This window comes from Pantoea sp. GCM10028869 (genome assembly GCF_042666835.1).
Lineage (GTDB): Bacteria > Pseudomonadota > Gammaproteobacteria > Enterobacterales > Enterobacteriaceae > Pantoea > Pantoea leporis.
In genome coordinates, this window is record NZ_JBHTGO010000005.1 from 316,900 (window position 1) to 374,570 (window position 57,671).

The following is a 57,671-nucleotide window of genomic DNA, read 5'->3' on the forward strand; positions in this document are numbered from 1 at the left end:
CATCACAACATCAGAAAGCGCGCTGGTAAGGGATGATGCCCTGACGCAGCATTTCGTTGGTGCCTAAGCCATAGTTAGAACTCAGACCACGCAGCTCAATGTTGAATGAGATTTGGTTGTCATACTTACTGTCGTTGTTTTCCCAACCGTTGATCTTGCGTTCGTAACCCAGACGAATGGCATAGCAGCACGAGCTGTACTGCAGGCCGACCAGCTGTTCAGCCGGACGACTGTTGCGGGTATCGTAGTAATAACCGCCCACCAGTGACCAGGCATCCGCAATCGGCCAGCTGGCAGTGCCGCCCACCTGTGAAATCCCGTTTTTATAGATCGGGTTAGTCACCAGGCTTGAGTTATTCAGCGCCTGCGCCACATATTCCGGGCTGCTGTAGCGATAGCTCAGCTGCACCATACGATCGGCATCCTGACGATACTCAACTACCGCATTGCCCTGCGCGACGTTATCGAGGCGGGTGTCATATTGCAGACCGCCACGCGCCCCCCAGCGATCGCTGATTTTCCAGTACGTGTCGCCGGCCCAAACCAGGCTGCCGGTGTCATCTTCTTTGTTCGTCTGGTTTACGCCGGTACGAGACGGGGTAAACGAGTAGATTTGACCCACAGAAACGTTAAAACGTTCAACCAGATCGTTATCATAAATACGCGTGGTTACGCCGGTCGCCACTTCATTTGCTGAAGCGATGCGATCCAGGCCGCTATAGGTACGATCGCGGAACAGGCCGGTGTAGTCGGTTTGCAGCAACGTCGAGTCGTACGGATAGATATTGCTCTGGTTACGATAGGGGACGTAAAGGTACTGAACACGCGGTTCCAGCGTTTGCGTATAGCCTGGTTCCCAGTCCATATCGCGGTCAAACACCAGGCGGCCATCCACTTTGAACTGGGGCAGCGTGCGGTTGACCGAGTTTTCCAGCTGATTATCACGAGCGGTATTAACCGAGGTGTTGTAATACTCAACGTCATCCTGCTGATAATGGGTTGCCAGGAATTTCGCTTCGGTATCGAGACTCGCCCAGCCGTTAGACAGCGGCAAATTCAACGTTGGCTCAACATGCAGACGCGTGGTTTCAGGCATCTGGCTATTCACGTTGGTAAATTTCACCGCCTGCGCAAAGATTCGACCATCAAACGGCCCCATATCGTTCTGATAGAAGTTCAGATCGAGCTGCGGCATCGCACGATAGACGTTGCTGTTGCTGGTGTTACCAAACACCTGGAAGTCTTTGGTCGACAGCGTCGCGTCCCAATTGGTATCCGCGTAGCCAAGGCTGAATTTCTGCGTGGCGTAACCATCGGTGGAGCTGTAATACTTCGACTCAAGATCGTTGAAGTAATAGGGATCGCTTACTTTGGTGTAGTCAGCGTTGAAGCGCCAGTGCTGGTCGTATACACCCGAATGGCGCCAGTAGAACAGCCAGCGATCGGAACTATCGTCCTGCGCGATACCACGCACTGCTTTGTCATTGTCGTACTGCTTATCTGACTGCAGATAATCCAGCTCCATCAAGCCTGCGCCAAACACCGTCAAATAGCGGAATTCGTTCTGCAGCTGCAGACCGCGTTTTTCCATATAGTGCGGCGTGATGGTGGCATCGGCCTGCGGCGCGATGTTCCAGTAATACGGCAGCATGAATTCGAAGCCGTTATTACTGCCGTATTTCGCATTCGGGATCAGGAAACCGGAGCGGCGGCGATCGCCAATCGGTAGCTGTAAATAAGGGCTGTAAAAGACCGGCACATTGCCGAGCTTAAAGCGGGCGTTCCAGATTTCCGCGACTTCTTCTTCGCGGTCCTGAATCACTTCGGAACCGACCACGCTCCAGCTGTTGGAACCCGGCAAACAAGAGGTAAAGCTGCCGTTTTCCAGAATGGTGTAGCGATTGTTACCGCGCAGTTTCATCTGATCGGCATCGCCGCGGCCCTGACGGCCAACCATCTGATAATCACCGTTCCACACGTTGGTGTCTTTGGTGTTCAGATTTGACCAGGCTTTCGGACCTTTGAGGATGACCTGATTGTCGTCATAGTGCACATTACCCAGCGCATCCACGGTACGAACCGGCGTGGTTTGGCCTTCCTGCTGACGTTGATGCAGCTGTACCTCGTCGGAACGCAGGCGGCTATTGCCTTGCTGCACGTCGACGTTACCGGTGAACACCGCATCATCCGGATAGTTGCCTTTGGCGGAATCAGAATGGATGGTGACCGGCAGCGAGTTGGTGTCGCCATTGACCAGCGGGCGGTTGTAACTCGGCACGCCCAGCATGCACTGCGACATCAGATCGTCGGCGAGTGATGACTGGCTATAAAGCGCTGCACCAATCATGGTAGCCAGCAAGGTAGGTATACGTTTTTTCATACGCGGTTTCGATAATTCCATGAAAACTGGCATCATGCCGACAATCCGGTCAGAGACTAACTTACTGCCCGGCGTTGCGCCAGTGTTAATCCTTGTCTGTCCGCGTTGCCGTTAGGCGCTGAGATAAATGACAGGTATGATAATGCAATTTTCAGCCGCAAGCATGGCGAATTGAGGAGTTTATGCGCTACTGGGGAAAAGTAATTGGTCTGGCGCTCGGGATATTTTCCGGGGCAGGCTTTTGGGGCATTGTACTGGGTCTGATCATTGGTCACATGTTTGACAAAGTGCGCAGCGTAAAAGGACAGGGCTATTTCGCCAATAACCAGGCGCGTCAGACGCTGTTTTTCAGTACCACATTTCAGGTGATGGGCCATTTGACCAAATCAAAAGGGCGCGTCACCGAAGCGGATATCCAGATTGCTTCCTTATTTATGGATCGCATGCAGCTGCATGGCGATGCGCGCACTGCCGCGCAGCGTGCGTTCCGTGAAGGTAAACAGAGCGACTATCCGCTGCGCAGTAAACTGCGCGAGCTGCGCAGCGCCTGCTTTGGCCGGTTTGATCTGATTCGGATGTTTCTGGAAATCCAAATCCAGGCCGCCTTCGCCGATGGTTCACTGCATCCCAACGAACGTCAGGTGCTGTATGTGATTGCCGAAGAGCTGGGTATTTCACGCGCACAGTTCGATCAGTTCCTGCGCATGATGGAAGGCGGTCAGCAGTTTGGTGGCGGCGGTTCTTCCCGCGGCGGCGCCTATCAGCAGGCGCAACGCGGTCCTACGCTGGAAGATGCCTGCAGCGTGCTGGGCGTGAAAAGCAGCGATGATGGCACCACCATCAAGCGCGCGTACCGTAAGCTGATGAGCGAACATCATCCTGACAAGCTGGTGGCGAAAGGTTTACCGCCGGAAATGATGGAGATGGCGAAGCAGAAAGCGCAGGAGATTCAGGCGGCTTACGATCTGATTCGTAAGGAGAAAGGGTTTAAATAATTTTATTGCTGTCCCCCATCCCGGCCTTCCCCCGCAAACGGGGGAAGGAGATACTGCCCCATGCAGCTTCATCACTAACATGTAGCAACATCTTCCTCCCCCATTTATGGGGGAGGACCGAGGTGGGGGGCAGCAAGCACGGAACGAGGAGGGGACTGCAAGCACGGACTGAGGAGGGGCAGCATCTCCAACACTAAAATCCCGCCGGCTGCCTGAACGTCATGCTATTGCCAAACGCCGGATGGGTGATCGTCAGCGACTCCGCATGCAACTGCAAACGCGGCGCCATCGCCAGCGCCTCATCATGTGCATAAAAGCGGTCGCCAAGAATCGGATGCCCCAGCGCCAGCAGATGCACACGCAGCTGGTGTGAGCGTCCGGTAATTGGCTTAAGCTTGACGCGCGCACTGTTCGTGGCTTCATACTCCAGCACCTGATATTCGGTCTGCGCCGCTTTGCCGTTCTCGAAACACACCATTTGCTTCGGCCGATTCGGCCAGTCGCAAATCAGCGGCAGATCGATCAAACCCTCTTCTGCCGCCGGATGGCCCCACACGCGCGCCACATAGTATTTGGAAGGCTCGCGCTCGCGGAACTGTCGCTTGAGCTCACGCTCAGCCGCTTTATTCAGGGCCACGACGATCACGCCGCTGGTAGCCATATCGAGACGGTGCACCGATTCCGCCTGCGGGAAATCACGCTGGATGCGCGTCATCACGCTATCCTTGTGCTCTTCGAGACGGCCCGGCACCGACAGCAACCCGCTCGGTTTATTCACCACCATAATGTGCTCGTCCTGATACAGAATATGCAGCCAGGGTTCGAGCGGCGGGTTGTAAGCTTCCATCAGCATGATGTCGCGGTCCTGAACATTATTGGTGCGTGACCACGATCAGACGCAGCGCATCGAGACGCCAGCCTGCATCGCCCAGGCTTTCCAATACCTGTTCGCGATTGCTTTCCAGCGCTTCAACCTCGTCATCACGGATGTTGGGGTTAACCGCGCGCAGCGCTTCGAGACGTGACAGCTCAGCACCGAGTTTCTCTTCGGCTTCCACTTTCGCTGCCGCGATAATCGCCTGCGCTTCCGGAACGATCGCTTTTTCGGCCTGGGTCAGAATCTCGTGCACGTCTTGCTGCACCGCATTCACCAGCTTGCTGCCGGTATGGCGATTCACCGCATTCAACTGACGGTTAAAGCTTTCGAACTCCACTTTGCCTGCCAGATTGTTCCCGGCACGATCCATCAGCAAACGCACCGGCGTTGGCGGCAGGAAGCGGGTGAGCTGCAGGCTTTTCGGCGCTTGCGCTTCAACCACATAGATCATCTCGACCAGCAGCGTCCCAACCGGCAGCGCCTTGTTCTTCAGCAGTGACAGCGCACAGCTACCGGTATCGCCCGAAAGGATCAGGTCGAGGCCGTTGAGGATCAGCGGATGTTCCCAGGTAATAAACTGGGTATCTTCGCGCGACAGCGCCTGGTTGCGGTTAAAGGTCACGGTGCAACCCTCTTCCGGCAGGCCAGGGAAATCAGGCACCAGCATGTGATCGGATGGCGTCAGCACAATCAGGCTGTCGCTGCGGTCTTCCTGATTGATGCCGACGATATCGAACAGGTTCAGCGCAAAGTTAACCAGATCGGTATCGTTGTCCTGCTCGCCGATGGCATTTGCCAGCTCCTGAGCGGCTTCACCGCCGTTGGAGTTCAGTTCCAGTAAGCGATCGCGTCCCTGTTCCAGCTGTGCTTTCAGCGCATCGTGCTGCTTACGGCTTGCGCTGATGAACTCATCGAGTCCCTGCGGATTTTCCGGCGCGGCAAGATATTCAATCAGCTGATTATACTCGTTGTCATAAATGGCGCGGCCAGTTGGGCAGGTGTGTTCAAACGCATCCAACCCTTCGTGATACCAGCGCAGCAGCACCGCCTGCGCGGTTTTTTCCAGCCACGGCACCAGAATCTGGATGTCATGCATCTGGCCGATACGATCGAGACGACCGATACGCTGCTCCAGCAGATCCGGGTTGAACGGCAAATCGAACATCACCAAACGGCTTGCGAACTGGAAGTTACGGCCTTCAGAACCGATTTCGGAACACAGCAACACCTGCGCGCCATCCTCTTCGGAGGCGAAGAAGGCTGCTGCGCGGTCGCGTTCGATAATCGATAGGCCTTCGTGGAACACGGCGGCACGGATGCCTTCGCGCTCACGCAGCACCTGCTCCAGCTGCAGCGCGGTGGCGGCTTTGGCGCAGATCACCAGCACTTTCTCTTTGCGGTTGCTGGTGAGGTAACCCATCAGCCACTCAACGCGCGGATCGAAGTTCCACCATGTGCCGCTATCGCCTTCAAATTCCTGATAAATCTGCTCGGGATACAGCATGTCACGCGCGCGCTCTTCTGCGCTTTTGCGCGTGCCCATTATGCCGGAGACTTTAATCGCGGTTTGATACTGCGCGGGCAGCGGCAGACGAATCTGGTGCAGCTCGCGTTTCGGGAAGCCCTTCACGCCGTTACGGGTGTTACGGAACAGCACGCGGCTGGTGCCGTGGCGATCCATCAGCATCGAGACCAGCTCTTTACGCGCGTCTTCTTTGCCATCGCGATCGCTGTTCGCCACTTGCAGCAGCGGCTCGATATCCTGTTCACCGATCAGATCGTTAATCAGGTTCATCTCATCTTTGCTGATGGCGTGGTCGGCCAGCAGCGAGCTCACCGCATCGGCCACCGGACGATAATGCTGCTGCTCTTCGACAAACTGGCCGAAATCGTGGAAACGATTTGGGTCGAGCAGACGCAGACGCGCAAAGTGGCTCTCTAAGCCCAGCTGTTCTGGCGTGGCAGTCAGCAACAGTACGCCAGCGGTTTTCTCTGCCAGCTGCTCGATAACCTGATATTCGCGGCTCGGTGCGTCTTCGCTCCATGCCAGATGGTGCGCTTCATCAACCACCAGCAGATCCCACTCGGCATCGGCCAGCAGCTCAAGACGCTGCTTGTTACGGCGTACAAAATCGAGCGAACAGATAATCAGCTGCTCGGTTTCAAAGGCATTGTCGCTGTCGTGCTGCGCTTCGGTGTAGCGATCGTCATCAAACAGCGCAAAGCGCAGGTTAAAGCGACGCAGCATTTCCACCAGCCACTGATGTTGCAGCGTTTCCGGCACCACAATCAGCACGCGCTCGGCACGACCGGCCAGCAGCTGTTGCTGGATGATCATCCCGGCTTCAATGGTTTTACCCAAGCCCACTTCATCTGCCAGCAGCACGCGCGGCGCGTGGCGACGGCCGACATCGTGAGCTATGTGCAGCTGATGCGGAATCAAATTGGTGCGCATCCCGCGCAGGCCGCTGATCGGCAGGCGGTATTGCTCGCTGTGGTATTTGCGTGCGCGGAAACGCAGCGCAAAGCGGTCCATGCGGTCGAGCTGACCGGCGAACAGGCGATCCTGCGGCTTGCTGAACACCAGTTTGCTGTCCAGCATCACTTCGCGCATGACGACGCCCGCTTCTTCGGTGTCGAGACGTGTGCCGATGTAAGTCATTAAATCGTTTTCGTTGCGGACTTCATCGACGGTCATCTGCCAGCCTTCGTGGCTGGTGATGGTGTCACCCGGATTGAAAATCACACGAGTGACCGGAGAATCGTTTCGGGCATACAGGCGGTTTTCGCCGGTTGCCGGAAAAAGCATGGTGATCATGCGCGTATCGAGCGCGACCACCGTGCCCAATCCCAGTTCACTTTCCGTATCACTAATCCAGCGCTGACCCAGTGTAAAAACCATATATTTTTTGCTCGACTCTCTGACATGCCATAAAGAAGTTCACCTGTACTCAGGCAATACCCAACCGCCAAACGGGTGTTTGGTCAGATTGTGAGTGCGGTGAGAATCAGGAAGGGCGCTATGGTACTGGATGGCAAGGCATTCGTCACCTGTCAAAAAAGCCCCAGCTGCCCAGTAATGAGTGTAGCAAAGTCGTCACCGACGAACGGCAAAATGCCGTCAGCCACCGGCTGCAGCTGTTTGGTGACGTAATGATCGTAGTCGAGGGGCGTATTACGCGCCTCGAGCGGTTCCGGTCCGGCCGTGGCCATCACATAGCGGATCGAGCCACCGTTTTGATACTGCAGTGGGCGCTGCAGCTTGCGATTTTGCTCATCGGCGAGACGCGCAGCGCGCACATGAGGCGGCACATTGCGCTCGTAATCTTTCAGCGCGCGCCGCAGGCGTTTTTTATACACCAGTTGATCGTCGAGTTCACCGGCCAGCAGCTGCGCCACCGTTTCGCGAATGTAATCCTGCCACGGCTCGCCACGGAAAATACGGCCATACAGATTTTGCTGGAACTGCTGCGCCAGCGGCGTCCAGTCTGTGCGCACTGATTCGAGGCCTTTAAACACCAGCCGCTCGCCGCCCTCGCTGAGAATCATGCCGGCATAGCGCTTTTTGCTGCCCTGTTCGGCACCGCGAATGGTGGGCATCAGGAAACGGCTGAAGTGCGTTTCATACTCCAGCTCCAGCGCGCTCTCCAGCCCATAAGTCGATTGCAGATGCTGCCGCCACCAGCCGTTCACCTGTTCAGCGAGATGACGACCAATCGCCGTCGCCTCCGCTTCACTGTGCGCGCCTTTCAGCCAGACGAAGGTGGAATCGGTATCGCCGTAAATCACATCAAAGCCTTCCGCTTCAATCAGCTCGCGCGTTTGCTGCATGATGGCGTGGCCGCGCAGGGTGATGGATGACGCGAGGCGCGGATCGAAGAAGCGGCAGGCGCTGGTGCCGAGCACGCCATAAAAAGCATTCATGATGATTTTCAGCGCCTGCGACAGCGGTTTGTTGTTGTCGCGCTTGGCGGCTTCACGCCCTTGCCAAATCTGCTCGACAATCGCCGGTAAACAGTGGGTCTCACGGGAAAAGCGCGCATTGCGGAAGCCGGGCACGGAATCGGCGTCATCCGGGTGCGCCAGGCCTTCCACCAAACCCACCGGATCGATAAGGAAGGTGCGAATAATTGAGGGATAGAGGCTTTTGTAATCCAGCACCAGCACTGAATCGTACAAGCCGGGCCGCGAATCCATCACGTAGCCGCCGGGGCTGGCTTCCGGCGCCACTTCGCCGAGATTCGGCGCCACGAAACCGGCGCGGTGCATGCGCGGGATATAGAGATGACCAAAGGCCGCCACCGAACCGCCGTGACGATCCACCGCTAAACCATTTACCGTGGCGCGTTCCAGCAGGAACGGCATGATGGCGGTATGCTGGAAAATGCGCGTCACCAGCTCGCAATCCTTGAGATTATATTTCGCCAGCGCTGGCTTATCGTTGGCAAAGCGCCAGTTGATCTCTTCCATGCGATCCCACGGATTATTGATGGCCTTGCCTTCACCGAGCAGCTGGCGCGAGACCGCTTCGAGGCTGAATGACGGGAAATCCCAAAACGCGGATTTGAGCGCGTCGATACCATCAATAATTAAGCGGCCCGTTGCCTGCGCGAAGAACACACCAGGTTTGAAGCCGTGCTCGCGCCACTCCAGCGCCTGCTTCTGACGCCCTAAACGCAGCGGAATGCCGTAGCGATCGGCGTGTTTCTGCAGTACGCGCAGATCGAACTGCACTACATTCCAGCCAATAATCACATCCGGTTCATGCCGCTCGAACCATGCGTTGAGCTGCTCAAGCAGCTGCGGGCGGCTATCAACATAGATCAGTTCAAAATCGAGCGTGCTGGCATCGCCGTTGGGCGGACCGAGCATGTAAACCTGGCGCTGACCGCAGCCTTCCAGCCCGATGCAGTAGAGCTCACCGTGCTGCGTGGTTTCGATATCCAGCGATACCCATTTCAGCTGCGGACGGTAATCAGGATGCGGTTTCAGACGCGCGTTGACCACGCTGTCACCGCGTGTTTCACCGCTAAACCACACCGGCGCGGTGATAAAGCGCTCCATCAAATAGCGTTCGGGTGGCCGAATATCCGCTTCATAGACCGGAATGCCGTTTTCACGCAGGCGCTTTTCCAGATTTTGTAGCTGACGATTGCTGCGGCAATAGAGGCCAAACACCGGACGGCGGCGAAAATCCTTCAGCTCCAGCGTTTGCAGGCGCGTATGACGTTCGTCGCGGATCAGCGCTTCGGTTGGCGTGCGAAACTCCTCGGGCACAAACGCCACGGATTCCTGGGCAGGCAGCACCAGCCGCTGCGGGCCGCTGTCGGTGGCCAGCCACAGCACCACTTCGCTGCCGGTCGGCGTATCTCGCCAATGTCGGGTAAGCAGAAAACCTGCGCGCGGATCGGTCACGTGAACTCCAGAGAATGAATTGCATTGAGTATAACATGGATGTTTATACAGTGTCCTGCAGGCGAAATTGTCACCACTTTGTCAACATCGTTCTACAATTCTTGCCTTGACGACCATGTGTATGCTCTGGACAATCCAGCCTCTATATTCCGCAGAGGATATTTATGGAAGCCTGGATTCAACACCTGTTTTCGCAATCGCTGGAGTACGCGCTGATCGCTGTGGCGCTGGTGACCTTCCTTGAGTCGCTGGCCTTCGTGGGATTGCTGTTGCCGGGCACGGTATTAATGGCCAGCCTTGGGGCGCTGGTCGGAAGCGGACAAATTGGTCTTTACCCTGCGTGGGCGGCCGGATTCGTTGGCTGTTTAATCGGCGATTGGGTCTCTTACGGCATCGGCTGGAAGTTTCAGGGGCCGCTGCATCGCTGGAAATATCTGAAAAAGTACAAGGGGTTGCTGGATAAAACCGAGCATGCGCTGCATCAACACAGCATGTTCACCATTCTGGTGGGGCGATTTGTAGGACCGACGCGTCCGCTGATTCCGCTGGCAGCGGGCATGCTGGAGTTGCCGGTGCGCAAATTCCTGCCGCCTAACCTGATTGGCTGCATCCTCTGGCCGCCCGCGTATTTGATGCCGGGCATTCTGGCGGGCGTGGCGATTGATGTACCGCAGGCCGCGCAGGGCGGCAGCTTTAAATGGCTGCTGTTGCTGGTGGCGCTGCTGCTGTGGGTCGGTGGCTGGTTGCTGTGGCGCTGGTCGCGCAGCGGTAAACCGATGGATTGGGCGACAAAGTATCTGCCTGCATCGCGTCTGCGCTGGCTGGCACCGTTGATGGCGGCGATTGGCCTGGGCGCGTTTATCGCAATCCAGTTCCATCCGATGATGCCAATCTTCCGCCACCTGCTGTGGAAAGTTTTCTTCGCTTAACGCGCTGTCACGCCAAGGATGGCGGCCGCGGCACTTTCACCGCGCACCAAACTCTCTGTACTGCCATCCCAATAGATGCGCCCGTCGACGATCACCAAACTGCGCGGCGCAATCTGCTGAGCATCTTCCAGGCTGTGCGACACCATCAACAAGGTGATGTTGCGGTTTTCGCATACCGAACGTACCAGCTGCAGCATCTCGTTGCGCAGCGCCGGATCCAGCGCTGAGAAGGGTTCATCCAGCAGCAAAATCGGTTGATTGCGCAGCAGGCAACGCGCCAATGCCACGCGCTGACGCTGGCCACCGGAAAGCTGACCAGGCAAACGCGTGAGCATCGCCTGCAAGCCGGTTTGCTCAGCGATATCCACCACTTGCTGCTGCTGTTCGCGCGTCAGTTTCAGGCCCGGGTGTAAGCCCAACGCCATGTTTTGCTGCACCGTGAGATGCGGAAACAGATTGTTCTCCTGGAACAGCATGGAAACCGGGCGCGCCGACGGCACGCTGTGGGTATGATCAACGCCGTTCATCACCAGCGCGCCTTGATTGATCGGCAAAAAGCCGCCAATCAGACTCAGCAAGGTACTTTTCCCCGCGCCGCTCGGACCGAGGATCGCCAGACGTTCACCCGCCTGCGCCGCAAAACTGAAGCGCATCGGCAGATGCTGATAAAGGTAAGTAAGGTTATTCAGTGTCAGCATGGCGACCCGGTAATTTTTCCATCAGAGTGAAGAGTAGCAAGCAGAGCAGCAGCAGCAGCAGTGCGGTGACGGCACCGTCCGCACCGCGATAGGCGCCAATCTGTTGGAACAGATAGAAAGGCAGCGTGCGGAAATCGGCGCTGCCAAACAACGCGACCACGCCAAAATCGCCAATCGACAGCACGCAGGCAAACGCCAGCGCCTGAGCAATCGGGCGTTTCAGCGCGCGCAGCTCAATCAGCCGCAAGCGGTTGAAACCGGAGATGCCGAGCGAAGCGCAGAGCTGGCTGTAACGGGCGCTGATATCGCGCATCGGATTCTCCAGCACTTTCATCGCATAAGGAATGGCGATCAGGGCGTTAGTGAAGATCACCAAACCATCGGCGCGCTGCGGTAACCCCACGGTGGCGTTGAACAGCAGAAAGAAACCGCTCGCCAGCACAATGCCCGGCATCGCCAGAATCAGCATGCCGCTCATCTCCATCGCCTGCGCGGCGACTCTGTTCTGGCGCTGCCGCAGTTCGCGGCTGCTCCACAGCAGCATCATGGTCAGCACCACGCAGAGCACGCCGGCGCCCACGGCAATACGCAGCGAGGTAAAGGTGGCTTGCCACAGCGCCGCTTGTTGCAGCGCACCGGCAACGCCGCCGCGCAAACCATCGACGATTACTGCCGCCAGCGGCGGTAACAGCAGCAGCAGCGCCAGGCCAATCAGCACCGTATCGCTGATGCGCGCCTGCCATGAATCCTGCGGATCGCGCCAGCCGCGAATGCTCTGGCTGCCGGTGGGAATGGCTTTGCTAAAGCGCTGGCTCAGCAGCACCAGCAGCAAACAGCAAGCGAGCTGTAACAGCGCCAGCAGCGCCGCGCGGCCCGGATCGTAATCGAAATTTAGCGCCTGATAGATCGCCAGTTCCAGCGTGGTCGCTTGTGGTCCGCCGCCCAGCGCCAGCACCGTGGCGAAGCTGGCGAAACAGAGCATAAAGATCAGTGCCGCCGTCGGCAGAATCTGACGGCGCAGCCACGGCCACTCCAGCAAGCGAAACAGATTCCAGCCGCGCAGGCCAAGCTGGGCGGCGACCTGGCGCTGCTCGCCGGGAATGCTCTCCAGCGCCTGTAACAGCAGGCGCGTCGCCAGCGGCAGGTTAAAGAAGACGTGCGCCAGCAGAATGCCCTGCAGGCCATACGGCGAAAAGTGGTAGTCAAAGCCGATGGTCGCGCACAGTTGTGCCAGCCAGCCGCTGCGACCGTACACGCTGAGCAAGCCAAACACCGCCACCAGCACCGGCAGCACCAGCGTCATGGCGCACAGGCGCAGCAGCAGATTGCGTCCCGGAAAACGGCGGCGATAGAGCGCGCGCGCCAGCAGAATCGCGGGCAGCACCGACAGCAGCGCCGACAGCAGCGCCTGCTCAAAGGAGAACAGCAGCACATGATGCAGATAGCTGTCGTCGAGCAGCGCGCGCCAGTCGGTGGCCGGAGCGACCATCACCAATGCACCAAACGCCAGCAGCGCCACCGCGCACAGCATCAGCGCGATGGCGCTGCCGGGAATCAACCAGCCGGGCATTAACGGCTAACGGCGCTTTGCCATGCGCTGATCCACGCGGCGCGATGGTCGGCGACTTCGGCTGGCGTGAATTGCAACGCCTTCGCGGGCACCTGCAACGTTTGATAACCGGCTGGCAGATCGCTTTTGATCACCGGATACATCCAGTTGCCGGTAGGAATGGTCTGCTGGAAGGCCGGAGAAACCATAAACTGCATGAACTGCTGCGCCAGCTTAGGCTGTTTGCTACTGGCGAGCTGCGCGGCGACTTCCACCTGTAAATAGTGGCCTTCGCTGAATTCGGCCGCGGCGTAGTTCTCTTTCTTCTCTTCGATAATGTGATAAGCCGGAGACGTGGTGTAGCTCAACACCAGATCGCTTTCGCCTTTCAGGAACAGGCCGTAAGCTTCGCTCCAGCCTTTAGTGACGGTAACGGTTTTTTGCGCCAGCTTCTGCCACGCATCAGCTGCGTTATCGCCATACACTTTTTGCATCCACAGCAGCAGGCCAAGACCCGGCGTGCTGGTACGCGGATCTTCATAAATCACGCGCCATTTTTCCGGGCTTTCGACCAGCTCTTTCAGGCTTTTCGGCGGGTTCTTCAGTTTGTTTTTATCGTAGACGAAAGCGAAGTAGCCATAATCGAACGGGATAAAGGTTTGATTGTTCCAGCCATCCGGCAGTTTTAAGCTGCGGGTATCCACGCTGCTTTCGGCAAACAAGCCGGTTTTCTCCGCCGCCTGCACCAGATTGTTATCCAGCCCCAGCACTACATCGGCTTTGCTGTTTTTACCTTCCATGCGCACGCGATTGAGCAGCGATACGCCATCTTCCAGCGCCACATACTTCAATTCGCAGTCGCACTGCGCTTCAAAGGCTTTTTTTACCGCCGGACCGGGGCCCCAATCGGCAGAGAACGAATCGTAGGTGTAAACGGTCAGAACCGGTTTAGCAGCGAAAGCCGGTGCCGTAACCAGCAGCAACACAGGCAGAACTTTGTTTAACACTTTGCGCTCCTTGAGGAGAAGAGATGTTGAGTCGCAAAGGATCTGAGGCGTGAGGCATCTCAAATCCCTACGCCGGTATTAGCCGGATCAGGTTCGACGGGTTTCTCTCAGCCCTGATATCAAGGCACCCCGTTGAGAACGGCTCATTCTAGACATTTATATGACAGCGCGAAAGGATCACAGCTCCGGTGGTGCAAACCAGGCTGATTTGAAGTCAAACCAGCCGAGCGTATTCAGCCGCACGCCGCGCATACTGCGTTGCCCTTCCAGCAGCAGCCAGTGATGGAACAGCGGATGCAGATAGTCGCGGTCGATCAGCTGTTTGCTCCATTCCGCCAGCGGTAACGCTTTCTGCCGCCAGCGCGCGGCATCGGCTTGCCAGTCAATCGGAATGCAGTGATGCATCAACGGCAACTCGAACAGTTGCGCGAACAGCGCGTACTCCAGCGGCAGGGTAAAGTTGACGCTGCCGAGCCAGATATCACTTTCACCTTCGCCCTCGAACCACGCTTCGTAGCTCACGACACGAGTAATTAGCTCAACACCTTGCTGCGCCAGCAGCGGTCGCAGCGCGTTAGCGATACCTTCATGCTCAACGTGATGGCTGTACCAGCTCAGCGTCAGCTGAGTTAAGCCTGCCGGTTTATCGGCGGAGGTGAGATCGCGGCGATGGTGCCAACGCGGCAGCAAGCCATAAGCCGGGAACCAGTAACGCTGATAGCCGACGCCAGCATGATTCAGTAAGGCGATGGGATTAAACAGATAGCTTACCCAGCGGCGGAAATGCGCATCGCGGCCCAACTCGGAGCGCTGATCGTACAGCAGGAAGTAGCAGCCTTCTTCCAGACGACTCTCCTCCGATTTTTCATCGGCGGTTTCGCCTTGCAATTTAACCCCGGCATACACCAGCTCGTCGCTGATCTCCGGCAGCACCCAAATCGACACATCGTCAATCAGCGCGCGATAGCCAAAGTAATCATCAAAGGCGGCGATTTTCAGCTGCGTTTGCTGGTTGCGCACCACGCTGTACGGACCGGTGCCAAGCGGCTGGCGGGCAAACTGGCGTAACGTGGGCCATTCGCGCGGCAGGATCATCGCGCTGACGCTGGCCAGCAGCCACGGCAACCAATCGTCCGGCTGGCTCAGATGGATATCCAGCGTCCAGGGCGCGGGCGAATCCAGTTTACTGATGTGAGAAAACAGCGGCTGGCTGCGCACGCGCTCCAGCGAAGCAATCACATCCGCCATTTCCAGTTCACGGCCATGATGAAAACGAATCGCCGGGCGCAGGAAGAAACGCCACTGCAGCGGCGAGGTTTGCTGCCAGTAATGGGCGATATCGGGTTCGATTTCCCCCTTTTCCTCATTTATGCGCATCAGGCCGTTGAAAATTTGTCGCGCCAGATGGGTTTCCGAGCGGCGCAGCGGCGAACCGGGTAGCAGATTGGGCAGCGGGCGATAATAGAGCACGCGCAGGATGTGTTTACCCTGGCGGAAGCTGCGGCCTAAATGTGCCGCAATCATCTGGCGCACCTGGTTTTTATCGCCCACCAGCTGCACTAACTGTTCGATGCGGTCTTGTTCCAGCAGATCCTCGGCGCGCTGCTGCTGGAGCGCCAGGCCGGTATAGCAGAAACTCAGCATCGAGCGCTTGCCACGTCCCGCTTCTGCCTGCCAAATCAGCCAGCCTTGGCTTTGCATGGCGTTGAGCAGGTTACGCATATGGCGACGCGAGCAGTGCAGCAGATCGGCCAGCTCGCTGAGCGTGGTTTCCTGATCCTGCCCCTGACAGCTTTGCCATAGGCGGATAAATTGCTGCTGCAGACGTGAAGAGGACATAAAAGGGGAACTCCTTGTCAGAATCGCTCAGTTTTTCCTGCCTCATATTAGAGGCATACTGCCCGGCAATGGAAGAGCGGGAGGCATTCAGTAATGAATGGCGCTCTGCCAGCGGTTCCGCCGACGTGGAACCCCTTTCTGAGTAGGGTGCATTTTCACCGCCAGCAGCGCTTTATCTGCTGGCTTTTTTCGTTTTACTGTAGAATCTTCTACCCTCATTTCTCTACCTTTTTTATTCGCAAAGGGATTTCTGCATGAAATCGCTGTTAACGCGTCAACGTCGCATCAATCCGGTCTACCTCTCGTTTATGGCGGTGTCGTTTATGACCGGCGTGGCCGGTGCGCTGCAAGCGCCGACGCTGAGCCTGTTTCTGACGCGCGAAGTACAGGTAAGTCCGTTCTGGGTCGGCTTGTTCTTTACCATCAATGCGATCGCGGGGATTGTGGTCAGCCTGCTGATGGCGAAACGCTCCGATAATCAGGGCGATCGCCGCAACCTGATTCTGTTTTGCTGCCTGATGGCGACGCTGAATGCGCTGCTGTTTGCCTTCAATCGCCACTATTTAACGCTGGTGACGCTGGGCGTGTTTTTGTCGGCGCTGGCCAGCGTGTCGATTCCGCAGGTGTTCGCCCTCGCGCGGGAATATGCCGATCAGTCGGCGCGTGAAGTGGTGATGTTCAGCTCGGTGATGCGTGCGCAGCTGTCGCTGGCGTGGGTGATCGGGCCACCGCTGTCGTTTGCGCTGGCGCTTAATTACGGTTTTGTGACGCTGTTTTGCGTGGCGGCGGGGATTTTCCTGCTAAGCATGCTGCTGATCTGGCGCACCTTGCCCTCGGTACCGCGCGTGGTGGCCTCGCCTGAAGAGGTGCTGACGCAGCTGAGCCCGTGGAAGGACAGTCAGGTGCGGTTGCTGTTTATCGCCTCCGTCACCATGTGGGCATGCAACACCATGTATATCATTGATATGCCGCTGTATATCAGTACCACGCTTGGCCTGCCGGAGAAGCTGGCGGGATTACTGATGGGCACCGCCGCCGGGCTGGAGATTCCTATTATGCTGCTGGCTGGCCATTACGCGCGGCGCACCGGCAAACGCAACCTAATGCTGCTGGCGCTGGTGGCGGCGATTGTGTTTTATCTCGGATTGGTGATGTTCCAGTCGCGTACAGCGTTGATGGTATTACAACTGTTTAATGCCGCGTTTGTTGGCATCATCGCCGGGATTGGCATGTTGTGGTTCCAGGATTTAATGCCGGGCCGCGCAGGTGCGGCGACGACGCTGTTCACCACCTCAATTTCCACCGGCATGATTATCGCCGGCATCATTCAGGGCACCATGAGTGAACGCTTTGGTCATGAGTCGGTTTACTGGCTGGCGTTGGGGCTGGCGGTGCTGGCGTTGGGATTGGCGTCGCGCGTGCGGGATGTGGTTGATAGATAGCAAAGAGAAGGGCGACAGGATGTCGCCCTTGTTGCCTCAGCGTAAGAACGCGGGCTGATTGGTCTCGTAGCTGGAGATAGACGCTTCGTGTTGCAGCGTCAGGCCAATGCTGTCGAGGCCGTTGATCATGCAGTGACGGCGGAAGCTGTCGATTTCGAAGCTATAAGTCTTATCGCCTGCGGTTACAGTTTGCGCTTCCAGATCCACGGTGAAGGTGATGCCCCGCTGCGCGGCAACCAGTTTGAACATCTCATCCACTTCTTCATCGCTCAGCTTCACCGGCAGCAGCTGGTTGTTAAAGCTGTTGCCGTAGAAAATGTCGGCGAAGCTTGGCGCAATCACCACATGGAAGCCGAAGTCGGTCAGCGCCCACGGCGCGTGCTCACGCGATGAACCACAGCCAAAGTTCTCACGCGCCAGCAAAATGCTGGTGCCTTTGAACTCCGGTTTGTTCAGGACAAAGCTGGCGGTTGGCACGGTGCCCGCATCATCTTCAAAACGCCAGTCGTGGAACAGATGCGCGCCAAAACCGGTGCGCGTCACTTTCTGCAGGAACTGCTTTGGAATAATGGCATCAGTATCGACGTTGGCCGCATCCAATGGCGCCACAATGCCGGTATGTTGAGTAAATTTGTTCGCCATGGCTTACGCTCCCTGAGTCAATTCACGAATGTCGGCAAAGCGACCGGTTACGGCAGCCGCAGCAGCCATTGCCGGGCTCACCAGGTGAGTACGTCCACCGCGGCCCTGACGGCCTTCAAAGTTACGGTTGCTGGTTGATGCGCAACGTTCGCCTGGATTGAGGCGGTCGTTGTTCATGGCCAGACACATGGAGCAACCCGGTAAACGCCATTCAAAACCGGCTTCGAGGAAGATTTTGTCCAGACCTTCGGCTTCGGCTTGTGCTTTTACCGGACCCGAACCTGGCACCACCATCGCCACCACGCCCGGCGCCACTTTACGGCCTTTGGCAATCGCAGCAGCGGCGCGCAAATCTTCAATACGTGAGTTGGTGCAGGAACCGATAAACACTTTATCGATCGCCACGTCAGTCAGTTTGATGCCGGGCTGCAGATCCATGTAAGCCAGCGCTTTCTCTGCTGAGGCGCGCTCAACCGGATCGGCAAAGGATTGTGGATTCGGAATCGCTTGATCTACCGCCATTACCTGGCCTGGATTGGTGCCCCAGGTCACTTGCGGAGCGATATCTTCCGCGTGCAGCGTGACGATGCTGTCGAATTTGGCATCGCTGTCAGACTTCAGCGTGCGCCAGTAAGCGACCGCTTGTTCCCACTGCTCGCCCTTCGGCGAGAACTGCTTGTCTCTCAGATAATTGAAAGTGGTGTCGTCCGGCGCGACCAGGCCCGCTTTGGCGCCCATTTCAATCGCCATGTTACACAGCGTCATGCGGCCTTCCATGCTCAGCGCTTCGATCGCTGAGCCACAGAATTCGACAACGTGACCGGTACCGCCAGCGCTGCCGGTTTTACCGATAATGGCCAACACAATGTCTTTGGCGGTAATGCCCGGCGCCGCTTCGCCCAGCACTTCAATCTTCATGGTCTTCGCGCGGCCCTGTTTCAGGGTTTGCGTGGCAAACACGTGCTCAACTTCGGAAGTACCGATACCGAATGCCAGCGAACCGAACGCGCCGTGCGTGGCGGTGTGGGAATCACCGCAGACGATGGTCATGCCCGGCAACGTCATACCTTGCTCTGGCCCAATGACGTGCACGATGCCCTGGAACGGGTGATTCAGGTCATACAGCTGAATGCCGAACTCAGCACAGTTTTTCATCAGCTCTTGCATCTGAATACGCGCCATCTCGCCAGACGCATTGATGTCTTTGGTCTGCGTCGAAACGTTGTGATCCATGGTGGCGAAGGTTTTCGACGGCTGACGCACTTTGCGCCCGTGCGCACGCAGGCCATCAAAGGCCTGCGGCGACGTCACTTCATGGATCAGATGGCGATCGATATAGAGTAACGGCGTTTCGTTCGGGGTTTCGTTAACGACATGTGCATCAAATAACTTCTGATATAAGCTTTTCATTTTATTATTTTTCCTCGGCGATGAAACCGGCAATGATGCTGCCCATCTCATCTGTGCTCACGGCTTTGCCGTCACCGGCCAAATCACGGGTGCGATAACCCGCTTCCAGCGCACGGCTCACGGCGCGTTCAATGCTTGCGGCGGCTTCATCCGCATTCAGGCTGTAACGCAACAGCAGTGACAGCGACAGAATCTGCGCAATCGGGTTAGCGATGTTCTGACCGGCGATATCCGGTGCGGAACCGCCCGCTGGCTCAAACAGGCCAAAACCTTCTTCATTCAGGCTGGCGGAAGGCAGCAAGCCCATTGAACCGGTAATCATCGCGCATTCATCTGACAGGATGTCGCCAAACAGGTTAGAACACAGCAGCACGTCAAACTGTGATGGATCTTTAATCAGCTGCATGGTGGCGTTATCGATGTACATGTGGCTCAACTGCACATCCGGATAATCTTTTGCCACTTCGTTCACAATTTCGCGCCACATGACGGAAGTCTGCAAAACGTTGGCTTTGTCAATTGAGGTGACGATGTTGCGGCGCTTACGCGCGGATTCAAACGCGATACGCGCGATGCGCTCGATTTCGAAACGGTGATAAACCTCAGTATCGAAAGCGCGCTCGTGCGGGCCGCTGCCTTCGCGGCCTTTCGGCTGACCGAAGTAGATGCCGCCGGTCAGTTCACGCACGCACAGGATGTCGAAACCGCGTTCGGCGATATCGCTACGCAGCGGGCAGAACGCTTCCAGACCTTTATACAGTGCCGCAGGGCGCAGGTTGCTGAACAGCTTAAAGTGCTTACGCAGCGGCAACAGCGCACCGCGCTCGGGTTGCTGCGCAGGTGGCAGATGTTCCCATTTCGGGCCACCTACCGAGCCAAACAGAATTGCATCTGCCTGCTCTGCGCCGGCAACGGTAGCCGGTGGCAGCGGTTCACCATGACGATCGATGGCGATACCGCCAACATCATATTCGCTGGTGGTGATACGCATGTCGAAACGCGTACGAATTGCATCGAGAACTTTCATGGCCTGCGCCATCACTTCCGGACCAATTCCGTCGCCTGGCAATACCGCGATATGAGAAGACTTAGACATAATTACACCGTTTCCTTCTGATCTTTAAATTTACGCTGCAGTTCTTTTTCCACCTGCTTAGCACGCCAAATATTGTTCAACGCGTTCACCATCGCTTTCGCCGATGATTCGACGATATCGGTCGCCAGGCCAACGCCGTGGAATTTACGACCGTTGTAGTTGACCACGATATCGACCTGACCCAGCGCGTTCTCGCCGTGGCCTTTCGCCGTCAGCTTGTAGTTAATCAGCTCGGCTTCAAAGCCGGTAATACGGTTGATCGCCTGATAGACCGCATCAACCGGACCGTTACCGGTTGCGGCGTCAGCTTTGGTCTCTTCACCGCAGCCCAACTGCACGGAGGCCGTTGCGGTTACGCTGGAGCCGGTCTGCACGTTGAATTCGTTGAGCTCGAAATATTCCGGCTCTTCGTTCTGCTTGTTGATAAAGGCCAACGCTTCCAGGTCGTAATCGAACACCTGACCTTTCTTGTCGGCCAGCTTCAGGAAGGCGTCGTACAACGTGTCGAGGTTGTAATCGGACTCTTTGTAACCCATCTCTTCCATGCGGTGTTTCACCGCAGCGCGGCCAGAACGGGAAGTCAGGTTCAGCTGGATTTTGTGCAGGCCGATAGATTCTGGCGTCAGTATTTCGTAGTTTTCGCGGTTCTTCAGCACGCCATCCTGGTGAATACCGGAAGAGTGGGCGAAGGCGTTAGAACCCACCACCGCTTTGTTGGCTGGAATCGGCATGTTGCAGATTTGGCTCACGGTTTGGCTGGTGCGGTAGATTTCCTGATGATTGATATTGGTGTGGACGTTCATGATCTGCTGGCGGGTTTTGATCGCCATAATCACTTCTTCCAGCGCACAGTTACCGGCGCGCTCGCCTAAACCGTTCAGCGTACCTTCAACCTGACGCGCACCGGCCAATACCGCAGCGATGGCGTTGCCGGTCGCCATACCCAAATCGTCGTGGGTGTGAACCGACAAGATGGCTTTATCGATATTTGGAACGCGTGCCACCAGTTGGCCAATGATGTTGGCGTATTCGCCTGGCAAGGTGTAGCCGACGGTGTCCGGAATGTTGATGGTGGTTGCACCGGCATTGATCGCGGCTTCAACCATGCGGCACAAATCGTCGATTGGCGTACGCCCGCCATCTTCACAGGAAAACTCAACGTCGTCGGTATAGTTGCGGGCGCGTTTGATCATGTGCACTGCGCGTTCAATCACTTCTGGCAGTGTGCTGCGCAATTTGGTGGCGATGTGCATCGGCGAAGTCGCGATGAAGGTGTGAATACGGAACGCTTCAGCCACACGCAGTGATTCGTATGCGGCGTCAATGTCCTTCTCAACGCAGCGTGCCAGTCCGCAGACGCGGCTGTTTTTAATGGTACGAGCGATGGTTTGTACGGATTCAAAATCGCCTGGAGAGGAAACGGGGAAGCCCACTTCCATTACATCCACGCCCATACGTTCCAACGCCAGAGCGATTTGCAGTTTTTCTTTAACACTCAGGCTGGCCTGTAGAGCCTGTTCGCCATCACGCAGAGTGGTATCGAAAATAATAACTTGCTGGCTCATCGTAATCTTCCTTATGCATTAACTTTGCCGGTGCTACGAGCATAAAAAAACCCGCGCATTGGCGCGGGTTTCTTAAACTTCTGCAGGTTCGAATCAGTTATTGATTCCGCCCACGAGTCTACCGCGCAAACTGGATGCGTTTAGTAGTAGACCGAGTAGGCGGAAAGAATGAAACATGAGTCAAACCTCGTAAATTGAGTGCTGCACATATTGGTACTGGAATTGACGTCTGAAGTCAACCTTAAGTACAAGGGTATTTCTGTGAAGTCAGAAGGGCGATGTGCTGTGATTTTTCGGCTGCGCAGAGCAATGACATTAATTAGCAACAGAATAAGTGAATCCATCCACTTAAAAAATCGTTTAGAAAATAGAATTTATTTTAAATAGTTGATAATTAACATCTTAAGTTGATAATGCGCATTGCTGATAAAACAAGATTAGGCTTGTTGTTAAGAAGAATATGATGTGATCGGGCCGTTTTATAGATAATCACGCCAGAAAGTAATTATCACAAAAGATTGTGGACTGAGTGGTCAGGCAATATGAAAATCATATTTCTTAGAACACGCTGCAAATAATCTATAAACCAGCATTTTCCTCTGTGGTTATGACGAAGCATTAGTTTAATCCTCGCAGGCAATAATCACGCATCAGTGCCTTTATTGCCGGATCGGGCGCGACGTGGCGTCCTGGCGTTTGCAGGGCGGGTTGTCTGCGGTTATGGTAATCGACCTACTCTCAAATAATTAACTCAAGTAGATTCCCTGTACCTGGAAGGCGGACAGAACGCCGCCTTCTGAGCATAAACATAAGGTTTTGATCTTAATTGGCGATCGGGGGCCGGATATCAGTGGCGTGCGGGAAACGCGAACGTCAGTGGATTCAGTCCCTCAAGCCTGGAGGCAGAAAATGGAGATGTTGTCAGGAGCCGAAATGGTCGTCCGTTCGTTGATCGATCAGGGCGTTAAGCAGGTATTCGGTTATCCGGGCGGAGCGGTGCTCGATATTTACGATGCGCTGCAAACGGTCGGTGGTATTGACCACGTATTAGTCCGTCATGAACAAGGCGCGGTGCATATGGCCGATGGCCTTGCGCGTGCGACCGGTGAAGTGGGCGTGGTGCTAGTGACCTCCGGTCCGGGCGCCACCAACGCGATTACCGGTATTGCAACCGCCTATATGGATTCGATCCCGATGGTAATTCTTTCGGGTCAGGTGCCTTCGTCACTGATTGGTTACGATGCGTTCCAGGAGTGCGACATGGTCGGCATCTCCCGCCCGGTGGTAAAGCACAGCTTCCTGGTGAAAAACGCCGAAGAGATCCCAACCGTGTTGAAAAAGGCCTTCTGGCTGGCAGCAAGCGGTCGCCCGGGACCGGTGGTGATCGATCTGCCAAAAGATATCCTGAATCCCGCCAACAAGCTGCCGTACGTCTGGCCGGAAACAGTGAGCATGCGCTCATACAATCCGACCATTCAGGGCCATAAAGGACAGATCAAGCGCGCGCTGCAAACGTTACTGGCAGCACACAAGCCGGTGATTTACGCCGGCGGCGGCGCGATTATGTCGGGCTGCGAAGCCGAGCTGCTGCAGCTGGCAGAGCAACTGAATATTCCGGTAACGACCTCGCTGATGGGCTTGGGCGTGTTCCCTGGCACACATCGTCAGTGTGTCGGCATGCTGGGGATGCACGGCACTTACGAAGCCAACATGACCATGCACAATGCCGATCTGATTTTCGGTATTGGCGTGCGCTTCGACGACCGCACCACCAACAATCTGGCGAAGTACTGCCCGAACGCCACCATCATGCATATCGATGTCGATCCGACGTCGATCTCCAAAACGGTCAGCGCCGACATTCCAATCGTTGGCGATGCGAAGCAGACGCTGGCACAGATGCTAGAGCTGCTGGCACAAAGCGATGCGAAGCAGGAACTTGATAGCCTGCGCGACTGGTGGCAGACCATTGAAGGCTGGCGCGGTCGTAAGTGCCTGGAATTCGATCGTACCAGCGACAAAATCAAACCGCAGGCAGTCATCGAGACCATCTGTCGTTTGACCAAAGGCGAAGCTTACGTGACGTCTGACGTTGGTCAGCATCAGATGTTTGCCGCACTTTACTACCAGTTCGACAAGCCGCGTCGCTGGATCAACTCCGGCGGCTTAGGCACCATGGGCTTCGGCTTGCCTGCTGCGCTGGGCGTGAAGATGGCGCTGCCGGATGAGACGGTTATCTGCGTGACCGGCGATGGCAGTATCCAGATGAACATTCAGGAGCTGTCGACCGCATTGCAGTACGATTTACCGGTGCTGGTATTGAACCTCAACAACGGCTTCCTCGGCATGGTTAAGCAGTGGCAGGACATGATTTACTCGGGCCGCCATTCGCAGTCCTACATGCAATCGCTGCCTGACTTCGTGCGTCTGGCCGAAGCGTATGGGCATGTGGGCATTTCCATTGCGCATCCGGCGGAGCTGGAAGAGAAGCTGCAGCTGGCACTGGATACGCTGGCGAAAGGCCGTCTGGTGTTTGTCGATGTAAACATTGACGGCAGCGAGCACGTTTACCCGATGCAAATTCGTGGTGGTTCGATGGATGAGATGTGGTTGAGCAAAACGGAGAGGACTTAATTATGCGTCGTATTTTATCGGTTCTGCTGGAAAACGAATCCGGCGCATTGTCCCGCGTAGTGGGGCTGTTCTCTCAACGTGGCTATAACATCGAAAGCCTGACTGTGGCACCGACCGATGATCCCACCTTGTCACGCATGACCATTCAAACGGTCGGCGACGCGAAAGTGCTGGAGCAGATTGAGAAGCAGCTGCACAAGCTGGTGGACGTGTTACGTGTCAGCGAGCTGGGTCAGGGCGCTTACGTTGAGCGTGAGATCATGCTGGTGAAAATCCAGGCCAGCGGTTACGGCCGTGAAGAAGTGAAGCGCAGCGCGGAAATTTTCCGTGGGCAGATTATCGATGTCACACCAACGCTTTACACGGTTCAGCTGGCGGGCACCAGCGATAAACTCGATGCGTTTCTCAACACCGTGCGTGACGTGGCAGAAATTGTCGAAGTGGCGCGCTCAGGAATTGTGGGTGTGTCGCGCGGCGATCGCGTGATGCGTTAATCACCCAAAGTAACGATTTCATCTGATTCTAACCCGGCGAAATGCCGGGTTTTTTTATTTTATGCGCTTAACCAGGATGCGAGAGAAAAGCGGTTGCTCGGCGTAGTGTTCTGCGGTTAGATGTTACAAATGTTTTACCCATAGCTACTCTGCGGATATTTTCGTCAGCGCTGGCTTATCAGAATTAAGGTGTCACCGTGAAACTGGATGAAATTGCGCGCCTGGCAGGCGTGTCGCGCACCACGGCCAGCTATGTAATTAATGGCAAAGCGCGGCAGTATCGTGTCAGCGAAAAAACCGTCGAAAAAGTGATGGCGGTGGTGCGTGAACACAACTATCACCCCAATGCCGTCGCGGCTGGGCTGCGCGCCGGGCGCACACGTTCGATTGGCCTCGTGATCCCCGATCTGGAAAACACCAGTTACACGCGCATTGCGAATTATCTGGAGCGTCAGGCGCGTCAGCGCGGCTATCAGCTGCTGATTGCCTGCTCAGAAGATCAGCCAGACAACGAAATGCGCTGCATCGAGCATCTGTTGCAGCGCCAGGTTGATGCCATCATTGTTTCAACTTCACTGCCACCAGAGCATCCGTTCTATCAGCGTTGGATCAACGATCCGTTACCGATTATCGCGCTGGACCGTGCGCTGGATCGTGAACACTTTACCAGTGTAGTGGGTGCCGATCAGGATGATGCGCAGGCGCTGGCGGCTGAATTGCGTCAGCTACCGGTGAAAAATGTGCTGTTCCTCGGCGCGCTGCCTGAGTTGTCGGTCAGCTTCCTGCGTGAGTTAGGTTTCCGCGATGCGTGGAAAGATGATGAGCGGCCAATTGATTACATCTACTGCAACAGTTTCGATCGGGCCGCCGCTGCCGCGCTATTTGAGAAGTACCTCGAAGATCATCCGATGCCGGAGGCACTTTTCACCACATCGTTTGGGCTGCTGCAGGGCGTAATGGACATTACGCTGAAGCGTGATGGTCGCCTGCCGACGGATTTAGCGATCGCCACCTTTGGCGACCATGAATTGCTGGATTTCCTCGAGTGCCCGGTGCTGGCGGTGGGGCAACGTCATCGCGACGTGGCTGAGCGCGTGCTGGAACTGGTGTTAGCCTCGCTAGATGAACCACGTAAACCCAAGCCGGGTTTAACCCGTATTCGTCGCAATTTATTCCGCCGCGGACAATTAAGTCGCCGCTCTAAATGAAATGCTGGGCAGTTCGCTGCCCAGCATTTATTAATCCTGTAGATATTTTCTGAGAACCTTACGGCGTAAATAAGCGTAAATAATCGCCACTCCAGCTAACAATTTAACCTTACTGACTTTTCTTAATTGTTTACATGTTCATCAGTGAGGCGTGGCAGAGCTGGCGCGATGATGCTGGGCTTCCTTTCAGAAATCCCCTAAAATGCCGCCGCTGTCGCAGATTGCGGGGCAATTATACTTTTGCGCCGAAGCGCTTTATTTTTCGCCATTTATCCTCGTGCGGAAATTTTTATTCAATTATTCATCAGGTTAATTTTTTATTTTGCGAATCCATGTCGATTAATTCCCTCATTGATTAATTTCACCCGATGTAAATAGTGATATTCACTTGCCGTTGCGGCTTGACAAGGATTTCATCGGCTCCGTAAACTCGTTTCGTGGTAAAAAGTGGGATAAAGTGGTGAAAACGGGTGATTGAGGGGTAAGGCTGGCATGTTCCGTGGAGCAACGTTGGTCAATCTCGACAGCAAAGGACGATTAGCAGTACCAACGCGCTATCGTGAATTGCTTGTCGCAGAGTCTCAGGGGCAAATGGTATGCACCATTGACCTCCACCAGCCATGCCTGCTGCTTTATACCCTGCCCGAATGGGAAATCATTGAGAAAAAGCTGTCTCGCTTATCCAGCATGAATCCTGCCGAGCGTCGCGTACAGCGACTGCTGTTGGGACATGCCAGTGAATGCCAGATGGATAATGCGGGTCGTTTGTTGTTGGCGAACACGTTACGTCAACATGCCGGCCTGACCAAAGAAGTGATGCTGGTTGGACAGTTCAACAAGTTTGAGCTGTGGGATGAACAGACCTGGTATCAACAAGTTAAGGATGATATTGACACAGAACAGTCGGCTCAGGAGCCTTTATCTGAGCGGTTGCAGGACTTGTCGCTATAGCTATGCAGGAAAATTTCAAACACACCACAGTGCTGCTGGATGAGGCGGTAAACGGCCTCAATATCAGGGAAGACGGCATTTATATCGATGGCACTTTTGGTCGCGGCGGTCACTCGCGCTTAATCCTTTCGCAGCTTGGTGAGAAAGGGCAACTGATAGCGATTGATCGCGATCCGCAAGCAATAGCCGCAGCCGCTGAGATAAACGATCCGCGCTTCTCGATCGTCCATGGGCCGTTTTCGGCTTTGGCAGAATACGTTGAAGAGCGCGGGCTGACCGGCAAGATCGATGGCGTTCTCCTCGATCTGGGCGTCTCTTCTCCGCAACTGGATGATGCCGAACGTGGCTTCTCCTTTATGCGTGATGGGCCACTGGATATGCGTATGGATCCAACACGCGGGCAATCGGCCGCCGAATGGCTGATGAGCGCAGAGGAGGCGGATATCGCTTTCGTGATCAAGACCTACGGTGAAGAGCGTTTCGGTAAACGGATTGCGCGCGCCATCGTAGAGCGTAACCGCGACCAGCCGATGACACGCACCAAAGAGCTGGCGACGGTGATTGCCGCCGCAATGCCCGTCAAAGACAAATTTAAGCACCCGGCAACGCGTACTTTCCAGGCGATTCGTATCTGGATCAACAGTGAGCTGGAAGAGATCGATACCGCGCTGAAAGGGGCCTTGTCGGTTCTCGCGCCAGGCGGCAGGTTGTCGATCATCAGCTTCCACTCACTGGAAGATCGCTTAGTGAAGCGTTTTATGCGCGATCAGAGCCGCGGTCCTCAGGTGCCAGCAGGCATTCCGATGACGGAGTCGCAGCTTAAAGCCTTAGGCGGTCGTGAGCTGAAAACGCTGGGCAAATTGATTCCTGGCGAAGCCGAAGTGAACGAAAATCCACGTGCGCGCAGTTCGGTATTGCGTATCGCGGAGCGAACGGCCTCATGATTGGCAACGAGCGCCACAGCTTACCCGGTGTCATTGGTGGGGACTTGCTGCGATTTGGCAAGATCCCGCTGTTGCTGTTGATCGCGGTGCTGGTGTCCTCGGTAATGGTCGTGACCACCACGCATAAGACGCGCCTGTTAACGGCGCAGCGTGAACAGCTAGTGCTGGAGCGTGATGCGCTCGATATCGAATGGCGCAACCTGATTCTTGAAGAGAACGCACTGGGCGATCACAGCCGTGTAGAGCGGATAGCAACCGATAAACTGCAAATGCAGCATGTAGATCCTTCGCAGGAAAATATTGTGGTGCAGAAATAAGGAATCGCAGAACTCAATGAGTGGCGCAGGCAAAACGCTGAAGTTAAAAAAACAAGAAGATAAGGCCAGCTTTGTAAGCTGGCGCTTTGCGTTACTGTGCGGGTGCATTTTACTGGCGCTGGGCGGACTGCTGTCGCGCGTAGCGTGGCTGCAGGTGATCAATCCTGACAAGCTGGTGAAAGAGGGCGATTTGCGTTCGCTGCGCGTGCAATCGGTGCCAACCGCGCGCGGTATGATCAGCGATCGTGCCGGTCGTCCGCTGGCGGTGAGCGTGCCGGTGAATGCGATCTGGGCCGATCCGAAAGAGCTGACCGAACACGGCGGCGTCTCGCTGGATAGTCGCTGGAAAGCGCTGTCGGATGCGTTATCGATCCCCCTCGATCAACTTGCTGCACGTATCAATGCCAACCCGAAAGGGCGCTTTGTCTATCTGGCGCGCCAGGTGAATCCAGCGATTGGCGAGTATGTGAAAAAGCTTAAGCTGCCGGGCATCTACCTGCGTGAAGAGTCGCGCCGCTACTATCCGGCGGGCCAGGTGACCGCGCACCTGATTGGTTTCACCAACATTGATGGCCAGGGCATTGAAGGCATCGAAAAAAGCTTCGATAAATGGCTGACCGGCGCACCGGGTGAACGTACGGTGCGTAAAGACCGCAACGGCCGCGTCATTGAAGATATCTCCTCGGTAGACAGCCGCGCTGCGCACAACCTGACGCTAAGCATTGATGAACGTCTGCAGGCGCTGGTGTACCGCGAACTGAATAATGCCGTGGCGTTCAACAAAGCCGAATCAGGCACCGCGGTGCTGGTGGATGTAAACACCGGCGAAGTGCTGGCGATGGCGAACAGCCCCGCTTACAACCCGAATAATCTCAGCAACACGCCGAAAGACGTGATGCGTAACCGCGCTATTACCGACATCTTCGAGCCAGGTTCCACCGTGAAACCGATGGTGGTGATGACGGCTTTGCAGCGCGGTGTGGTGAAAGAGAACAGCGTACTGAATACCGTGCCGTACCGCGTCAATGGTCATGAGATCAAAGACGTGGCGCGCTACAACGAATTGACCCTTACCGGGGTTTTACAGAAGTCGAGTAACGTCGGGGTTTCACGTTTGGCGTTAGCGATGCCCTCCTCAGCACTTGTAGATACTTACGCGCGCTTTGGACTGGGTAAACCGACCAATTTGGGGCTGGTCGGGGAAAGTAGTGGCTTATACCCTCAAAAACAACGGTGGTCTGACATAGAGAGGGCCACCTTCTCTTTCGGCTACGGGCTAATGGTAACGCCGTTACAGTTAGCGCGAGTCTACGCAACCATTGGCAGCTACGGCATCAATCGCCCGCTGTCGATCACCAAAGTTGACCCGCCAGTGGCGGGTGAACGCGTTTTCCAGGAAGACCTGGTGAAAACGGTGATGCACATGATGGAAAGCGTTGCGTTGCCTGGCGGTGGTGGGGTTAAAGCCGCCATCAAGGGCTATCGCATTGCCATCAAAACCGGTACCGCCAAGAAAGTTGGACCGGATGGACGTTACGTCAACAAATACATTGCTTATACCGCAGGCGTTGCGCCTGCCAGCCGTCCTCGTTTTGCGCTGGTGGTGGTGATCAACGATCCCCAGGCCGGTAAATATTATGGTGGTGCGGTTTCAGCACCGGTGTTTGGCGCCATCATGGGCGGCGTATTGCGTACCATGAATATCGAACCTGATGCGCTGCCAACAGTTGATAAGAACGAGTTGGTGAAGAATAGAAGTGAGGAATCAAGTGACAGATCGTAACCTGCGCGACTTACTGGCCCCGTGGGTGCCGGGTGCGCCGGCGCGTCCACTCCGTGACATGACACTAGATAGCCGCGCGGCGGCTTCTGGCGATCTGTTTATCGCCGTGGCGGGCCATCATGCTGATGGACGTCGTTTTATTCCGCAGGCTATTGCACAAGGCGTAGCGGCAGTGATTGCTGAAGCCGAAGGCGAAGCCAGCGATGGAGATATCCACGAGATGCATGGCGTCCCGGTTATCTATCTGGCGCAGTTGCAGCAGCGTCTCTCTGCACTGGCCGGACGCTTTTATCAGCAGCCTGCAAGCAAACTGAAATTGATTGGTGTTACTGGCACTAACGGCAAAACCACCACCACGCAACTGATGGCGCAGTGGGCCAATCTGCTCGGTGAAACCGGCGCAGTGATGGGCACGGTAGGCAATGGCCTTTACGGTCAACTGGTGGCAACCGAAAACACCACCGGTTCTGCGGTGGATGTGCAGCATGTGCTGAATGATTTAGTCGGGCAGGGCGCAACCCTGACGGCAATGGAAGTCTCCTCGCACGGCTTGGTGCAGCATCGCGTTGCCGCCTTGCCGTTTGCGGCCGCGGTGTTTACTAACCTGAGCCGCGATCACCTCGATTATCACGGTGATATGCAGAGTTATGAATCCGCTAAATGGTTACTGTTCTCTGAGCATCAGGTCGCTGAAGCCATCATCAATGCTGATGATGAAGTGGGACGTTGCTGGCTGGCAAAATTGCCGGATGCGGTAGCAGTCACCATGGAAGACAATCTGCAATCGGGCTGTCATGGCCGCTGGCTGAAAGCCACGGCGGTGGATTATCACGACGGCGGTGCGCATATTCAGTTCAGCTCCAGCTGGGGCAACGGCGAGTTTGATAGCCGCCTGATGGGCGCTTTCAACGTGAGCAACCTATTGCTGGCGCTGGGTACGCTGCTGGCGCTGGATTACCCGCTTGATGCGCTGGTTGCCACTGCACCGCAGCTGCAGCCGGTGTGTGGTCGCATGGAAGTATTCACTGCGCCAGACAAACCTACGGTGGTTGTCGATTACGCTCACACGCCTGATGCACTGGAAAAAGCGCTGGAAGCGGCGCGTCTGCACTGTAAAGGCCAGCTGTGGTGCGTGTTTGGCTGCGGTGGCGATCGTGACAAAGGCAAACGTCCGCTGATGGGCGCAATTGCTGAGCAATTCTCCGACATCGTCGTGATCACCGACGATAATCCGCGCAGCGAAGAGCCGATGGCGATTGTGAATGACATTCTCACCGGCTTGCTCGATCCGGGCCGCGCACGCGTGGTTTCCGGTCGTGCGCAGGCGGTCACCAACGCCGTGATGCAAGCTGGCGCCGATGACATCGTGTTGGTGGCCGGAAAAGGCCACGAAGATTATCAAATCATTGGCAACCGCCGTTTGGATTACTCCGATCGCGACACCGTCGCCCGTTTGTTGGGGGTGATGGCATGATTCCCGTTTCTCTCAATATGCTGGCCGAAATCAGCAGCGGTCAACTGCATGGCGCGGATTTAACCCTTGCCGATGTCACCACCGATACCCGCAAAGTCACCGCCGGCAGCCTGTTTGTGGCGCTGGTGGGTGAACGTTTTGATGCTCACGACTTCGCTAACGATGCCATTGCTAACGGCGCGCAGGCGCTGCTGGTCAGTAAGCTGCTGCCGGTTTCTGTACCGCAGGTGGTTGTGGCTGATACGCGGATTGCTTTTGGGCAACTCGCCGCGTGGGTACGCCAACAGGCGAACGCTCGCGTGGTTGCGCTGACCGGTTCATCCGGCAAAACCTCGGTCAAAGAGATGACCGCCGCGATTTTGCGTCAGTGTGGCGAAACGCTTTACACGGCCGGCAACCTGAACAACGACTTCGGTGTACCGATGACGCTGCTGCGTCTCACCAAAGAGCATGCTTACGCGGTGATCGAGTTAGGTGCCAACCATCAGGGTGAAATTGCTTACACCACCGATCTGGTGCGTCCGGAAACTGCGCTGGTGAATAACCTTGCTGCTGCCCATCTGGAAGGCTTTGGCTCGCTGGCGGGTGTGGCGAAAGCCAAAGGCGAAATTTTTGGCGGCTTGCCGGTACACGGCACCGCGATCGTCAACGCTGACAGCAACGATCTGGCCAACTGGCAATCACAGTTTGCAGATAAAACCTTGTGGCGCTTCTCGCCGCAGCCAATGGCTGATGCAGAGTTCCGCGCCAGCGAAATCGTGCTGCGAGCCGATGCCACGCTGTTCACGCTGCATACGCCACGCGGTGATATCGCCGTGGAGCTGCCGCTGCCGGGCCGTCATAACATCTCGAATGCGTTAGCCGCTGCAGCGTTGGCATTGTCAGTAGATGCGCCGCTGTCGGCGATTCAAACTGGCCTTAAAACCTTGCAGGCTGTTCCTGGTCGACTGTTCCCGATTCGCCTGGCGGCCAATCAACTGCTGCTGGATGACAGTTACAACGCCAATGTCGGTTCTATGACTGCCGCCGCACAGGTGCTAGGCGATATGCCGGGCTACCGCGTGATGGTAGTGGGCGATATGGCTGAATTGGGTGATGAAGCCGAACTGTGTCATCGCCAGGTCGGCGATGCGGCCAAAGCGGCCGGTGTCGATCGCGTGCTGAGCATTGGGACTCTGAGCCAGCTGATTGGCGAAAACAGCGGTAAAGGCGAGCATTTCGCCACAAAAACCGCGCTAACTGAACGTTTACGCACATTGCTGTCCGAACATCAGGACATCACTATTTTGGTTAAAGGTTCACGTAGTGCCGCCATGGAGCAGGTAGTACAGAGCTTACAGGAGAAAGGAACATGCTAGTCTGGCTGGCCGAACATCTGGTCGCATTTTATTCCGGCTTTAACGTCTTCTCGTATCTGACGTTTCGCGCCATTGTCAGCCTGCTGACCGCCTTGTTCATTTCTCTGTGGATGGGCCCGCGCCTGATTGCCTGGCTGCAGAAGCTGCAGATCGGTCAGGTGGTGCGTAACGACGGTCCAGAGTCACACTTCAGCAAACGCGGCACGCCAACCATGGGCGGCGTAATGATCCTCACCTCCATCACTATTTCGGTGCTGATGTGGGCCTATCCGTCTAATCCATACGTCTGGTGCGTACTGGTGGTGCTGGTCGGTTTTGGCATCATCGGCTTTGTGGATGACTATCGTAAGGTGGTGCGCAAAGACACCAAAGGCCTGATCGCGCGCTGGAAATATTTCTGGATGTCAGTAATTTCGCTGGCGGTTGCGTTCGCGCTGTTTATCGCCGGTAAAGATACGCCTGCAACGCAGCTGGTGGTGCCGTTCTTTAAAGACGTGATGCCGCAGCTGGGCCTGTTCTACGTGGTGCTGGCCTACTTCGTGATTGTCGGTACCGGCAACGCGGTTAACTTAACGGATGGTCTTGATGGCTTAGCCATTATGCCAACGGTGTTCGTGGCAGCAGGCTTTGCGCTGGTGGCGTGGGCGACTGGTAACGTTAAATTTGCCGAATATCTGCACATTCCTTATTTACGGCACGCGGGGGAACTGGTGATTGTCTGCACCGCGATTGTCGGAGCCGGACTCGGATTTTTGTGGTTCAACACCTATCCAGCGCAAGTGTTCATGGGCGATGTCGGCTCCTTGGCGCTGGGTGGCGCGCTCGGCACTATCGCCGTGCTGCTGCGTCAGGAATTCTTGCTGTTAATCATGGGCGGCGTGTTTGTGGTCGAAACGCTGTCGGTGATTCTGCAGGTGGGATCGTTCAAGCTGCGCGGTCAACGTATTTTCCGCATGGCGCCGATTCACCATCACTATGAATTGAAAGGCTGGCCGGAGCCGCGCGTCATTGTGCGCTTCTGGATTATTTCGCTGATGCTGGTGCTGATTGGCCTGGCAACGCTGAAGGTACGTTAATCATGGCTGACTATCGGGGCAGAAAAGTCGTCATCATTGGATTAGGCATTACTGGCCTCTCCTGTGTTGATTTCTTCCTCGCGCAAGGCGTAACGCCACGCGTGATGGATACCCGTGTCTCGCCGCCGGGGCTGGACAAACTGCCAGCTTCGGTGGAGCGCTATGTTGGCGGTATTAATAGTGATTGGCTGCTGGCCTCCGATCTGATTATCGCCAGCCCCGGGATCGCGCTGGCGCATCCTGCATTGAGCGAAGCAGCCGATGCCGGGATTGAAATCATCGGCGATATTGAGCTGTTCTGCCGTGAAGCGCAGGCTCCGATTGTGGCAATCACCGGTTCGAATGGTAAAAGCACCGTGACGACGCTGGTGGGTGAAATGGCGCGCGCAGCAGGTTGGCAGGTAGGCGTGGGCGGTAACATCGGTTTGCCGGCGCTGACGCTGTTGAAATCGCCAGCACAGCTTTATGTACTCGAACTCTCCAGCTTCCAGCTGGAAACCACGCATAGCCTGAAAGCGGCGGCGGCGACGATCCTCAATCTCACCGAGGATCACATGGATCGCTATCCGCTTGGCATGCAGCAGTATCGTGCCGCCAAGCTGCGCATTTACGAAAACGCCAGCGTCTGCGTGGTGAATGCCGACGATGGTATGACCATGCCGGTGCGCGGTGTTGATCAGCGCTGCGTAAGCTTCGGCATCAATCTCGGCGATTATCATCTCAATCAGCAGCAGGGCAGCACCTGGCTGCGGGCGAAGGGCGAAAAAGTCCTGAACACCGATGAGATGACGCTGGTGGGCCAACACAATTACACCAACGCGCTGGCAGCGCTAGCATTGGCCGACGCGGTGAATATTCCACGCGCTTCCAGCCTGAAAGCCTTAACCACCTTTACCGGCCTGGCGCACCGCTTCCAGCTAGTGCATGAAGCCAATGGCGTGCGTTGGATCAACGATTCCAAAGCCACCAACGTTGGCAGCACCGAAGCGGCGCTGAATGGCTTGCAGGTGAAAGGTACCTTGTGGCTGCTGCTGGGCGGCGACGGCAAGTCGGCTGATTTCAGCCCGCTGGTGCGCTATCTGCAGGGCGACAACGTGAAGCTGTTCTGTTTTGGTCGAGATGGTGATGCGTTAGCGGCATTGCGTCCGGAGATCGCCACGCGCACTGAAACCATGCAGCAGGCGATGACGCAGATTGCCGCCCAGGTTAAAGCCGGCGATATGGTGCTGTTATCACCGGCCTGCGCCAGCCTTGACCAGTTCCGTAATTTTGAACAGCGCGGCGATCAGTTCGCGCAACTGGCGAAGGAGTTGAGCTGATGCGCATTCCTGGAGCCGGTATCGCCAACTATCTGTCGTTGCGCCTGCGTGAGTGGGTGATGGGCGCGCGCGACAGTGATGATGCGCCGGTGGTGCTGTACGATCGCACGCTGCTGTGGCTGACCTTTGGGCTGGCGCTGATTGGTTTTGTGATGGTGACCTCGGCGTCGATGCCGGTCGGTCAACGTCTGAATGAAGATCCGTTCTACTTTGCCAAGCGTGATGCATTCTATATCGCTTTGGCGTTTGGTATGGCGCTGGTGACCTTGCGCATCCCGATGGATTTCTGGCAGCGCTACAGCAACGTGATGCTGATGGTGTCCGTGGTGATGCTGCTCATCGTCCTGGTCGTCGGTAGCTCGGTGAACGGTGCATCGCGCTGGATTGCTCTTGGCCCGCTGCGTATTCAGCCAGCCGAGCTTTCGAAGTTGACGCTGTTTTGCTATCTCGCCAGTTACCTGGTGCGCAAAGTCGAAGAGGTGCGTAACAACTTCTGGGGCTTCTGTAAGCCGATGGGCGTGATGGTGGTGCTGGCCGTGCTACTGCTGGCGCAGCCGGATCTCGGTACCGTCGTTGTGCTGTTTGTTACCACGCTGGCGATGCTGTTCCTCGCCGGGGCGAAAATGTGGCAGTTCCTGGCGATCATCGGCTCCGGCATTTTCGCCGTGGTGCTGCTGATCATTGCCGAACCGTACCGTATGCGCCGTGTGACCTCCTTCTGGAACCCGTGGGAAGATCCCTTCGGCAGCGGCTACCAGTTGACGCAATCGTTGATGGCGTTTGGGCGCGGTGAGTTCTGGGGGCAGGGCTTAGGCAACTCGGTGCAGAAACTGGAATATCTGCCGGAAGCACATACTGACTTCATCTTCTCCATCATCGGTGAAGAGTTGGGTTATGTCGGTGTGGTTTTAGCGCTGTTGATGGTATTCTTCGTCGCTTTTCGCGCGATGTCGATTGGTCGCCGTGCTCTGGAGATCGATCAGCGCTTCTCAGGCTTCCTCGCTTGCTCAATTGGCGTGTGGTTTAGCTTCCAGGCGCTGGTTAACGTGGGTGCAGCTGCTGGCATGCTGCCGACGAAAGGTCTGACGCTGCCGCTGATCAGTTACGGTGGTTCGAGTCTGATCATCATGTCGACCGCCATCGTGTTTTTATTACGCATAGATTATGAAACGCGTCTGGCAAAAGCGCAGGCGTTTACCCGAGGTGCACGATGAGTGGCAAACGGTTGATGGTCATGGCAGGCGGTACTGGCGGACATGTGTTCCCCGGTCTGGCCGTTGCCCATCACCTGATGGAACAAGGCTGGCAGGTGCGCTGGCTGGGAACCGCTGACCGAATGGAAGCGGATTTGGTGCCGAAACACGGCATTGAAATTGATTTTATCCGCATCAGCGGTTTACGCGGTAAAGGTGTTAAAGCGCAGTTGCTGGCACCGGTACGCATCTTCAATGCATGGCGCCAGGCGCGTCGCATCATGAAGAGCTGGCAGCCGGATGTGGTGCTGGGAATGGGCGGCTACGTTTCGGGTCCTGGCGGCTTAGCGGCGTGGAGCTGCGGTATTCCGGTGGTGCTGCATGAGCAGAACGGCATTGCCGGACTGACCAACAAGTGGCTGGCGAAGATCGCCACCAAAGTGATGCAGGCGTTTCCGGGGGCGTTTCCAAATGCTGAAGTGGTTGGCAATCCGGTGCGTACCGACGTGTTAGCGCTGCCGTTACCGGCAGATCGTCTAAGTGCACGTTTCGGCCCGATTCGCGTGCTGGTGGTTGGCGGCAGCCAGGGCGCGCGCATCCTCAACCAGACCGTGCCGCAAGTGGCCGCAGCGTTGGGCGAAGCCATTACGGTTTGGCATCAAACCGGTAAAGGCGGACTGGAAACCGTGCAGCAGGCTTACCGTGCAGCGGGTCAGCCGCAGCACAAAGTCACCGAGTTTATCGATGACATGGCCGAAGCTTACGCCTGGGCCGATGTCGTAGTGTGCCGTTCGGGCGCATTGACGGTAAGTGAAGTGGCGGCCGCAGGTTTACCGGCAATTTTCGTACCGTTTCAGCACAAAGATCGTCAGCAGTACTGGAATGCGTTGCCGCTGGAAAAAGCGGGCGCAGCCAAAATTTTCGAGCAGCCGCAGTTCACCGCGGCTGTGGTAGCGGACACGCTGCGTCACTGGGATCGCGCCACATTGTTGGCGATGGCAGAAAAAGCCCGTCAGGTCGCGATTCCCGATGCAACCGAGCGGGTTGCAAATGAAGTGGCGCGCGTCGCGAAGTAAATTAATCGGCCAGTTGATTTGGCCCGTACCTTCAGCAGGTACAAACGGGAAAAACAGGTAATTGAAACAGATGAATACACAACAATTGGCAAAACTGCGTTCTATTGTGCCCGAGATGCGTCGCGTCCGGCACATTCACTTTGTCGGCATCGGTGGTGCTGGCATGGGCGGTATTGCCGAGGTGTTGGCGAACGAAGGCTATCACATCAGCGGTTCTGATCTGGCGCCGAACGCGGTGACACAGCATCTGGCTGCGCTGGGTGCGACGATTTATTTCAACCATCGTCCGGAAAACGTCACCGATGCCAGCGTTGTCGTGGTGTCGACGGCTGTAGCGCAGGATAATCCTGAACTGGTTGCCGCTCGTGAGCAGCGTATTCCCGTGATTCGTCGTGCTGAGATGTTGGCTGAACTGATGCGTTTCCGTCACGGCATTGCGGTTGCGGGCACGCACGGTAAAACCACCACCACCGCGATGGTGACCAGCATTTACGCGGAAGGCGGGCTGGATCCCACCTTCGTTAACGGTGGCTTGGTTAAAGCCGCAGGCACGCATGCGCGCCTGGGCAGCAGCCGTTATCTGATTGCTGAAGCAGATGAAAGTGATGCGTCCTTCCTGCATCTGCAACCGATGGTGGCAATTGTCACCAACATCGAAGCGGATCACATGGACACTTATCAGGGCGATTTCGAGAACCTGAAGCAGACGTTCATTAACTTCCTGCACAACCTGCCATTCTATGGACGCGCGGTAATGTGCGTGGATGATGCAGTGATTCGTGACCTGATCCCACGCGTAGGCCGCCAGGTAACCACCTACGGCTTCAGCGATGACGCGGATGTGCGTATCGAGAATTACGAGCAGCGTGGCGCACAAGGACACTTCACCATTATTCGTCAGGATAAGCCGGTGCTGAAAGTGACGCTGAATGCGCCTGGCCGTCATAACGCGCTGAACGCAGCCGCCGCGGTAGCTGTTGCCAGCGAAGAGGGGATTGAAGATAACGCGATTCTGGCCGCGCTGGAGAGCTTCCAGGGCACCGGACGCCGCTTTGACGTGCTGGGCGAGTTCGATACCGCCGCCGTCAATGGTAATCCAGGCAGTGCGATGCTGGTCGACGATTACGGCCACCATCCCACCGAAGTGGATGTCACCATCAAAGCCGCACGTGCGGGCTGGCCTGACAAGAAGCTAGTGATGGTGTTCCAGCCGCATCGCTACACGCGTACGCGTGACCTGTTTGATGATTTCGCTAATGTGCTGTCGCAGGTGGATGTGTTGTTGATGCTGGATGTCTATCCGGCGGGTGAAGCGGCGATTCCCGGCGCTGATAGCCGCTCGCTGTGCCGCGCGATTCGTAACCGTGGCAAAGTTGATCCGATTCTGGTCTCTGAGCATGACGCACTGCCAGATGCGCTGGCACCGTTGCTGTCGGGCGACGATCTGGTGATCGTGCAGGGTGCAGGCAACATCGGCAAGATTGCCCGCAAGCTGGCCGAAAACGAATTACAGCCTGCCGTTAAGTCGGAGGCGCGCCATGACTGAGAAGGTTGCAGTATTGATGGGCGGCACCTCGGCCGAGCGTGATGTGTCGCTGATGTCCGGTGCGGCAGTGCTGGCCGGACTGCGTGAAATGGGCATTGATGCGCATGCAGTCGATACGCGTGATGTGTCGGTGCTTGACCTGAAACAGCAAGGCTTCGCTAAAGCGTTTATTGCTTTGCACGGTCGTGGTGGCGAAGACGGCACGCTGCAAGCGGTGCTGGAGTTTCTGCAACTGCCCTATACCGGCAGCGGTGTGATGGCTTCCGCCATCACCATGGATAAGCTGCGCAGCAAATTGCTGTGGCAGGGCAGGGGATTACCTTCAGGCAAATTTGTCTGGCTGACGCGTCAGCAGCATGAACAAGGTTTAAACGCGGATACTACCAAAGCCATTGAGGCGCTGGGTTTACCGCTATTTGTCAAGCCAAGCTGCGAAGGTTCTAGCGTCGGTATCAGCCGCGTGAACCATGCGGATGCATTACCCGCAGCGCTTGAAGAAGCCTTTCGTCATGATGATGACGTGCTGATCGAAGCTTTTCTGAGCGGCGCGGAATACACCGTGGGCATCGTGGGTGAGCAAATTCTGCCTTCTATCAGAATTAAAACCGCCAGCGAGTTCTATGACTATGAAGCTAAATACATTTCTGACGATACTGAATACTTCTGCCCGAGCGGATTAAGCGCCGAGCAGGAAGCAGAATTGCAGACGTTGGTGTGGTCAGCCTGGCGCGCATTGGGTTGCAGCGGCTGGGGTCGCGTGGACGTGATGGCTGACGGTGAGGGCAACTTCCAGCTGCTGGAAGTGAATACTTCGCCCGGCATGACCAGCCACAGTTTAGTGCCGATGGCCGCTAAGCAAGCGGGATACAGCTTCCCGCAGCTGGTGGCGCGTATTCTGGAGCTGGCTGACTGATATGTCTCAGGCAGCGATACGAGTACGCAATCGCGAACCTCAGGAGCGGACACGCTCCGGGCGCAGCAACGGTGCGCGACTGTTTGGCATGGTGTTCCTGCTGATTGTGTTGGGCATTATGGTGGCGGGTGGCCTCGTGGTGCTGAAGTGGATGAATGACGCGTCACGCTTGCCGTTATCGAAGCTGGTGGTGACCGGGCAAACCCACTACACCACGCATGATGATATTCGTCAGGCCATTTTATCGCTTGGCGCGCCGGGAACCTTCATGTCGCAGAACGTGGATATCATCCAGCAGCAGATTGAGCGTTTACCCTGGATTAAGCAGGTCAGTGTGCGCAAGCAGTGGCCTGATGAGCTGAAGATAAATCTGGTGGAGTATGTTCCGGTTGCACGCTGGAATGACTCACATATGGTGGACGCAGCTGGCGTCTCCTTCAGCGTTCCGGCCAGTCACGTTGGCAAAGAAACGTTGCCGATGCTGTACGGTCCGGAAGGCAGTGAAAACGAGGTGTTAGCCGGCTATCACACCATGAGTGATGTATTAAAGGCTAACAAGTTTACCCTGAAGGTCGCGTCGATGACGGCGCGGCGCTCGTGGCAGTTAGTGACCAGTGACGATGTGCGCATCGAATTAGGTCGTAGCGATACCATGAAGCGTCTGAACCGTTTTATTGAGCTTTATCCGGATTTGCAGCAGCAGGGCCAAAGTCAGAACCAGCGCATCACGTACGTTGATTTGCGCTACGATTCGGGCGCCGCAGTCGGTTGGGCCGCTGCACCGATAGAGCCACAGGACAGTAATCAGCAACAGAACCAGGCACAGGCTAAACCACAATGATCAAGGCAACGGACAGAAAACTGGTAGTAGGACTCGAAATTGGCACCGCGAAGGTGTCCGCCCTGGTTGGGGAAATTCTGCCCGATGGTATGGTCAATATTATTGGGGTGGGCAGTTGCCCGTCTCGCGGCATGGATAAAGGCGGCGTAAACGATCTGGAATCGGTGGTGAAATGCGTACAGCGCGCCATCGATCAGGCTGAATTGATGGCGGACTGCCAGATTTCCTCGGTCTACCTTGCTTTATCGGGCAAACATATCAGTTGCCAGAACGAAATCGGGATGGTTCCGATTTCGGAAGAGGAAGTGACTCAGGATGATGTAGAGAACGTGGTGCATACGGCGAAATCCGTTCGCGTACGCGATGAGCATCGTATTCTGCATGTTATCCCGCAGGAATATGCCATCGATTATCAGGAAGGCATTAAGAATCCAGTGGGACTTTCTGGCGTACGTATGCAGGCGAAAGTACATTTGATCACGTGCCACAACGATATGGCAAAAAATATTGTCAAAGCCGTTGAACGTTGCGGCCTGAAAGTTGACCAACTGATTTTTGCCGGGTTGGCATCCAGTTTCTCCGTACTGACGGAAGATGAACGTGAGCTGGGCGTCTGTGTTGTTGATATCGGTGGCGGTACAATGGATATCGCTGTCTATACTGGCGGTGCACTGCGTCACACCAAAGTGATCCCGTATGCCGGGAACGTGGTAACCAGCGATATCGCTTACGCTTTTGGTACACCGCCGACCGACGCAGAAGCGATTAAAGTGCGTCACGGTTGTGCATTGGGCTCAATTGTCGGCAAAGACGAAAATGTCGAAGTGCCGAGCGTAGGTGGACGTCCACCACGTAGCCTGCAGCGTCAAACGCTGGCTGAAGTCATCGAGCCGCGTTACACCGAACTGTTGAATCTGGTCAACGACGAGATTCTGCAATTACAGGAGCAGCTGCGCCAGCAAGGCGTAAAACATCATCTGGCGGCCGGTATCGTGCTGACCGGTGGTGCGGCGCAGATTGAAGGTTTGGCAGCCTGCGCACAGCGCGTGTTCCACACGCAAGTGCGCATCGGACAGCCGCTTAATATCACCGGCCTGACGGACTATGCGCAGGAGCCGTATTACTCTACGGCGGTTGGCCTGCTGCATTACGGCAAAGAGTCACACATGAACGGTGATGCAGAAACGGAAAAACGTGCTTCAGTGGGCAACTGGTTCAAGCGAATCAACAGCTGGCTGAAGAAAGAGTTTTAATTTTTGAAAAAGGAGATCATGCTGGCAATGTTTATGATCTCCAGGCGACAGGCACATAACGGAGAGAAATCATGTTTGAACCTATGGAATTAACCAATGACGCGGTGATTAAAGTCATCGGCGTCGGCGGTGGCGGTGGCAACGCCGTAGAGCACATGGTACGCGAGCGTATCGAAGGTGTGGAATTCTTCGCTGTGAACACCGACGCGCAAGCGTTGCGTAAGACAGCGGTCGGCCAGACGATCCAGATCGGGACCAATATCACCAAAGGTCTTGGTGCAGGTGCGAACCCAGAAGTGGGCCGCAACTCTGCAGAAGAGGATCGCGAAGCACTGCGTGCTGCGCTGGATGGTGCAGACATGGTGTTCATCGCAGCTGGCATGGGCGGCGGTACCGGTACTGGTGCAGCGCCAGTTGTGGCTGAAGTGGCAAAAGATTTGGGTATCCTGACCGTTGCGGTGGTAACTAAACCGTTCAACTTTGAAGGCAAAAAGCGTATGGCTTTTGCTGAGCAAGGTATCGCTGAACTGTCTAAGCATGTCGATTCGCTGATTACTATTCCAAACGACAAGCTGCTGAAAGTTCTGGGTCGCGGTATTTCTCTGTTGGATGCGTTCGGCGCAGCCAACGACGTATTGAAAGGCGCTGTACAGGGTATCGCTGAACTGATTACCCGTCCTGGCCTGATGAACGTTGACTTTGCGGACGTGCGTACCGTGATGTCAGAAATGGGTTACGCCATGATGGGTTCAGGCGTGGCATGTGGTGAAGATCGTGCGGAAGAAGCGGCAGAGATGGCTATCTCTTCTCCGCTGTTGGAAGACATCGATCTGTCTGGCGCGCGCGGCGTGCTGGTCAACATTACTGCAGGCTTCGACCTGCGTCTTGATGAGTTTGAAACCGTGGGTAACACCATCCGCGCTTTCGCTTCTGACAACGCAACCGTGGTTATCGGTACTTCTCTGGATCCAGAGATGAACGACGAACTGCGTGTGACCGTAGTTGCAACCGGCATCGGCATGGATAAGCGTCCGGAAATCACGCTGGTGACCAACAAGCCGGCCACTCAGCCAGTGATGGATCATCGCTACCAGCAGCACGGCATGGCGCCGCTGCCGCAGGAGCAGAAACCAGCTGCGAAAGTGGTGAATGACCAACCGGCGGCATCCAGCAAAGAACCCGATTACCTTGATATTCCAGCCTTCTTGCGTAAGCAGGCTGATTAAGAATATCCCGAGAATTGGGATTCTCCGCTCTTTGTGCTAAAGTATTCGCCCGCTGGTAATTTATACTGGCGGTCGGACAGGTAATATTGCGAGATAAAGCGATGATCAAACAAAGGACATTAAAACGTATTGTTCAGGCGACAGGTGTCGGTTTACATACCGGCAAGAAAGTCACACTGACGTTACGCCCTGCGTCGGCTAACACCGGGGTCATCTATCGTCGCACTGACTTGAATCCACCGGTAGATTTCCCGGCTGATGCAAAATATGTGCGCGACACCATGCTGAGTACTTGCCTGGTGAACGATGAAGGCGTGCGTATTTCAACCGTTGAACACCTGAACGCCGCATTGGCGGGCTTGGGCATCGACAACATTATTGTTGAAGTTGATGCACCGGAAATCCCGATCATGGATGGCAGTGCCGCGCCTTTTGTCTATTTGCTGATGGACGCTGGCATCGAAGAGCTAAGCAGCGCGAAGAAATTCGTACGCGTTAAGCAAACGGTGCGTGTGGAAGATGGCGATAAGTGGGCCGAGATCAAGCCGTATAACGGTTTCTCACTCGACTTTACTATCGACTTCAAACATCCAGCAATCGACTCAAGCTCGCAGCGTTACCAGCTCAACTTCTCGGCTGAGAACTTTGTTCGCCAAATCAGCCGTGCGCGCACCTTTGGCTTTATGCGTGAAATCGAATATCTGCAGTCTAAAGGCCTGTGCCTGGGCGGTAGTTTAGATTGTGCGATTGGCCTTGATGATTTCCGCGTATTAAACGAAGACGGTCTGCGCTTTGAAGACGAATTTGTTCGTCATAAAATGCTCGATGCGATCGGCGACCTGTTCATGTGCGGTCATAATGTTATTGGCGCGTTTACCGCCTTTAAATCGGGCCATGCGTTGAACAACAAGTTGCTACAAGCGGTTCTGGCTAAACAGGAAGCCTGGGAATGGGCGACCTTCGAAGATGAAGCTGAACTGCCACTGGCATTCAAAGCACCAAATTTAGTTCTGGCGTAAGTCAGACATAAAACGGCAGGTTTCGCTGACACCCTCTCCGGTCAGTTTAACCTGCCGTTTTTTATTGCCTCATTTTTATTCCTGCCAAGCCGATCTCAATTCGCTGTAGCAACTGGCGAAACCCTGTACAAAAAAACGTGAATTCCGCCGAAGCCCCTTTAATCACTGGTGTCGTAGCCCCACATAAGTGCTATCATCTGGCGCTCACATAAGCTGGGTAACGCAGATTTTTGCTACCGCTTTATTACTTTATTCAATGCATTGTGGACGGATTGTGATCGGGATTTTCTCACGCTGGCGACAATTAGGCAGACGCTATTTCTGGCCACATCTCCTGTTGGGGATGGTGGCGGCCAGTTTAGGTTTGCCTGCCTGTGCGCAAAGTTCTGAGCCGAAAGCAAATGATTCGCCGATCAGCAGCCTGTTTGTCGGCAATGTTGTCCATTTTGACCATCTGATTCGTCTGCAGGAAAGCGCGCGTCGACCGAATTTCAACGTCGATTACTGGCACCAGCATGCGATTCGCACCGTTATTCGCCACCTTTCCTTTAGTATGACGCCGCCCGCTCAGGCGGAAGCCGATCAAGCTGTGCCGCTGGCGGCACAAAAGCTGGCGTTGATAGGTTCGCTTCAGGCGTTGCTGACTTCTCCGGCGCAATCGCTGACTGTTGTTGAGCCGCAACAAAACCTGCGTCACAACGAACCACAAATCCTTTCCTCTGCTGATTGGCAAGCTGCTATTCATGGCATCCGCGCCGGGCCTTTCATTGCTTAACTGCTAACGTTTTTTCCACATCCTGAATCAGATTTTGCAGCCCGTGAAATCACGGCTGAATTGAGAAAAATTTATCATGTTAATCAAATTATTAACTAAAGTATTCGGCAGCAGCAATGATCGTACTCTGCGCCGTATGCGCAAAATCGTCGACGTCATCAATAAGATGGAGCCGGATTTCGTAAAGCTCTCTGACGATGAACTGAAAGCGAAAACTGACCTGTTCCGCGAGCGCCTGAAAAAAGGCGAAAGCCTTGAGAGCCTGATTCCTGAGGCCTTTGCCACCGTACGTGAAGCAAGTAAGCGCGTCTTCGGTATGCGTCACTTTGATGTGCAGCTGATTGGCGGCATGGTGCTCAACGAACGTTGCATCGCAGAGATGCGCACCGGTGAAGGTAAAACCCTGACCGCGACCCTGCCCGCTTACCTGAACGCGCTGAGCGGCAAAGGCGTGCACGTTGTTACCGTCAACGACTATCTGGCGCAGCGTGACGCCGAAAATAACCGTGCACTGTTTGAATTCCTTGGCCTGACCATCGGCATTAACCTGCCAAACATGCCAGCCGTGGCTAAGCGTGCAGCTTATGCCGCTGACATCACCTACGGCACCAACAACGAATACGGCTTCGACTACCTGCGCGACAACATGGCGTTCAGTCCGGAAGAGCGCGTGCAGCGTAAGCTGCATTACGCATTGGTGGATGAAGTCGACTCAATCCTGATCGATGAAGCACGTACGCCACTGATCATCTCTGGTCCGGCGGAAGACAGCTCTGAGCTGTATACCAAAGTTAACAAGATCATCCCGCATCTGGTGCGTCAGGAAAAAGAAGACTCTGAAACCTTCCAGGGCGAAGGCGATTTCTGGGTCGATGAAAAAGCGCGCCAGGCACACATGAGCGAGCGCGGCCTGGTAAAAGTTGAAGAGCTACTGGTTAGCCAAAACATCATGGTAGAGGGTGAGTCACTCTACTCCCCAACCAACATCATGCTGATGCACCACGTTACTGCGGCGCTGCGTGCTCATGCACTCTTCACCCGCGATGTTGATTACATCGTTAAAGATGGCGAAGTGGTCATCGTTGATGAACACACCGGTCGTACCATGCAAGGTCGCCGCTGGTCAGATGGTCTGCATCAGGCGGTTGAAGCGAAAGAAGGCGTGGAAATCCAGAATGAAAACCAGACGCTGGCTTCCATTACCTTCCAGAACTACTTCCGTATCTACGAGAAACTGGCCGGTATGACCGGTACCGCAGATACCGAAGCATTCGAATTCAGCTCCATCTATAAGCTCGACACGATCGTGGTGCCAACCAACCGTCCGATGGTGCGTAAAGATATGGCCGATCTGGTCTACATGACCGAGAAAGAGAAGATTGACGCCATTATCGAAGACATCCGTGCCTGCACTGCTAAAGGGCAGCCGGTGTTAGTGGGTACAATTTCGATTGAGAAATCTGAAGTCGTTTCCAATGAACTGACGCGCGCGGGCATTAAACACAGCGTACTGAATGCCAAATTCCATGCCAGCGAAGCGGATATCGTTGCTCAGGCGGGTCAACCTGCAGCGGTTACTATCGCAACCAACATGGCCGGTCGTGGTACCGATATCGTGCTGGGCGGGAGCTGGCAGGCTGAGCTCGCCGCAATGGACGAGCCAACCGAAGAGCAGATTCAGGCGATGAAAGAAGCGTGGAAACTGCGTCACGATGCGGTGCTAGCTGCAGGCGGTTTGCACATTATTGGTACTGAGCGTCACGAATCTCGCCGTATCGATAACCAGCTGCGTGGTCGTGCGGGACGTCAGGGTGATGCCGGTTCTTCACGCTTCTACCTGTCGATGGAAGATGCATTGATGCGTATCTTCGCTTCAGATCGCGTATCGAACATGATGCGTAAACTGGGCATGAAGCCAGGCGAAGCAATCGAGCATCCATGGGTGACTAAAGCGATTGCCAACGCGCAGCGTAAAGTGGAAAGCCGCAACTTCGATATTCGTAAACAGCTGCTGGAATACGATGACGTTGCCAACGATCAGCGTCGCGCCATCTACAGCCAGCGTAACGAACTGCTGGATGTGTCTGATGTGTCTGAAACCATCAATAGCATCCGTGAAGATGTCTACAAAACTACCATTGATACCTACATTCCGCCGCAGTCACTGGAAGAGATGTGGGATGTTGCCGGCCTGGAAGAACGTCTGCGTAACGACTTCGATCTGAACTTGCCTATTGCTGAGTGGTTGGATAAAGAGCCCGATCTTCACGAAGAGACGCTGCGCGAACGTATTATGACCCACGCCGCGGAAAGCTATGCTGCTAAAGAAGAAGTGGTTGGCGAAGAGATGATGCGCAACTTTGAGAAAGGCGTGATGCTGCAAACGCTGGATTCGTTGTGGAAAGAGCATCTGGCAGCGATGGATTACCTGCGTCAGGGCATCCACCTGCGCGGTTATGCCCAGAAAGATCCGAAGCAGGAATACAAGCGTGAATCCTTCTCTATGTTTGCGGCGATGCTTGAATCACTGAAGTACGAAGTGATTAGCACCCTGAGCAAAGTTCAGGTGCGCATGCCAGAAGAAGTGGAAGCGATGGAGCAGCAGCGTCGTGAAGAAGCGGAGCGTTTAGCGCAACAGCAGCAGCTGAGCCATGTTGATGATGCCACCGCAGCAGCCGAAGCGTTAGCCGCACAAGGCGGGGAGCGTAAAGTGGGCCGTAATGATCTCTGCCCATGTGGTTCCGGCAAAAAATACAAGCAGTGCCACGGCCGTCTGGCCTGATAAAAAAAAGGAGCCTTCGGGCTCCTTTTTTTTTGCTGACGATTTAGCGTGTTATCGCCATGAGTTTCTCTTCATTTAGGCGCACGCCATGATACGGCAGCGTGACCAGTAAACCATCCGGTAAGCCAGCTCGCTTCAACAGCGCCCGGCTTTGGAACAGTAGCTGATGGTAATTGTTATCGCTGATGCTCGGATAGCTCTCATTCCAAACGGTGGCAATAATCTGACGCTTCGAGGTAATCCGCAGCAACAGACAGGAGAAGAATCGTTTTTGCGCTTCATTCAACGAAATAACTTTGTGTTCAGGCCACCATGTTAAGGTGTTCTTTGCGCTGTCTAACGTCAGGATGTCATGAAATACCAGATGGCGTAGGGCATGTAATTGTTCCGGCGTAGTTTGCGCCAGAAACGTTGTTTCTTTAAATTCCATAGGTAGTCGGGTTTAACAGAAGAAAGTGCTGCGAGTATTCCCAACATTCCCGGTTGCGATCCTTACGACATGTCTTAATCACTGGCTTTTGTAGGGCGTGGGACGTCACTTTCCGCTCAACGGTTAACATCACTCGATGTCTGATTTACACTCAGCGCTCATTTTATTAAAAAAGCGGAATCCAGCTTATGAAACACCTGCAGGTTGCGGTGGGCATCATTCGCAATACAGAACGTCAAATCTTCCTTGCCCAGCGTGCGGCAAGCTCCTATATGGCGAATAAGTGGGAGTTTCCCGGCGGAAAAATTGAACAAGATGAATCTGCCGAGCAGGCGCTCAAGCGTGAGCTGATGGAAGAAACCGGTATTGAAGTCACGTCGGCAAGCGCGATTGGTCAGGCCGATCACAGTTATGAAGATCTGCGCGTTACGCTGCATTTCTTCCTGGTTGAAGGCTGGAACGGCGAACCTTATGGTCGTGAAGGTCAGCCACAGCGTTGGGTCGAACAGCAGGATTTGGTCGCGGATGAATTTCCGCCTGCGAACCATGAATTGATCAGCCGATTAGTGGCTGGCGAGATTTAAGTGAAGGGGCGCTAAGCCCCTTACTTTTTACTGCTGTTCTTCGCTCCAGTCATCGCTGTCCATCTGGTCACCGCTGCTGGTAATACGTTTCTCTTCTGCTGCCCATTCACCTAAATCAATCAGCTGGCAACGTTTGCTGCAGAATGGCCGCCACGGGCTCAACTCATCCCAAATCACATCGCGACGACAATTGGGGCAAGGTACGGTAATTATCTCTTCCGGCATAACTTCCTCTAACAACAAGCTAATTCAAAATTCAGTCGGGCTGGTACTTCTCCACGTTCGCTGTCTAATGGCAGGAAACGAATCGCATAACGGCTTTTGTGACCCGAGACTTGTGGGTACAGCGCGTCTTCCAGAGTTAATTGCAGGCGCAGTAAATCGGATCCTTCGGCGTTATTCTGATAAAAACCGTTGAGGCTGGTTTGATGACGAAATATGCCAGACTGACGCACCAAATCGAGGATCATCGTCAAACTATTACGCAGCGGATTCAGTGATGCCAGCCAGCCATTCACCTGAACATCTCGCACCGCTTGCTCCTGATGCAGCCAGATGTGCAGGCTGGGTAGATCGAAACTGCAGCAGCCGCCGGGAATGCTCAAACGCTGACGTACCAGAGCAACCAGGCGATCTTCACGTAACTGTTGGCCCATGCGCGGTGCCGCCATGAGTTCGCTTGAGCATTGCTTCAGCTGCTGACGCAGATCATTCACGCGCAGTTCATCAATGCCTGGCACATCCAGCCAGGCGCGTAATTTTTGTTGCTGGCGCTCCAGTTCTTTTAACAATTCAGTGCGCATATCTCCGCGCTCAAAAATATCCAGTAAATCGCTAAGAATACGGAAAACGCCGAGTGCTGATACCGAACCGTTAACCGGCACCGTTTCATGCAGCTGATCAATCAGATATTCGACGCGCAGCCAGGTGCGCATCTTCTCATTCAATGGGTGTTCAAACAGAACAATTGTGCTCATGATGTTAATCCTTTCCGGTTGCTGCCAGGCGTAGATAGCGCTGGTGAAGCTCAGCAACGCGCGGTAGCACCTGTTCAGGCGTACCACTGTTATCAATGATGTCATCCGCACAGGCCCGACGCTGTTCGCGACTAGCCTGTGCGGCAAGAATATTTTTCGCCTGACTTAGCGAAATACCATCTCGCTGTTGGGTGCGTTGCAACTGCGTGGCGGTATCCACATCCACAACCAACACGCGATCGGCCTGATGCTGTAAGCCGTTTTCGACCAACAGCGGCACCACCCAAAGCACATAAGGTGAGGTGGCCAATAATTTTAATTGTTGCGTGCGGGCGTTGATGAGTGGATGAAGCAACTGATTGAGCCAATTTTTCTCTTGTGGCTGTTGGAAAATAATTTCACGAAGCCGCGCACGATAGAGCGTGCCTTCTGCCGTCAAAATGGTATCTCCATGACGCTGAGCAATCGCCTTTAGGGCAGGCGTTCCGGGCTCAACAACTTCTCTGGCAATGACGTCAGCGTCAATAATATCAACGCCTAGCGCTGCGAAAGCGTTGGCAATAGTGGTTTTACCACTGCCAATGCCGCCGGTGAGCGCAACGGTATAAGGCATAGCGTTCTCGCAAAATTTATATCGTGAGCGGCGATTAACCACAGCAAGATGAGAGCATGATCACAATCAATTTTCTCAGCTAAATTTAAGGGATTGTAGCCTAAATAAAGTGAAATTCGCAGTCTTGTCGCGGAACGAATGGCGCGTATGATAACGACACTGGAGCCGTGAGCGCTACCCGAACCGCGGTTCGTCGTCACTAACCAGGATAATCAGCTATGCGCATTGAAGAAGATCTAAAACTGGGCTTTAAAGATGTTTTGATCCGCCCAAAACGTTCCACTTTGAAAAGCCGTTCCGAGGTTGAGCTGGAACGCACCTTCACCTTTAAACACTCAGGCTTGAACTGGAGTGGCATACCGATTATTGCCGCCAACATGGATACCGTCGGTACTTTCACGATGGCTGAAGCCCTGGCGAGTTTTAACGTACTGACCGCAGTGCATAAACATTACAGCGTGCAAGAGTGGCAGGCGTTTGTGCAGCGCGCGCCAGCGGCGGTGCTGAGTCATGTGATGGTCTCATCCGGTACCTCAGAATCAGATTTCACGAAGTTATCCGCCATTCTGGCGTTATCACCGCAGCTCAACTTTATCTGTATCGACGTTGCTAACGGCTACTCTGAGCACTTCGTTCAGTTCCTGCTGCGCGTGCGTGAAAGCTTCCCTGGTAAAACCATCTGCGCAGGCAACGTGGTTACCGGTGAAATGGTGGAAGAACTGATTTTGTCTGGCGCAGACATCGTCAAAGTGGGTATTGGCCCCGGCTCAGTGTGCACCACACGCGTGAAGACCGGCGTTGGTTATCCTCAGCTTTCTGCCGTTATCGAGTGCGCAGATGCGGCACACGGTTTAGGCGGACAGATCGTCAGCGACGGCGGCTGCTCGGTTCCAGGTGACATTGCCAAAGCTTTCGGGGGCGGTGCAGATTTCACCATGCTCGGCGGCATGCTTGCGGCACATGACGAGTGTGAAGGAACCATCGTCGAAGAACAGGGTGAGAAATTTATGCTGTTCTACGGCATGAGCTCCGAATCGGCGATGAAACGCCACGTTGGCGGTGTTGCGCAATACCGTGCGGCGGAAGGCAAAACCGTGCGGTTGCCAGTGCGCGGCCCGGTTGAGGAGACGGTTAAAGATATCCTTGGCGGTTTACGCTCAGCCTGTACCTACGTCGGTGCAGAACGATTGAAAGAGTTGACGAAACGCACCACCTTTATCCGCGTCGCTGAACAAGAGAACCGTGTGTTCACTCGCTGATCTCAGACAACGGGCGCGCATCGAGCGTGCCCGTCATCGAATGGCATCACCAAGACCAAATACCGGCAGATACATTGCAATCACTAAAGTGCCAACTATCCCGCCGATTACCACCATCATCATCGGTTCCAGCGATGCCGCCAGAGCATCAGCGCGCGCTAATGTTTGCGCCTCATGCCACTCCGCCAGCCGTGCCAGCATCACATCTAATGCACCCGCTTCTTCACCCACTCGGATGAGTTGGGCACAAAGAGGTGTAAACAGCAGATGCTGTTGCAGCGCCTGATGCAGCGGCGCACCCGCAGCAATGTGTTGCTGCAACTGAACGATGGCATCGCGCCACAATCGCGATACCAAGGTCACTTCAACCGCCTGCAGGCTTTGCAATAAGGTCAAACCGGATTGTTGTGTAAGTTGCAGGATGGCGTATATCTGGCTGAGCTGCCCGCCGCGCCACAGCGGAGATAACAGTGGCATACGCAGTAACCATTGATGTACGCGCTTTTGCCACGGTACCGAACGTCGATAAGTCTGATGCACAATCATCACTGATACGGCACCTACTAGCGACAGCGGCAGCGCGGCCTTCTGCAGCAGTTCTGACAGCGACATCACCGCAGCAGTAAAAGCGGGCAGCGGCGCATCAAAACTGGCATAGACAGAGACAAATTCTGGCAAAACAAACAGCAGCATGCCAGCACTGACCGCGAGCGCTACCAGCAAGATAAACAGGGGATAGCGCAGCGCCTTCACCACTTTTTGCCGTAAGTATTGCTGCTTGCTTTGCTGCTGCGCCAGCTGGCGACAGCACTCGTCGAGTTGGCCGGTTAATTCACCCACTTGCATCAAAGCGGGAAACAGCGGGGGAAAGATCTGCGGCCACTCCTGCAAGGCTTGCGAGAAGGGCTCACCGGCGATGACGCGGCGCTGCAATCCTTTCAGTAATACCCGCCAACCGGCATGAGGATGGCCTTCTGCCAGCAGAATCAGACTTTCCGCCAGCGGTAAGCCGGCCTTTAGCAGCGTCGCCAGTTGCCGCACCAAATCGATTTTTTGCTGCCACTTCCAGTCGCGCGAACGCCAGCATTTTCCACGCTGCCAGTTCACCGGCAGCATGCCGCGATCGGAGAGTTGATTGAGCAACGCATCCTGGCTGGCATTAAGTGATTCGCCCTCCTGCAGCACACCCATGGTATCAAGAGCCTGCCAGCGGAAATGATAGAGATTAGCCATCGCCCAGTCCCACCACGCGCTGCATCTCTTCGAAAGAAGTATCGCCACGACTTACTGCTTCCAGCCCCGCAGCTAGCAATGTTTTCATTCCCTGTTCATTTGCCAGCGTTAGCAGATGTTCCAGCGGCATATCTGCCGAGATAGCATTCTGCAATTTGCTGGTTAGCGGCAAGACTTCAAACAGCGCCAGCCGCCCGTAATAGCCGGAGAAGCAGTGATCACAGCCCGGCGCTCGCCAGGTTTGCAGTGTGCCCGGCCAGAGTTCGGCCGGCAGATGGGCGATGGCTTGTCCCGGCTGACGGCAATGCACGCACAAGCGTCTGACCAGACGCTGCGCCACCACCAACTGCAAAGCGGGGCCCAGCAGATAACCGGGAATATCCATCTGGCGCAGGCGCGTCAGGGTTTCAGCAGTCGAGTTAGTATGCAGTGTGGAAAGCACCAGATGGCCGGTCTGCGCTGCTTTGACGGCGATGCTGGCCGTTTCGGCATCACGGATTTCCCCCACCATAATCACATCGGGATCCTGGCGCAGTAGTGCGCGCAGCACACGATTGAAATCGAGCCCGCTACGCGGCTGGATCTGCGTTTGATTAATACCATCCAGCGGGATCTCAACCGGATCTTCCACGCTACAAACGTTCTTCTCTGGCACATTAAGCGCGCTTAACCCGCTATAGAGCGTGAAGGTTTTACCGCTGCCGGTCGGTCCGGTGACCAGAATCAAACCCTGCGGTTTCGCCAGCGCATTTTTCAGTAAACGCAGCTGTGCTGCGGGCATGCCGAGTTTATCGAGGGTGATGGCGCTGTTTTCACTTTGTAGCAGCCGCACCACGGCTTTTTCACCCTGGCTTACCGGTAGCGTTGAGAGACGAAACGCCGCCAGTTTGTCCTCTATTTCCAGCGTAAACTGTCCGTCCTGCGGCAGACGCCGTTCGGCGATATCCAATCCTCCGAGAATTTTCAGGCGCGCCAGAATCGCAGCGGGTTGTGCTTCAGAAGGCTGCGGTAGTTTGTGCAACACGCCATCGATGCGCAGACGCACCCGCAGTCCATGGCGCTGCGGTTCAAAATGCACATCTGAGGCGCGCCGCTGAATGGCCTGGCGCAAAATCTGATCGACCGCGTTAATCGCTGACTCAGCGCTGGCCTGTTCACGTGGTGCTGCAGCGGCATCCGGCTCGTGCAGCAACTGCTCAAGCCGTGCCGCAGGCCAGCACTCGACCTCCACCTTGCACTGGCTGGCGAACTGTAGCGCTTCCAGCAGCAGCGGATCGGGTGTGTCGGCTACCGCTACGCGCAGTAGCGTGGCGTCATGGTGCAGAATCACCGCCTGATAACGGGCGCACAACGTGTGCAGCGCACTATTAGGGTTGTCCATCAGTTGGCATCCTTGTCGGCAAAGCGAAACTGCTCGAGGCAGCTATCGCGCAGGCTGCTGTTATCGCTGGTACAAGTGCGTTGCCAGCTCAACGTGCCATCCGTTGCGCTCCAAATCGGCAGCATTTCAACCGTTAATCCGCTGAGACTTTCCTGGCCGGTCAGGTTGATGGTTCCGTTTACCACGCTCAGCGTTGCCACATAGCGCGAACCTTTGGCCACCGGAATGCCGCGTTCTCCTGCCTGACACTGCGCCGGTCCGCCGCGCTCAATGGCACAGAGTTCTACTGCTGTTTTGTACGGCACCATGGTTTGTAGCATGTCGGTGAGCGCTGCGCGTTGCAGGTAGTTTTGATAGGCCGGTAAACCGATGGCGCTGAGAATGGCGACGATGCCAATCACAATCATTAATTCGATAAGGGTAAAACCGCGTTGTCTGTCCATAGTGAGGCTCCTTGTTGTGGAGCCGCTACGGTAGAAAAGGACGAGGGAAAGCGGAAGTCATGGCGGCGCGAGGCTGGAAAGCATCGCGCAGAGAATCGTCAGATTTACAGCGGAGATAACAGCATTTTGGAAGCCAGCTCGCATATCTGCCGCACTAACACGCGGCAGAACGGGGCATTAAAGCTCGCGGAAACGCATCGACAGATCCAGCGCACGTACATGTTTGGTCAGCGCACCCACAGAGACATAATCAACGCCGGTCTGGGCAATTTGTTGCAGCGTGGTTTCGGTTACGTTGCCAGAGACTTCCAGCAGCGCGCGCTTGTTGGTTAGCGCAACCGCTTCATGCATCATCTCAAGGCTGAAGTTGTCGAGCATGATGATGTCCGCTCCGGCATCGATGGCATCCTGCAGTTCCGCCAGCGATTCGACTTCAACTTCTACCGGCACATCGGGCGAAAGCCACAGCGCTTTTTCTACGGCGTTACGCACCGAGCCGCTGGCGATAATGTGGTTTTCTTTGATCAGGAAAGCATCCGACAGGCCTAAACGGTGATTGTTACCGCCACCGCACAGCACCGCATATTTCAGCGCGGTACGCAGGCCAGGTAAGGTCTTGCGCGTATCAAGCAGCTGGGTTTCGCTGCCCGCCAGCAGGGCGACATAACGGCTGACCTCGGTGGCCACGCCAGAGAGCGTCTGCACGAAGTTGAGCGCGGTGCGTTCTGCGGTTAACAGCAGGCGCGCCGGGCCGGTAAGCTCGAACAGCAGCTGATCGGCAACCAGCGCTTGTCCATCTTCAACATGCCAGCTAACAGTGACTTTATTACCAAGCTGGATAAAGACTTCTTCCACCCAGCGTTTACCACAAAAAACACCGTCTTCACGGGTGATGACTTTTGCCACCGCCTGTTTTTCTGCCGGCAGCAGCAACGCGGTGATATCGCGATCTGCATCCACTTCACCGCCTAAATCCTCCTGAAGCGCACGGGCAACGGCTTCCGGGATATCCTGCTCTATACGTTTAATCAGTTCCTGACGGCGATGATCGGGATCGTAACGACGCGTTGCCATGGTTTTGCCACTCCACAAGACGAAATTTCGTGCGCTCACCTTAGCCTGATTTATCGACCATTGCCAGTTGCTGGCGGTGAAATGTTTAGTATCCTGAACTCGGCCGCGTCGGCGCATTAAGTCGCAAGTCTGCTGGGTGAAACATGTTATTCTCAGCCTGATTTTGCTTAGGATTTAACAGCATGAAACTGGAAGAGGGCTGGATTACCAGCGCGCGTAAAGTACCTTCACCACACTTCAATCAGCGTCCAAATGATGAAGTGCCCTCGCTGTTGGTGATTCACAACATCAGCTTACCGCCCGGTGAGTTTGGCGGGCCGTGGATTGATCGCTTATTTACCGGCACGTTGCCTGCCGATGCGCATCCCTATTTTGCGGACATCGCCCATTTACGCGTGGCGGCGCACTGTTTAATTCGTCGCGACGGCGAGCTGGTGCAATACGTCTCTTTCGATCAGCGCGCCTGGCACGCCGGCGTGTCGCAGTTTGAAGGACGTGAAAGCTGCAACGATTTTTCCATGGGCATTGAACTGGAAGGCACTGATACGCTGCCCTATACCGATGCCCAGTACGCGACTTTGCAACAGGTAACTCAACTCCTGCTGCAGCACTATCCGTTGACGCCTGCGCGCATCACCGGCCATAGCGATATCGCACCAGAGCGGAAAACCGATCCCGGTTCCTCTTTTGACTGGTTGCGCTATAAAGAATCCATCAGGCAGGAGAATCCCTGAGACAGCAGGAGCGGGTATGACGTTGTTTAGCTTGTTATTAGTTTTAGGTTGGGAACGCCTGTTTAAGTTGGGTGAGCATTGGCAACTGGACCATCGGCTGGAGCCGCTGTTTCGTGGCCGCCAGCGTTTTTCCCTGCTGCGCACGCTGATGATGACAGTGATAGCGATGCTGATCGTCTGGCTGGTGGTGTGGAGCCTGAAAGGCATCTTGTTTGGCGTGGCGCAACTGCTGTTCTGGATTTTGGTGGGATTGCTGTGTATCGGCGCGGGTTCGGTGCGACTGCACTATCACAGCTATCTCAAAGCGGCGAGCCATGACGATGAAGCGGCGCATCAGGCGATGGCGGCTGAACTGACGCTGATTCACGGCGTGCCGGTTGAGTGCAGCGAGCGCGAGTTCCTGCGTGAACTGCAGAACGCGCTGATTTGGATTAACTTCCGCTTCTATCTTGCGCCGCTCTTCTGGTTTGTGGTCGGTGGACCTTACGGCCCGGTACTGCTGGTGGGTTATGCGTTTCTGCGAGCCTGGCAGAGCTGGCTGGCTAAGCATCAGACGCCGCTGGCGCGCTCGCAGTCTGGCGTTGATCGTCTGCTGCACGTTTTGGACTGGATCCCCGTGCGTTTGGCCGGCGTGGCTTACGCGTTGCTCGGCCACGGCGAACGTGCGCTGCCAGCGTGGTTTGCCGCGCTGGGCGATCTGCATCGCCCGCAATATCAGGTGCTGACCAGCCTGGCGCAGTTCTCGCTGGCGCGCGATCCGCACATGGATAAAGTTGAAACGCCACGTGTTGCAGTGGCGTTGGCGAAACGTATTTCTCTGGTGCTGGTGGTGGTGGTCGCGCTGTTGACGATCTACGGCACGCTGGTGTGATCGGCTGGCGGCACGCCAAAATCCGGTGTGCCGTCTTCACGCCAGT

General features: G+C 55.4%; 50 protein-coding genes and 1 riboswitch (1 of these 51 running past the window's edge). Of the genes, 28 read left to right on the forward strand and 22 right to left on the reverse strand.

The features are described 5' to 3' along the window. Nucleotides 1–10 precede the first annotated feature (10 nt). On the reverse strand, nt 11–2,380 hold the full coding sequence (gene lptD, locus ACFQW4_RS15485; protein WP_240632902.1) for an LPS assembly protein LptD: 2,370 nt from the start codon (nt 2,378–2,380) through the stop codon (nt 11–13). 182 nt (nt 2,381–2,562) lie between these two features. On the opposite strand from lptD, the gene djlA reads away from it, so the two are divergent. Beyond that, nucleotides 2,563–3,375, forward strand: a complete 813-nt coding sequence (gene djlA / locus ACFQW4_RS15490; RefSeq protein ID WP_061718138.1) for a co-chaperone DjlA — start codon at nt 2,563–2,565, stop codon at nt 3,373–3,375. A gap of 193 nt (nt 3,376–3,568) precedes the next feature. Here djlA and rluA read toward each other — a convergent pair whose 3' ends face one another. The 3 genes from rluA to polB form a co-directional block, all read right to left on the reverse strand. After that, a complete protein-coding gene (rluA, locus tag ACFQW4_RS15495; protein WP_137385141.1) occupies nt 3,569–4,228 on the reverse strand; it encodes a bifunctional tRNA pseudouridine(32) synthase/23S rRNA pseudouridine(746) synthase RluA in 660 nt (219 codons plus the stop codon). A gap of 19 nt (nt 4,229–4,247) precedes the next feature. After that, nucleotides 4,248–7,154, reverse strand: a complete 2,907-nt coding sequence (rapA, locus tag ACFQW4_RS15500; protein ID WP_110867512.1) for an RNA polymerase-associated protein RapA — start codon at nt 7,152–7,154, stop codon at nt 4,248–4,250. A 152-nt stretch (nt 7,155–7,306) separates the two neighbouring features. Further along, nucleotides 7,307–9,667: a DNA polymerase II gene (polB, locus tag ACFQW4_RS15505; protein WP_377726081.1), complete on the reverse strand. Its 2,361-nt coding sequence runs from the start codon at nt 9,665–9,667 to the stop codon at nt 7,307–7,309. Between the two features lie 164 nt (nt 9,668–9,831). Between polB and ACFQW4_RS15510 the strand changes: the two genes are divergently transcribed. Beyond that, a complete protein-coding gene (locus ACFQW4_RS15510; protein ID WP_377726083.1) occupies nt 9,832–10,596 on the forward strand; it encodes a DedA family protein in 765 nt (254 codons plus the stop codon). On the opposite strand, the gene thiQ is transcribed toward ACFQW4_RS15510, so the two are convergent. The 4 genes from thiQ to sgrR form a co-directional block, all read right to left on the reverse strand. Then, entirely contained in the window at nt 10,593–11,294 is a 702-nt protein-coding gene (gene thiQ, locus ACFQW4_RS15515) for a thiamine ABC transporter ATP-binding protein ThiQ (RefSeq protein WP_101762131.1), read from the reverse strand. The genes ACFQW4_RS15510 and thiQ overlap by 4 nt on opposite strands. After that, nucleotides 11,278–12,864 (reverse strand): thiamine/thiamine pyrophosphate ABC transporter permease ThiP, encoded by a 1,587-nt coding sequence (gene thiP / locus ACFQW4_RS15520; protein WP_377726085.1) that lies wholly within the window; start codon nt 12,862–12,864, stop codon nt 11,278–11,280. Before thiP ends, thiQ begins: the two co-directional genes overlap by 17 nt. Then, complete coding sequence (thiB, locus tag ACFQW4_RS15525; protein WP_377726087.1) at nt 12,864–13,850, reverse strand: thiamine ABC transporter substrate binding subunit; 987 nt, start codon at nt 13,848–13,850, stop codon at nt 12,864–12,866. The genes thiP and thiB overlap by 1 nt, the downstream gene beginning before the upstream one ends. A 46-nt stretch (nt 13,851–13,896) precedes the next feature. Then, nucleotides 13,897–13,992: riboswitch (TPP riboswitch) on the reverse strand. Between the two features lie 35 nt (nt 13,993–14,027). Then, the gene (sgrR, locus tag ACFQW4_RS15530) at nt 14,028–15,689 is read right to left on the reverse strand and encodes an HTH-type transcriptional regulator SgrR (RefSeq protein WP_377726089.1); all 1,662 of its coding nucleotides are present in this window, start codon (nt 15,687–15,689) and stop codon (nt 14,028–14,030) included. 254 nt (nt 15,690–15,943) lie between these two features. On the opposite strand from sgrR, the gene ACFQW4_RS15535 reads away from it, so the two are divergent. Beyond that, a complete protein-coding gene (locus ACFQW4_RS15535) occupies nt 15,944–17,131 on the forward strand; it encodes an MFS transporter (protein WP_217549117.1) in 1,188 nt (395 codons plus the stop codon). 36 nt (nt 17,132–17,167) lie between these two features. Here ACFQW4_RS15535 and leuD read toward each other — a convergent pair whose 3' ends face one another. From leuD to leuL, 5 genes are all read right to left on the reverse strand, one after another. Beyond that, the gene (gene leuD / locus ACFQW4_RS15540) at nt 17,168–17,773 is read right to left on the reverse strand and encodes a 3-isopropylmalate dehydratase small subunit (protein ID WP_377726091.1); all 606 of its coding nucleotides are present in this window, start codon (nt 17,771–17,773) and stop codon (nt 17,168–17,170) included. A 3-nt stretch (nt 17,774–17,776) separates the two neighbouring features. After that, entirely contained in the window at nt 17,777–19,183 is a 1,407-nt protein-coding gene (leuC, locus tag ACFQW4_RS15545; RefSeq protein WP_377726093.1) for a 3-isopropylmalate dehydratase large subunit, read from the reverse strand. A gap of 4 nt (nt 19,184–19,187) precedes the next feature. Then, the gene (leuB, locus tag ACFQW4_RS15550) at nt 19,188–20,279 is read right to left on the reverse strand and encodes a 3-isopropylmalate dehydrogenase (protein WP_008108624.1); all 1,092 of its coding nucleotides are present in this window, start codon (nt 20,277–20,279) and stop codon (nt 19,188–19,190) included. A gap of 2 nt (nt 20,280–20,281) precedes the next feature. Beyond that, nucleotides 20,282–21,844, reverse strand: coding sequence for a 2-isopropylmalate synthase (gene leuA / locus ACFQW4_RS15555; RefSeq protein ID WP_101762123.1), 1,563 nt, complete (start codon nt 21,842–21,844; stop codon nt 20,282–20,284). A 93-nt stretch (nt 21,845–21,937) separates the two neighbouring features. Then, nucleotides 21,938–22,021 carry a leu operon leader peptide gene (gene leuL, locus ACFQW4_RS15560; protein ID WP_099686952.1) on the reverse strand — a complete coding sequence of 28 codons (84 nt, stop codon included), beginning with the start codon at nt 22,019–22,021 and terminating at the stop codon, nt 21,938–21,940. Nucleotides 22,022–22,753: 732 nt separating this feature from the next. Between leuL and ilvI the strand changes: the two genes are divergently transcribed. The 21 genes from ilvI (at nt 22,754) to secA (ending at nt 48,026) form a co-directional block, all read left to right on the forward strand. Continuing rightward, the gene (gene ilvI, locus ACFQW4_RS15565) at nt 22,754–24,478 is read left to right on the forward strand and encodes an acetolactate synthase 3 large subunit (protein WP_137385150.1); all 1,725 of its coding nucleotides are present in this window, start codon (nt 22,754–22,756) and stop codon (nt 24,476–24,478) included. A 2-nt stretch (nt 24,479–24,480) separates the two neighbouring features. Further along, nucleotides 24,481–24,972, forward strand: coding sequence for an acetolactate synthase small subunit (gene ilvN, locus ACFQW4_RS15570; protein WP_007885011.1), 492 nt, complete (start codon nt 24,481–24,483; stop codon nt 24,970–24,972). 197 nt (nt 24,973–25,169) lie between these two features. Next, the gene (gene cra, locus ACFQW4_RS15575; protein ID WP_101762121.1) at nt 25,170–26,180 is read left to right on the forward strand and encodes a catabolite repressor/activator; all 1,011 of its coding nucleotides are present in this window, start codon (nt 25,170–25,172) and stop codon (nt 26,178–26,180) included. Nucleotides 26,181–26,672: 492 nt separating this feature from the next. Continuing rightward, nucleotides 26,673–27,131 carry a division/cell wall cluster transcriptional repressor MraZ gene (gene mraZ, locus ACFQW4_RS15580; protein WP_007885013.1) on the forward strand — a complete coding sequence of 153 codons (459 nt, stop codon included), beginning with the start codon at nt 26,673–26,675 and terminating at the stop codon, nt 27,129–27,131. A 2-nt stretch (nt 27,132–27,133) separates the two neighbouring features. Beyond that, nucleotides 27,134–28,075: a 16S rRNA (cytosine(1402)-N(4))-methyltransferase RsmH gene (gene rsmH / locus ACFQW4_RS15585; RefSeq protein WP_101762120.1), complete on the forward strand. Its 942-nt coding sequence runs from the start codon at nt 27,134–27,136 to the stop codon at nt 28,073–28,075. After that, nucleotides 28,072–28,392, forward strand: coding sequence for a cell division protein FtsL (gene ftsL / locus ACFQW4_RS15590; RefSeq protein ID WP_101762119.1), 321 nt, complete (start codon nt 28,072–28,074; stop codon nt 28,390–28,392). The genes rsmH and ftsL overlap by 4 nt, the downstream gene beginning before the upstream one ends. A gap of 16 nt (nt 28,393–28,408) precedes the next feature. Continuing rightward, a complete protein-coding gene (locus ACFQW4_RS15595; protein ID WP_008108616.1) occupies nt 28,409–30,175 on the forward strand; it encodes a peptidoglycan glycosyltransferase FtsI in 1,767 nt (588 codons plus the stop codon). Beyond that, on the forward strand, nt 30,162–31,649 hold the full coding sequence (gene murE, locus ACFQW4_RS15600; RefSeq protein WP_377726097.1) for a UDP-N-acetylmuramoyl-L-alanyl-D-glutamate--2,6-diaminopimelate ligase: 1,488 nt from the start codon (nt 30,162–30,164) through the stop codon (nt 31,647–31,649). Before ACFQW4_RS15595 ends, murE begins: the two co-directional genes overlap by 14 nt. Next, nucleotides 31,646–33,007 carry a UDP-N-acetylmuramoyl-tripeptide--D-alanyl-D-alanine ligase gene (gene murF / locus ACFQW4_RS15605; RefSeq protein WP_377726098.1) on the forward strand — a complete coding sequence of 454 codons (1,362 nt, stop codon included), beginning with the start codon at nt 31,646–31,648 and terminating at the stop codon, nt 33,005–33,007. The genes murE and murF overlap by 4 nt, the downstream gene beginning before the upstream one ends. Beyond that, on the forward strand, nt 33,001–34,083 hold the full coding sequence (gene mraY, locus ACFQW4_RS15610) for a phospho-N-acetylmuramoyl-pentapeptide-transferase (protein WP_007888613.1): 1,083 nt from the start codon (nt 33,001–33,003) through the stop codon (nt 34,081–34,083). Before murF ends, mraY begins: the two co-directional genes overlap by 7 nt. Before the next feature lie 2 nt (nt 34,084–34,085). Next, nucleotides 34,086–35,402 (forward strand): UDP-N-acetylmuramoyl-L-alanine--D-glutamate ligase, encoded by a 1,317-nt coding sequence (gene murD, locus ACFQW4_RS15615; RefSeq protein ID WP_217549113.1) that lies wholly within the window; start codon nt 34,086–34,088, stop codon nt 35,400–35,402. Then, nucleotides 35,402–36,616, forward strand: a complete 1,215-nt coding sequence (gene ftsW, locus ACFQW4_RS15620) for a cell division protein FtsW (protein ID WP_101762115.1) — start codon at nt 35,402–35,404, stop codon at nt 36,614–36,616. Before murD ends, ftsW begins: the two co-directional genes overlap by 1 nt. Next, complete coding sequence (gene murG, locus ACFQW4_RS15625; RefSeq protein ID WP_377726101.1) at nt 36,613–37,671, forward strand: undecaprenyldiphospho-muramoylpentapeptide beta-N-acetylglucosaminyltransferase; 1,059 nt, start codon at nt 36,613–36,615, stop codon at nt 37,669–37,671. Before ftsW ends, murG begins: the two co-directional genes overlap by 4 nt. 70 nt (nt 37,672–37,741) lie before the next feature. Continuing rightward, a complete protein-coding gene (murC, locus tag ACFQW4_RS15630; RefSeq protein ID WP_101762113.1) occupies nt 37,742–39,217 on the forward strand; it encodes a UDP-N-acetylmuramate--L-alanine ligase in 1,476 nt (491 codons plus the stop codon). Next, complete coding sequence (locus tag ACFQW4_RS15635) at nt 39,210–40,130, forward strand: D-alanine--D-alanine ligase (RefSeq protein WP_137385156.1); 921 nt, start codon at nt 39,210–39,212, stop codon at nt 40,128–40,130. Before murC ends, ACFQW4_RS15635 begins: the two co-directional genes overlap by 8 nt. Nucleotide 40,131: 1 nt before the next feature. Next, nucleotides 40,132–40,971, forward strand: coding sequence for a cell division protein FtsQ (gene ftsQ / locus ACFQW4_RS15640; RefSeq protein ID WP_101762111.1), 840 nt, complete (start codon nt 40,132–40,134; stop codon nt 40,969–40,971). Continuing rightward, nucleotides 40,968–42,224 (forward strand): cell division protein FtsA, encoded by a 1,257-nt coding sequence (gene ftsA, locus ACFQW4_RS15645; RefSeq protein WP_007888634.1) that lies wholly within the window; start codon nt 40,968–40,970, stop codon nt 42,222–42,224. The genes ftsQ and ftsA overlap by 4 nt, the downstream gene beginning before the upstream one ends. A gap of 71 nt (nt 42,225–42,295) precedes the next feature. Then, a complete protein-coding gene (gene ftsZ, locus ACFQW4_RS15650; protein WP_008108602.1) occupies nt 42,296–43,450 on the forward strand; it encodes a cell division protein FtsZ in 1,155 nt (384 codons plus the stop codon). Nucleotides 43,451–43,551: 101 nt separating this feature from the next. After that, entirely contained in the window at nt 43,552–44,469 is a 918-nt protein-coding gene (gene lpxC, locus ACFQW4_RS15655) for a UDP-3-O-acyl-N-acetylglucosamine deacetylase (protein ID WP_097094933.1), read from the forward strand. A gap of 274 nt (nt 44,470–44,743) precedes the next feature. Further along, nucleotides 44,744–45,244, forward strand: a complete 501-nt coding sequence (gene secM / locus ACFQW4_RS15660; protein WP_338064763.1) for a secA translation cis-regulator SecM — start codon at nt 44,744–44,746, stop codon at nt 45,242–45,244. A 76-nt stretch (nt 45,245–45,320) separates the two neighbouring features. After that, nucleotides 45,321–48,026: a preprotein translocase subunit SecA gene (gene secA, locus ACFQW4_RS15665; RefSeq protein ID WP_101762109.1), complete on the forward strand. Its 2,706-nt coding sequence runs from the start codon at nt 45,321–45,323 to the stop codon at nt 48,024–48,026. A 43-nt stretch (nt 48,027–48,069) separates the two neighbouring features. On the opposite strand, the gene ACFQW4_RS15670 is transcribed toward secA, so the two are convergent. Then, nucleotides 48,070–48,456 (reverse strand): response regulator, encoded by a 387-nt coding sequence (locus tag ACFQW4_RS15670; protein WP_101762108.1) that lies wholly within the window; start codon nt 48,454–48,456, stop codon nt 48,070–48,072. A gap of 188 nt (nt 48,457–48,644) precedes the next feature. On the opposite strand from ACFQW4_RS15670, the gene mutT reads away from it, so the two are divergent. Further along, nucleotides 48,645–49,040 (forward strand): 8-oxo-dGTP diphosphatase MutT, encoded by a 396-nt coding sequence (gene mutT, locus ACFQW4_RS15675; protein WP_101762107.1) that lies wholly within the window; start codon nt 48,645–48,647, stop codon nt 49,038–49,040. Nucleotides 49,041–49,067: 27 nt separating this feature from the next. Here mutT and yacG read toward each other — a convergent pair whose 3' ends face one another. From yacG to coaE, 3 genes are read right to left on the reverse strand one after another with little or no spacing between them, the layout of a single operon-like run. Then, complete coding sequence (yacG, locus tag ACFQW4_RS15680) at nt 49,068–49,265, reverse strand: DNA gyrase inhibitor YacG (RefSeq protein ID WP_377726107.1); 198 nt, start codon at nt 49,263–49,265, stop codon at nt 49,068–49,070. 8 nt (nt 49,266–49,273) lie between these two features. Continuing rightward, a complete protein-coding gene (gene zapD, locus ACFQW4_RS15685) occupies nt 49,274–50,017 on the reverse strand; it encodes a cell division protein ZapD (protein WP_377726109.1) in 744 nt (247 codons plus the stop codon). A gap of 4 nt (nt 50,018–50,021) precedes the next feature. Beyond that, nucleotides 50,022–50,630 carry a dephospho-CoA kinase gene (gene coaE / locus ACFQW4_RS15690; RefSeq protein ID WP_101762105.1) on the reverse strand — a complete coding sequence of 203 codons (609 nt, stop codon included), beginning with the start codon at nt 50,628–50,630 and terminating at the stop codon, nt 50,022–50,024. A 218-nt stretch (nt 50,631–50,848) separates the two neighbouring features. On the opposite strand from coaE, the gene ACFQW4_RS15695 reads away from it, so the two are divergent. Continuing rightward, a complete protein-coding gene (locus tag ACFQW4_RS15695) occupies nt 50,849–51,889 on the forward strand; it encodes a GMP reductase (RefSeq protein WP_176970696.1) in 1,041 nt (346 codons plus the stop codon). Nucleotides 51,890–51,922: 33 nt separating this feature from the next. Here ACFQW4_RS15695 and hofC read toward each other — a convergent pair whose 3' ends face one another. The 4 genes from hofC to nadC form a co-directional block, all read right to left on the reverse strand. Continuing rightward, nucleotides 51,923–53,122, reverse strand: a complete 1,200-nt coding sequence (gene hofC, locus ACFQW4_RS15700; RefSeq protein ID WP_377726112.1) for a protein transport protein HofC — start codon at nt 53,120–53,122, stop codon at nt 51,923–51,925. Then, nucleotides 53,115–54,503, reverse strand: a complete 1,389-nt coding sequence (gene gspE / locus ACFQW4_RS15705) for a type II secretion system protein GspE (RefSeq protein ID WP_101762102.1) — start codon at nt 54,501–54,503, stop codon at nt 53,115–53,117. The genes hofC and gspE overlap by 8 nt, the downstream gene beginning before the upstream one ends. Continuing rightward, on the reverse strand, nt 54,503–54,946 hold the full coding sequence (gene ppdD, locus ACFQW4_RS15710; RefSeq protein WP_101762101.1) for a prepilin peptidase-dependent pilin: 444 nt from the start codon (nt 54,944–54,946) through the stop codon (nt 54,503–54,505). The genes gspE and ppdD overlap by 1 nt, the downstream gene beginning before the upstream one ends. A gap of 177 nt (nt 54,947–55,123) precedes the next feature. Further along, complete coding sequence (gene nadC / locus ACFQW4_RS15715) at nt 55,124–56,020, reverse strand: carboxylating nicotinate-nucleotide diphosphorylase (protein WP_377726115.1); 897 nt, start codon at nt 56,018–56,020, stop codon at nt 55,124–55,126. 182 nt (nt 56,021–56,202) lie between these two features. Here nadC and ampD point away from each other — a divergent pair, with 182 nt between their 5' ends. Together ampD and ampE are read left to right on the forward strand one after the other, a co-directional pair. Next, the gene (gene ampD, locus ACFQW4_RS15720) at nt 56,203–56,754 is read left to right on the forward strand and encodes a 1,6-anhydro-N-acetylmuramyl-L-alanine amidase AmpD (protein ID WP_101762099.1); all 552 of its coding nucleotides are present in this window, start codon (nt 56,203–56,205) and stop codon (nt 56,752–56,754) included. 16 nt (nt 56,755–56,770) lie between these two features. Next, complete coding sequence (ampE, locus tag ACFQW4_RS15725; RefSeq protein WP_192235712.1) at nt 56,771–57,625, forward strand: beta-lactamase regulator AmpE; 855 nt, start codon at nt 56,771–56,773, stop codon at nt 57,623–57,625. Here the strand turns inward: ampE and ACFQW4_RS15730 are convergent. After that, nucleotides 57,607–57,671, reverse strand: the final stretch of a protein-coding gene (locus ACFQW4_RS15730; protein WP_110867535.1) for a family 43 glycosylhydrolase. Its footprint extends 889 nt past the window's final position; 65 of the gene's 954 nt are visible here — the last part of the coding sequence; its start codon lies off the right edge, out of view; it ends in the stop codon at nt 57,607–57,609. The genes ampE and ACFQW4_RS15730 overlap by 19 nt on opposite strands.

What these genes read in the sequence shown, in the direction of transcription:
- lptD (WP_240632902.1), bottom strand. Translation starts at nt 2,380, where the DNA reads ATGAAAAAACGTATACCTACCTTGCTGGCTACCATGATTGGTGCAGCG.
- djlA (WP_061718138.1), top strand. Translation starts at nt 2,563, where the DNA reads ATGCGCTACTGGGGAAAAGTAATTGGTCTGGCGCTCGGGATATTTTCC.
- rluA (WP_137385141.1), bottom strand. Translation starts at nt 4,228, where the DNA reads ATGCTGATGGAAGCTTACAACCCGCCGCTCGAACCCTGGCTGCATATT.
- rapA (WP_110867512.1), bottom strand. Translation starts at nt 7,154, where the DNA reads ATGGTTTTTACACTGGGTCAGCGCTGGATTAGTGATACGGAAAGTGAA.
- ACFQW4_RS15510 (WP_377726083.1), top strand. Translation starts at nt 9,832, where the DNA reads ATGGAAGCCTGGATTCAACACCTGTTTTCGCAATCGCTGGAGTACGCG.
- thiQ (WP_101762131.1), bottom strand. Translation starts at nt 11,294, where the DNA reads ATGCTGACACTGAATAACCTTACTTACCTTTATCAGCATCTGCCGATG.
- thiP (WP_377726085.1), bottom strand. Translation starts at nt 12,864, where the DNA reads ATGCCCGGCTGGTTGATTCCCGGCAGCGCCATCGCGCTGATGCTGTGC.
- sgrR (WP_377726089.1), bottom strand. Translation starts at nt 15,689, where the DNA reads ATGTCCTCTTCACGTCTGCAGCAGCAATTTATCCGCCTATGGCAAAGC.
- ACFQW4_RS15535 (WP_217549117.1), top strand. Translation starts at nt 15,944, where the DNA reads ATGAAATCGCTGTTAACGCGTCAACGTCGCATCAATCCGGTCTACCTC.
- leuD (WP_377726091.1), bottom strand. Translation starts at nt 17,773, where the DNA reads ATGGCGAACAAATTTACTCAACATACCGGCATTGTGGCGCCATTGGAT.
- leuC (WP_377726093.1), bottom strand. Translation starts at nt 19,183, where the DNA reads ATGAAAAGCTTATATCAGAAGTTATTTGATGCACATGTCGTTAACGAA.
- leuB (WP_008108624.1), bottom strand. Translation starts at nt 20,279, where the DNA reads ATGTCTAAGTCTTCTCATATCGCGGTATTGCCAGGCGACGGAATTGGT.
- leuA (WP_101762123.1), bottom strand. Translation starts at nt 21,844, where the DNA reads ATGAGCCAGCAAGTTATTATTTTCGATACCACTCTGCGTGATGGCGAA.
- leuL (WP_099686952.1), bottom strand. Translation starts at nt 22,021, where the DNA reads ATGTTTCATTCTTTCCGCCTACTCGGTCTACTACTAAACGCATCCAGT.
- ilvI (WP_137385150.1), top strand. Translation starts at nt 22,754, where the DNA reads ATGGAGATGTTGTCAGGAGCCGAAATGGTCGTCCGTTCGTTGATCGAT.
- ilvN (WP_007885011.1), top strand. Translation starts at nt 24,481, where the DNA reads ATGCGTCGTATTTTATCGGTTCTGCTGGAAAACGAATCCGGCGCATTG.
- mraZ (WP_007885013.1), top strand. Translation starts at nt 26,673, where the DNA reads ATGTTCCGTGGAGCAACGTTGGTCAATCTCGACAGCAAAGGACGATTA.
- rsmH (WP_101762120.1), top strand. Translation starts at nt 27,134, where the DNA reads ATGCAGGAAAATTTCAAACACACCACAGTGCTGCTGGATGAGGCGGTA.
- ftsL (WP_101762119.1), top strand. Translation starts at nt 28,072, where the DNA reads ATGATTGGCAACGAGCGCCACAGCTTACCCGGTGTCATTGGTGGGGAC.
- ACFQW4_RS15595 (WP_008108616.1), top strand. Translation starts at nt 28,409, where the DNA reads ATGAGTGGCGCAGGCAAAACGCTGAAGTTAAAAAAACAAGAAGATAAG.
- murF (WP_377726098.1), top strand. Translation starts at nt 31,646, where the DNA reads ATGATTCCCGTTTCTCTCAATATGCTGGCCGAAATCAGCAGCGGTCAA.
- mraY (WP_007888613.1), top strand. Translation starts at nt 33,001, where the DNA reads ATGCTAGTCTGGCTGGCCGAACATCTGGTCGCATTTTATTCCGGCTTT.
- murD (WP_217549113.1), top strand. Translation starts at nt 34,086, where the DNA reads ATGGCTGACTATCGGGGCAGAAAAGTCGTCATCATTGGATTAGGCATT.
- ftsW (WP_101762115.1), top strand. Translation starts at nt 35,402, where the DNA reads ATGCGCATTCCTGGAGCCGGTATCGCCAACTATCTGTCGTTGCGCCTG.
- murG (WP_377726101.1), top strand. Translation starts at nt 36,613, where the DNA reads ATGAGTGGCAAACGGTTGATGGTCATGGCAGGCGGTACTGGCGGACAT.
- murC (WP_101762113.1), top strand. Translation starts at nt 37,742, where the DNA reads ATGAATACACAACAATTGGCAAAACTGCGTTCTATTGTGCCCGAGATG.
- ACFQW4_RS15635 (WP_137385156.1), top strand. Translation starts at nt 39,210, where the DNA reads ATGACTGAGAAGGTTGCAGTATTGATGGGCGGCACCTCGGCCGAGCGT.
- ftsQ (WP_101762111.1), top strand. Translation starts at nt 40,132, where the DNA reads ATGTCTCAGGCAGCGATACGAGTACGCAATCGCGAACCTCAGGAGCGG.
- ftsA (WP_007888634.1), top strand. Translation starts at nt 40,968, where the DNA reads ATGATCAAGGCAACGGACAGAAAACTGGTAGTAGGACTCGAAATTGGC.
- ftsZ (WP_008108602.1), top strand. Translation starts at nt 42,296, where the DNA reads ATGTTTGAACCTATGGAATTAACCAATGACGCGGTGATTAAAGTCATC.
- lpxC (WP_097094933.1), top strand. Translation starts at nt 43,552, where the DNA reads ATGATCAAACAAAGGACATTAAAACGTATTGTTCAGGCGACAGGTGTC.
- secA (WP_101762109.1), top strand. Translation starts at nt 45,321, where the DNA reads ATGTTAATCAAATTATTAACTAAAGTATTCGGCAGCAGCAATGATCGT.
- ACFQW4_RS15670 (WP_101762108.1), bottom strand. Translation starts at nt 48,456, where the DNA reads ATGGAATTTAAAGAAACAACGTTTCTGGCGCAAACTACGCCGGAACAA.
- mutT (WP_101762107.1), top strand. Translation starts at nt 48,645, where the DNA reads ATGAAACACCTGCAGGTTGCGGTGGGCATCATTCGCAATACAGAACGT.
- yacG (WP_377726107.1), bottom strand. Translation starts at nt 49,265, where the DNA reads ATGCCGGAAGAGATAATTACCGTACCTTGCCCCAATTGTCGTCGCGAT.
- zapD (WP_377726109.1), bottom strand. Translation starts at nt 50,017, where the DNA reads ATGAGCACAATTGTTCTGTTTGAACACCCATTGAATGAGAAGATGCGC.
- coaE (WP_101762105.1), bottom strand. Translation starts at nt 50,630, where the DNA reads ATGCCTTATACCGTTGCGCTCACCGGCGGCATTGGCAGTGGTAAAACC.
- ACFQW4_RS15695 (WP_176970696.1), top strand. Translation starts at nt 50,849, where the DNA reads ATGCGCATTGAAGAAGATCTAAAACTGGGCTTTAAAGATGTTTTGATC.
- hofC (WP_377726112.1), bottom strand. Translation starts at nt 53,122, where the DNA reads ATGGCTAATCTCTATCATTTCCGCTGGCAGGCTCTTGATACCATGGGT.
- gspE (WP_101762102.1), bottom strand. Translation starts at nt 54,503, where the DNA reads ATGGACAACCCTAATAGTGCGCTGCACACGTTGTGCGCCCGTTATCAG.
- ppdD (WP_101762101.1), bottom strand. Translation starts at nt 54,946, where the DNA reads ATGGACAGACAACGCGGTTTTACCCTTATCGAATTAATGATTGTGATT.
- nadC (WP_377726115.1), bottom strand. Translation starts at nt 56,020, where the DNA reads ATGGCAACGCGTCGTTACGATCCCGATCATCGCCGTCAGGAACTGATT.
- ampD (WP_101762099.1), top strand. Translation starts at nt 56,203, where the DNA reads ATGAAACTGGAAGAGGGCTGGATTACCAGCGCGCGTAAAGTACCTTCA.
- ampE (WP_192235712.1), top strand. Translation starts at nt 56,771, where the DNA reads ATGACGTTGTTTAGCTTGTTATTAGTTTTAGGTTGGGAACGCCTGTTT.